This is a genomic window from Xanthomonas sp. JL1 (assembly GCF_038405005.1).
In genome coordinates this window covers 1-57,671 of record NZ_JBBYGR010000044.1, presented here as the reverse complement: position 1 = coordinate 57,671, position 57,671 = coordinate 1, and the positions used below count along the sequence as shown (strand labels likewise).

The window sequence follows — 57,671 nt, the reverse complement described above, 5'->3', positions numbered from 1 at the left end:
GGTTCAACAGGCCGGTCATGAACGGCATGGCCATGAAGAAGATCATGATCACGCCATGCGCGGTAAAGATCTGGTCGTAGTGATGCGGAGGAAACACACCTTCGCCACCGTTGCCGACCAGCGCCTGCTGGGTGCGCATCATCGCCGCATCGGCGAAGCCGCGCAGCAGCATGACCAGCGCCACGATGATGTACATCACGCCGATGCGCTTGTGATCGACCGAGGTGAACCACTCTTTCCACAGATAGCCCCACAGCTTGTACTTGGTGATGGCGGCCGCGATGAGCAGGCCGAGCAGCCCGCCACCACCCAGAGCGACCATGATGATCGGCTCGTGGTATGGAACTGCATCAATGGTAAGTTTGCCTAGCATCACTTGTCTCCAGAAGTGCACATGGCGACCGGCTCCATAGCCGATGCCTGATGGTCGCCGTGGCCTTTACTGTGGCCGGGACCATTCATGTATTTGTCGACCAGCGAGCGGAACATGCCGTCCTGCACCGACGAGTAGTAGGTGACCGGATACTGTTCCTTGTCGTTGCGATTGGCAGCCAGCACCTGGTACTCGGCAGCATTCAACGCGGTCGGCGACGCCTTGACCTTGGCCACCCACGCATCGAAGCCAGCCTGATCGGTGACATGCGCCTTGAAGCTCATCTTCGAAAAGCCGTGGCCGCTGTAGTTGGTCGACAGGCCGAAGTACTCGCCCGGCTCGTTGGCCACCAGATGCAGCTTGGTTTCCATGCCCGCCATCGCGTAGATCATGGTGCCCAGGTGCGGAATGAAGAACGAGTTCATCACCGTGTCGGAGGTGATCTTGAAGTTCAGCGGCGTGTGCACCGGGAACGCAATCTCATTGACGGTGGCGATGTTCTGATCGGGGTAGATGAACATCCACTTCCAGTCCAGCGACACCGCTTCGATCGTGATCGGCTTGACGTCCGAATCCAGCGGCCGGTACGGGTCCAGCGCGTGCGACGAGCGCCAGGTCAGCACCGCCAGCACCAGGATGATCACGCACGGGATCGACCACACCACCACTTCGATGGCGGTGGAGTGCGACCAATCCGGCTCGTAACGCGCCTTTGTGTTGGATGCGCGATATTTCCACGCGAACGCAATCGTCATCACGATCACCGGGATGACCACGATCAGCATCAGCACCACCGAGGTGATCAGCAGTTGCTTTTCGTCGTGGCCGATCTGGCCTTTCGGATTGAGGATGGCCGAGTTGCAACCTGCCAGCAGCAGGAAGGGCAACATCAGGCCTGGACGAAGTAAACGCCCGAGCTGTTTCAGCGGAATCATCGGTCGATCCAAGTGCGAAGGAACGCCAGCCTCGTTCGTCGTATCCGTCCTGGGATGTTCCCGACGCAGCTGCCTTCCTGGAGGAGATGAACTGCGCAGACCGAAGACACGGGTTAGCGCTCTGATTTTAGTCTTTGCTGCACCTGCACGAAACCCATTGGCAATGATCTGACGCAATAAATGCGCGCCAATTTGTGCGACATGTTGTCGCAGCGCAGCACGGTGCAAAAATTGCGCCGCTGTGGTCGCCGAATGTGGCGAGTCCGCACGCATGCAACGGATGCGATGCCTGCGTGAAATGCGGCGTTTCAGCTCCTCAAAACGCAACCGGGCCGGCCAGAGGCCGACCCGGCTTTTCGCGTGGTGCCGGAAATAGGAATCGAACCTACGACCTACGCATTACGAATGCGCCGCTCTACCAACTGAGCTATTCCGGCGAGCCGTGAATTGTAGGAGCGCAGCCGCCCCGGGTCAATCGCGGCAAGCGCCGCGGCCGGACTAGGGGGCGCCGCGTCAGCCGACCAGACGCAACCGCAGTTCCTTGGGCAGCGCGAATACCATCGATTCCGGCTCACCTTCCAGCTCGGAGACGCCGCTGGCGCCCAGCTCGCGCAAACGCGCCAGCACGCCATCGACCAGCACCTGCGGCGCAGAGGCACCTGCAGTCAGGCCGATATGCTGCTTGCCGACGATCCAGGCCGGGTCGATCTCGCTGGCGTTGTCGATCAGGTAGGACTCCACCCCATCGCGCCGGGCCAGCTCGCTCAGCCGGTTGGAATTAGAGCTATTCGGCGAACCGACCACCAGCACCAGATCGCACTGGCGGGCCAGATCGCGTACCGCGTCCTGGCGGTTCTGGGTGGCGTAGCAGATGTCGTCGTGACGCGGCCCCTGCATGGCCGGGTAGCGCGCACGCAGGGCTTCAATGATGCCCATGGTGTCGTCCACCGACAGCGTGGTCTGGGTGGTGTAAGCGAGATTCTCGGGCTGGCGGACATCGAGCGTGGCGACCTGCTCGATGTCTTCGACCAGGTAGATCGTGCCCGGGCCGCGTTCGCGGCTCCACTGCCCCATCGTGCCTTCCACTTCCGGGTGCCCGGCATGGCCGATCAGCACCACGTCGCGGCCGGCCCGGCAATGCCGCGCCACTTCGAAATGCACCTTGGTCACCAACGGGCAGGTGGCGTCGAACACCTTCAGCCCACGCCGCTCGGCTTCCTGGCGCACGGCCTGCGGGACGCCGTGCGCGCTGAAGATCACCGTGGCATCGTCGGGCACTTCGTCGAGTTCTTCGACGAAGATCGCACCACGCTGTTTGAGGTCGTCGACAACGAAGCGGTTGTGCACGACTTCGTGCCGCACATAGATCGGCGCGCCCAGCGTTTCGATCGCACGCTTGACGATCTCGATCGCACGGTCGACACCGGCACAAAAACCACGGGGATTGGCGAGCAGGACGTACATAGCGGGCATTCTACGGGAATGGAGCAGAGGGGGGGGGGGCTGACCGGGCGCACGCACCTGCAGGCAGGCTTCAGCGCAGATTCCCGGTTCACGACGCCTGCTTGCCGGCTTTGTCGAACAACCCAAACACCGCGATGCCGATGGCGCCACCCACGATCGCCGAATCGGCGATGTTGAAGGACGGCCAGGTATGGCTGCCGATGTACCACTGGATGAAATCCACCACGTGGCCGTGCATGAGCCGGTCGATCACGTTGCCGATCGCCCCGCCGATCACCAGCGCATACGGCAGCGCGCTGCGCCAGTGCCCGCGCGCGGTGCGCGAGAGCCAGAACGCCAGCAGGCCGCTGATGCCCATCGCCAACGCAGTGAAGAACCACAGCTGCCAGCCGCCGGCATCGCTCAAAAAGCTGAAGGCCGCGCCGGTGTTGTAAGTGCGGTACCAGTTCCAGAAACCGTCGATCACCGGCACCGACGTGTACTCGGGCAGGCTGGACAGCACCCAAGCCTTGCTCCACTGGTCCAGGCCAATCACTAGCGCGGAGAGCAGCAGCCAGATCAGTGCGGAGGGATTAGGTCGTTGACTCATGTCGAAAGATCGCAGTGGGTGGCCGCTGCTCCGATACCGGAGAAGAAGCCTGGATGGAGGTTGTGACCGGAATGGCGGAACGACGACGAACGCTGTCGCGCAAAGGGGCGAGGATGGCACGGACGGTCCAACGAACAGTCCTACCCTGCCCTACGACGTGCCCAAGCTTCAGAAAAGCCAGGCGCATGCGCAAGAGCTGCGGCGCCCGCTTCGCAGCAGCCCGGACTCCCAGGCAGATAAACGAGGACTGCGCTGCGCGAGACGATGACGGTGCGTGGCGAAATCGCTGCCACGCACTGCCGTGGGAACCAGCCTCAGAACCAGCGACGCTCCTCGCCGGGGCCTTCGATATTGCTGACGCAGCGGCTGCAGAGCTCCGGATGACGCGGGTCGCTGCCCACGCTGGACTGGTGGTGCCAGCAGCGCACGCACTTGGCCTTGGTGGTGGGCTGCGCGCTGACAAAAATGTCGTCGGTGCTGGCCGCGGTCACGGTGACATCGCCACTGATGAACAAGAAGCGCAGCTCCTCGGCCAGCGGCTGCCAGCGCGCGGCAGTCTGCACATCGGCGGCCACGGTGATCTCCGCTTCCAGCGCCGCACCGATCGCACCATTGGCACGCATCGGCTCCAGCACCTTGGACACCTGCTCACGCAAGGCCAGCAACTTGTCGAAATCGGCGCTGGTCAACGCGGCGTCGGCAGGCAACGGCGCAAGGCCGCCGTACCAGGTGGCGAACAGCACGTTGCCGACATGCTTGCCCGGCAGGTAGCCCCATAGTTCATCGGCGGTGAAGCTCATCACCGGCGCGATCCAGCGCACGAATGCCTCGGCAACGTGATACATCGCGCTCTGCGCCGAACGGCGGCCGCGTGCATCTTCGGCCATCGTGTAGAGGCGGTCCTTGGTGACGTCCAGGTACAACGAGCCCAGATCGACGCTGCAGAAGTTCAGCAGTGCCTGCACGATCTCGGCGAAGTCGTAGCGCGCGTAGGCGGCCACGATCTTTTCCTGCAGCTCGTGCGCGCGATGCACGATCCAGCGGTCCAGCAGCACCATGTCCTCCAGCGCCACCAGATGCTGCAGCGGATCGAAGCCATGCAGATTACCGAGCAGGAAGCGCGCGGTATTGCGCAGACGGCGATAGGCATCGGCGTTGCGCTTGAGGATCTCCTGCGACAGCGACATCTCGTTGCTGTAGTCGGCCGAGGCGATCCACAGGCGCAGGATGTCCGCACCCAGCGTCTTCATGATGTCCTGCGGCTCGATGCCGTTGCCCAGCGACTTGGACATCTTGCGGCCGTGCTCGTCCACGGTGAAGCCGTGGGTGAGGCACTGCTTGTATGGCGCCGCCTTGTCCATCGCCACGCCGCTCAGCAGCGAGGACTGGAACCAGCCGCGATGCTGGTCGGAACCTTCCAGATACAGGTCGGCCGGCTTGGGCAGGCCACGGTCCACCAGCACCGCTTCGTGCGTCACGCCCGAGTCGAACCACACATCCAGGATGTCGGTGATCTTGTCGTAATCGGCCGCTTCATCGCCCAGCAGTTCGGCCGCGTCCAGCGTGTACCAGACATCGACGCCGCCCAGCTCCACGCGGTCGGCCACCTGGCGCAACAACTCGGTGCTGCGCGGATGCGGTTCGCCAGTTTCGCGATGCACGAACAACGCGATCGGCACGCCCCAGGTGCGCTGCCGCGAGATGGTCCAGTCTGGGCGTCCGTCGACCATGCCGGCGATCCGCGCCTGGCCCCACGACGGATACCAATGCACGCTTTCGATGGCTTTCAGCGCATCGGCGCGCAGGTTGGCCTGCTCCATCGAGATGAACCACTGCGGCGTGGCGCGAAACGCGATCGGCGTCTTGTGCCGCCAGCAATGCGGATAGCTGTGTTCCATCTTGCTGGCCGCCAACAGTACGCCGGTGCCGTGCAGCGCTTCGATGATGACGTCGTTTGCCTTCCAGATATGCAGGCCGGCCAGCACGGTATCGCCCAACGGCGGCGTCGACGGCAGATACACGCCGCGCCCATCGACCGGATTGATCTGCGCCGCGCCGTAGCGCTCCAGCAACCCGTACTGCTTGGAGACCTGATAGTCCTCCTGGCCGTGACCCGGTGCGGTATGCACCGCGCCGGTACCGTCCTCGGCCGACACGTGATCGCCCAGCAGCAGCGGGATCTCGCGCTCGGCATAGAACGGGTGGTTCAGCAGCATCTGCTCCAGCGCGGTGCCCTTGGCGTGGCCGTGCACGACCACCTCGTCCACGCCGTAACGGGCCAGCGCCTTGGCAGCGAGCGCTTCGGCGATCACCAGCCAACGCGGCTGGCCGCGATCGGCCGGGCCTTCGACCAGCACATAGTCCAGCTCCGCGCCCAGGCTCACCGCCAGCGACGCCGGCAGCGTCCACGGCGTGGTGGTCCAGATCGGCACCGCCACGCCCACGCCACCCGGTAGCGTCGCGCCGAATGCGGCCGCGACTGCGCCCGGGTCGCGCGCCGGGTAAGCGATATCCACCGTCGGCGACACCTTGTCGGCATATTCGATCTCGGCCTCGGCCAATGCCGAACCGCAATCGAAGCACCAATGCACTGGCTTGACGCCACGGGTCAGATGGCCGTTATCGACCACCTTGGCCAGCGCGCGAATTTCGTTCGCTTCGAAGCGAAAATCCAGTGTCTTGTACGGGTTGTCCCAATCGCCGATCACGCCCAGGCGCTTGAAGTCGCGCCGCTGCAGATCGATCTGCTCGGTGGCGTATTCGCGGCATTTCTGCCGGAATTCGGCCGCGTCGAGCTTGACGCCAACCTTGCCGTATTTCTTTTCGATCGCGATTTCGATCGGCAGGCCATGACAATCCCAGCCCGGGATATACGGCGCATCGAAGCCGGCCAGACACTTCGACTTGACGATGATGTCCTTGAGGATCTTGTTGACCGCATGGCCCAGGTGGATCTGGCCATTGGCATACGGCGGGCCGTCGTGCAGCACGAACAGCGGGCGGCCGGCGGCATTGGCACGCAGTTGCGCGTAGAAGCCCTCGCGCTCCCAGCGCTCCAGCATCGCCGGCTCGCGCTTGGGCAGGTCGCCGCGCATCGGGAATTCCGTCGCAGGCAGATGAAGAGTGGCTTTGTAGTCTTGGGTCACAGGAATCTACCGTTGCGCTGGATTGCTTGAGAAGTCCGCACATGGGCGTGCGGGCTCTTGCGATGGACTCGCATTATCTTCGGGTTCTTGCGATGGACTTGCAGCAAGTACGGCACGCGCCTGTTCGGCATCGCGGTGCATCTGCACGGTCAGCGCCTCCAGGCCATCGAACTTTTCTTCGTCGCGTAGCTTGGCGACGAATTCAACGTCGATATGCCGGCCATACAGATCGCCCTGAAAATCGAACAGGTGCGCTTCCAGCAGCGGCTCCACACCGGCCACGGTCGGGCGCGTGCCAAAGCTCGACACCGACGGCCACGGCGTCTCGGCCACGCCATGCACCCAGGTCGCGTAGATCCCCGACAGCGCCGGCGTACGCGGAAAGCGCAGGTTGGCGGTGGGATAACCCAAGGTGCGACCGAGCTGCTTGCCGCGCACTACCCGCCCACCGATGGCGTACGGGCGACCCAGCAAGTCGCCGGCGTGGGCGAACTCGCCCGCAACCAACAGTTCGCGAATGCGCGTTGCCGAAATCCGCTCGCCATGCAGATGCACGGGCGCGATCTCGCCGGCCACAAAGCCATGCTGCTCGCCGAGCGTATGCAGCAAGCCGATATCGCCACCGCGCCGATGGCCGAAACGGAATTCCGGGCCAATCCAGACTTCGCGCGCACATAACCGGCCGACCAGCGCCAAGTGTACGAAATCTTCCGCGCTCATCTTGGACAGGCGACCGTCGAAACGGATCATGCCCACGCTGTCGGCACCGAACCCGTACAAGCCTTCGATCTTGGCGCGCGCCAGGGTAAGACGCGGCGGCGGCGCGGCGGGCGCAAAGAACTCGCGCGGCAGCGGCTCGAAGCTCACCGCCACTGCCGGCACACTGAGCGCACGCGCACGCGCCACGGCGTGTTGCACCAGCGTCCGATGCCCCAGGTGCAGGCCATCAAAGGCGCCGATGCAGACCACGCTTCCGCACGGGAACAGCGTCCCGCCCTCGACGTCTCTAAACAGCCTGCTCATTCCTCGATCCAAACAGATGCCGGCCAGCCGGCCGACCCTCACTGATGCGTAACCTGCAAGTATAGCCGTGCCTGTCAAGCCGCATGGAAGCGCACCTGGGCACTGCTGCGCCCAACTAACCACCCTGCGCTTGGCCAGGCGAAACGCTGCACAGCGCAGGCGGCCTGGCAGCGCGCCCAATCGTGTTCGACAACCGCCCTAGCCCTCGCGCAGATGCCGCGGCCGCAGCCCCAGTGCTAGCTGCGCGACCAGATAGGTCGCCCCGCCGCTGCCCACCAGCACCGCCAGCCAGCCGATGCGGCTCCACTTGTCCATCTGCGTGAACGACGGCAGCCACCACAGCAGGCTCAACAGCACCGCCACCATCGCCGCACATGCCAGCAGCAGACGCAGCGCATAGCCGCCCCAACCCGGCCGGCGCTGATACACGCCGGACTTGCCCAGCCAGTACCACAGCAATCCCAGATTGAGATAACTCGACAGTGCACTGGCGATACCCAGCGCCAGATGCAGGCCCGGCTGCTTGCCCAACGCGTACATCACACCCTGCGCCTTGAGCTCGGGCGGCACCATGATCTGGTAGAGCACCGCCAGCAACGCGAAGTTGAACACCATGTTGGCGACCAACGCCGCCACACCGGCACGCACCGGGGTGCGGGTGTCCTGGCGCGCGTAGAAGGCCGGCAGCAGCACCTTGAGCATGGCATAGGCCGGCAAGCCGAAGCTCAGGCCGTAGACCGACAGCGCCGTCATGCGGGCATCGAAGGCGGTGAACTTGTGATACTGGAACAACGTTGCCACCAGCGGCTCAGCCAGCAACAACAACCCGAGCATCGCCGGCACCGCGATCAACAAGGTCGTCCGGAAACCCCAGTCCAGCGCGCTGGAAAACGCTGCGCGATCGGTCTTGACGTGATGGCGCGCCAGCGTCGGCAGGATCACTGTGCCTAGCGCCACACCAAAAACCCCCAACGGCAATTCCAGGAAGCGGTCGGCCAGCGACAGCCACGACTGCGAGCCGTCGGTCAGCTTGGCGGCGATGACGGTGTCCAGCAGCAGGTTGATCTGCGCGATCGAGGAGCCGAACAAGGTTGGGATCATCAAGGTCAGCACCTTGCGCACGCCTGGATGACGCCAGCCCCAGCGCGGCAGGATCAACAGGTTGATGCCTTTCAGCGAAGGCAGCTGGAACAACAACTGCAGCATGCCCGCCGCCAACACCGCCCAGCCTAGCGCAAGGATCTGCCTTTCCGGCGTCCCGCCCAACCGCGGCGCCAGCCATACGGCGCCGGCGATCATGCACAGATTGAGGATCACCGGGGTCAGCGCCGGCATCGCGAACTTTTGAAAACTGTTCAGCGCTCCGCCCGCCAGCGCAGTCAGCGAAACGAACAACAGGAACGGGAAGGTCAGCCGGAACAGATCCACCAGCAGGCCGTGCTTGGCTGGATCGGTGCCCACGCCACTGGAAAACAGCGTGGCCAGCTGCGGCGCGAAGATCAGTGCCAGCGCAGTGACCAGCAGCAGCACGCCGCCAAGGGTGCCTGCCACACGCCCCATCAACTCGCGCAGCTCGGCGTGCGGGCGGGTTTCCTTGACCTCGGTGAACACCGGCACGAAGGCGGTGGCGAACGAGCCCTCGGCAAACAGCCGGCGCAAGAAATTGGGGACACGGAAGGCCACCCAGAACGCATCGGTCACCACATTGGTGCCGAAGGTAGTAGTGATGACCTGGTCGCGGACCAGTCCTAGCACCCGTGAAAACATGGTCATACTGCTAAATGAGAGCAGGCCTCTCAACATGCCGGGCTTACTCACGCTGCATCCCTCTTGACAACTGACTTGACGTACATATCTGGGCCCATCATACTTTCGCGCTTGCTTTTTCCACCATACCGATTTTTCAGGAACCCACCACCGTGGCCAATATCAAGTCCGCCAAGAAGCGCGCCAAGCAGACCATTGTGCGCAATGAGCGCAACACCGGTCAGCGTTCGATGCTGCGCACCGCCGTCAAGAAGGTGATCAAGGCCCTTGACGCCAACGATGCTGCAGGCGCCGAAGCTGCTTTCGCCGTTGCTCAACCCATCCTTGACCGTTTCAGCGCCCGTGGCCTGATTCACAAGAACAAGGCTGCGCGTCACAAGAGCCGGCTGACCGCTCGCATCAAGGCCATCAAGGCCGCGTAAGCGATCAGTTGGCGCATTGCCGGGAGCCTGGCTGCCGGCAATACAGAAAAACCCGGCCTCGGCCGGGTTTTTTTTGTGCCTGCGCCTGCGCTCAGCCCGCATTGCGCGCTTCAAGCTCGTCTTCGCGCTGGCGGTCGAAGAACGCCATGACGTCTTTCATGATCGGGAACGTACCATCGCGCCCAAGGGCAGATACCAGGTACCACGGCGCAGTCCAACCCAGCTCGGCGACGATGGTTTCGGCAGCGGCACGCGCCTCGTCTTCGAACATCAGGTCGGCCTTGTTGAGCACCAGCCAGCGCGGCTTCTTCAGCAGTTGGGGATCGTGGCGCTCCAGCTCGCGCTCGAGGGTGCGCACCTGGTCGGCCGGCGATACACCGTCCACGCCACCATCCATCGGGGCCATATCCACCAGATGCAGCAGCAAACGGGTGCGCTGCAGATGGCGCAGGAACTGCGTCCCCAGCCCAGCGCCGTCGGCAGCACCTTCGATCAGGCCCGGCACGTCGGCGATGACGAAGCTGCGGTATGCCTCGACACTGACCACGCCCAGATTGGGATACAGCGTGGTGAACGGGTAGTCGGCCACCTTCGGCGTTGCGGAGGACACCGCGCGGATCAGCGTGCTCTTGCCGGCGTTCGGGAAGCCCAGCAGACCCACATCCGCAAGCAGCCTGAGTTCCAGCTTCAGCAGCCGCTCCTCACCCTCTTCGCCGGTGGTGGATTGGCGCGGCGCACGGTTGACTGAGCTCTTGAAATGCATGTTGCCCAGGCCGCCCTTGCCGCCCTTGGCCACCAGCAAGCGGTCGCCGTGCCGGGTCAGGTCGCCGATGACTTCGTCGGTCTGCACATTGATCACCACGGTACCGACCGGCACCACGATGATGCGGTCTTCGCCGCCCTTGCCGTAGGCCTGACGGCCCATGCCGTTCTCGCCACGCTGCGCCTTGAAGGTGCGCTCATGGCGGAAATCGACCAGGGTGTTGACGTTCTCGTCGGCCACGATCCACACGCTGCCGCCACTACCGCCGTCGCCGCCATCGGGCCCGCCCAGCGGGATGAACTTCTCGCGGCGAAAGCCGACACAGCCATTGCCGCCATGACCTGCGGTGACCAGGATTTCTGCTTCGTCGACTAACTTCATGAGATTTGGAATTCGTCATTTAGGATTGGTAACACCACCGCAGGACGCCACTTGGCGGCCGCGGGAAAGCAGGAAGCAACGGCATCGGAACGTACAGGACTCCGCAGTTGCGAATCCCGAGTCCCAAATCCCCACTCCCGGCTCTCAAACAAAAAACCCCGCCGAAGCGGGGCTTTCCGTCTCGTTCGCAAAGCACTGCTGCCCTGCGAACTGGCCTGCATGGAGCGGGCGATTACGCCTCGGCAACCACGCTGACGGTACGACGCTTCTTCACACCCTTGACCGAGAATTCCACCTTGCCGTCCACCAGCGCGAACAGGGTGTGGTCACGGCCGAGGCCGACGCCAGCGCCAGGATGGAACTGGGTGCCGCGCTGACGCACGATGATGTTGCCGGCGTCGATGGCCTGGCCACCGAAGATCTTCACGCCGAGGTACTTCGGGTTCGAATCGCGACCGTTGCGCGAGGAACCTACGCCCTTTTTATGTGCCATGACTGATTCTCCTTACTTCTTGTCGCCACCGGCGATGCCGGTGATCTCGATTTCGGTGTAGTGCTGACGGTGCCCCTGACGCTTCATGTGGTGCTTGCGGCGACGGAACTTGATGATGCGCACCTTGTCGGCGCGGCCGTGGGCCACAACCTTGGCGGTGACCGAAGCGCCCTTCAGCGCATCGCCCAGCTTGATGCCATCGCTATCGCCCAGCATCAGGACGGTGTCGAACTTGATCTCGTTGCCAGCTTCGACTTCGAGCTTTTCCACGCGGAGCGTTTCGCCCTGCGCGACGCGGTATTGCTTACCGCCGGTTACCAGAACTGCGTACATGACCAGGTGTTCCTCTGTAGTTATTATGGTCGCACTGCCATGCCCTAGGGCAGACAGGAGCGGGATTATACTGGCCTAGCCGGTTTCGGGTCAAGTGGCAAGCACTCGTACCGCAATCACCTGACAGCAGGCCGGCAGAACGCATCATCCGCCCGCCACAACGGCCCCGGCAGACTGGCATTTGGGGCAATTGCCCTCACCTGGGTCGGCGGGTAGGCTGATCGACTGCCACTCATTCCTGCTGAGCAGGCTCGCACCACTGCCGGTTCGCCGGCCCGACATCGGATCCCCCATGGCGATGGATTTCATCCGCATCCGCGGCGCGCGGACGCACAACCTCAAAAACATCGACCTCGACCTGCCCCGCGACAAATTGATCGTGATCACCGGGATGTCCGGCTCGGGCAAGTCGTCGTTGGCGTTCGACACCATCTATGCAGAAGGCCAGCGCCGCTACGTCGAGTCGCTGTCGGCGTATGCACGCCAGTTCCTGAGCGTGATGGAAAAGCCGGACCTGGATCATATCGAAGGCCTGTCCCCGGCCATCTCGATCGAACAGAAATCCACCTCGCACAACCCGCGTTCCACCGTGGGCACGATTACCGAAATCTACGACTACCTGCGCCTGCTCTACGCGCGCGTGGGCCAGCCGCGCTGCCCGGACCATGGCTTCCCGCTGGAAGCGCAGACCGTCAGCCAGATGGTTGACCACATGCTCACCCAGGATCAGGAGCAGCGTTACATGCTGCTGGCCCCGGTGATCCGCGACCGCAAGGGCGAGCATGCGCAAGTGTTCGAACAACTGCGCGCGCAGGGCTTCGTGCGCGTGCGCGTGGACGGCGAGCTGTACGAAATCGATGCGGTGCCGCCGTTGGCGCTGCGCCAGAAACACACCATCGAGGCGGTGATCGACCGCTTCCGTCCGCGCGAAGACATCAAGCAGCGCCTGGCGGAAAGTTTCGAAACCGCGCTCAAGCTGGGCGAAGGCATGGTGGCGGTGCAATCGTTGGACGACCCGGCGGCCGCACCGCACCTGTTTTCGTCCAAGTACAGCTGCCCGGTCTGCGATTACTCGCTGCCGGAGTTGGAACCGCGACTGTTTTCGTTCAACGCACCCGTGGGCGCCTGCCCGAGTTGCGATGGCTTGGGCGTGACCGAGTTCTTCGACCCGGATCGTGTGGTGGTGCATCCCGAGCTGTCGCTTTCCGCTGGCGCGGTGCGCGGCTGGGATCGACGCAATGCCTATTATTTCCAGCTGATTGCCTCGCTGGCCAAGCACTACAAGTTCGATGTGGATGCGGTGTGGAACACACTGCCGGCCAAGGTGCGCCAGGCGGTGCTGTTCGGCAGCGGCGATGAGGTGATCAGCTTCACCTACTTCACCGACGCGGGCGGGCGCACCACACGCAAGCACCGCTTCGAAGGCATCCTGCCGAATCTGGAACGTCGCTACCGCGAGACCGAATCGCCGGCGGTGCGCGAAGAGCTGACCAAGTACGTCAGCCAGCAGCCCTGCCCGGACTGCAACGGCACGCGCTTGAATCGCGCTGCGCGCAATGTGTTCGTGGCCGATCGCCCGCTGCCGGAACTGGTGGTACTGCCGGTCAACGAGGCGTTGAGCTTTTTCCGTGGCTTGTCGCTGCCGGGTTGGCGCGGCGAGATTGCGGCCAAGATCGTCAAGGAGATCGGCGAGCGGCTGAGCTTCCTGGTCGATGTGGGCCTGGACTACCTCACCCTGGAGCGCAAGGCCGACACCTTGTCCGGCGGCGAGGCGCAACGCATTCGCTTGGCCAGCCAGATCGGCGCCGGCCTGGTCGGGGTGATGTATGTGCTGGACGAGCCGTCGATCGGCCTGCATCAGCGCGACAACGAACGCCTGCTCGGCACGCTGACGCGGCTGCGCGACCTGGGTAACACCGTGATCGTGGTCGAGCATGACGAAGACGCGATCCGCCTGGCCGACCATGTGCTGGATATCGGTCCCGGTGCCGGCGTGCATGGCGGCGAAATCTGCGCGCAAGGCACGCTGCAGGACATTCTGAAATCGCCGCGCTCACTGACCGGCCAATATCTGTCGGGCAAGCGCCGCATCGAGATTCCCAAGCAGCGCCACAAGCCCAACCCGAAGATGATGCTGCATCTGCGCGGAGCAACCGGCAACAACCTCAAGAACGTCGACCTGGACATTCCGGCCGGGCTGCTGACCTGCATCACCGGCGTGTCCGGTTCGGGCAAATCGACGCTGATCAACGATACCTTGTTCACGCTGGCGGCCAACGAGATCAACGGCGCGTCGCACACCGTGGCACCGCATCGCGAAGTCGAAAATCTGGACCTGTTCGACAAGGTCGTGGATATCGACCAGTCACCAATAGGGCGCACGCCGCGCTCCAACCCGGCGACCTACACCGGCTTGTTCACGCCGTTGCGCGAGCTGTTTGCGCAGGTACCAGAGTCGCGTGCACGCGGTTATTCGCCAGGCCGTTTCAGCTTCAACGTGCGTGGCGGCCGCTGCGAGGCCTGCCAGGGCGACGGCATGATCAAGGTGGAGATGCACTTCCTGCCCGACGTCTACGTGCCTTGCGATGTCTGCCATGGCAAGCGCTATAACCGCGAAACGCTGGAAATCCGCTACAAGGGTTTCAACATCAGCGACGTGCTGCAGATGACCGTGGAAGATGCGCTGCGCCTGTTCGAGCCGGTGCCGTCGATCGCGCGCAAGCTGGAAACGCTGGTCGATGTGGGACTGAGCTACATCAAGCTGGGCCAGAGCGCGACCACGCTGTCCGGCGGTGAAGCGCAGCGCGTCAAGCTGTCCAGGGAACTGTCGCGTCGCGATACCGGGCGCACCTTGTACATCCTGGACGAGCCGACCACCGGCCTGCACTTCCACGATATCGAAGCCTTGCTCGGCGTGTTGCACAAGCTGCGCGACGAAGGCAACACGGTGGTGGTGATCGAACACAATCTGGACGTGATCAAGACCGCCGACTGGATCGTGGATCTGGGCCCGGAGGGCGGCCATCGCGGCGGCACCATCCTGGTCTCCGGTACGCCGGAAGATGTGGCTGCACACAAGGCGTCCTACACCGGGCAGTTCCTGGCCAAGATGTTGCCGTCGGTAAAAGCGCGCCAGACGCGTCCGGCGGCAATGGCCAACAAGCCCGATGCGCGCCCGCCGCGCAGGGTCAAACCGGAGAAGGTGGCCAAGGTCGCCAAATCCGCCACCAAGAAGACTGCAAAGAAGAAGGCAAGCTGATGAGCGAACACAAGGTTCTGGCACGTATCACGATCAGCGTGCGCTGGCGCGATATGGACAGCATGGGCCACGTCAACAACGCCAAGTACATTTCCTATCTGGAAGAAGCACGCGTGCGCTGGATGCTGGGCGTGCAAGGCGTGGCGATGACCGACCGCATCGCGCCGGTGGTGGCCGCCACCAACGTCAACTACAAGCAGCCGTTGATCTGGCCCAACGACATCACCGTCGAGTTGTTCGTCGAACGCCTGGGCACCAGCAGTGTGACCATCGGCCATCGCATCTTCGACCAGAAGGACGACAGCAAGCTGTACTCCGATGGCAACGTGGTGGTGGTGTGGATCGATACGCAGACCGGCAAGACCGCGGCGCTGCCGGACGCGGTACGCGCGGCCAGCAGCTGAATTTCAGCGAGCCGGTCACCGAGGCTCTTCAACCTTGAAAACGGACGGCGGCGCTTTCGGGAGCCGCCGTTTTTGGTTGCGCGCGGGTGTATTGCGCGACAGCCAAACAACCATCAAGACCCAGGTGCGCGCTTGCGTGCTTCCAACATGGCCTTGATTTCGCGACCGTCCTGCAAGCTAAAGCTCACCGGCACCTGTGCGCCCTCCTGCAGCGGCGCAGTCGCATCCATCAACATCAGATGCAGCCCGCCCGGCGCCAGCGGTACCGACTTGCCGGCCGGCAATGCCAGCTCCGGCACCGCACGCATGCGGCTGACGCCATTGGTCTGCGTGGTTTCGTGCAATGAGACATCGGCAAACACGCTGCTCTTGGCAGCAGTGACCTTCAGCGGCTGCGCACAGCCGTTATGAAATTGCCCGAAACCGGCCGCCATGCCCCCGGGCGGCGGGATGCGGATCCAGCCATTTTTGAATTCGGGCAGGCATTGCGCCGACACGCCCGCACTTGCCACCAGCGCCAATGCCGCAAGCAACCTGCCAGCACACCTAACCCGCCTGCTTCGACTGCCGTCTATCATGATCAGACCTCCAGGAGCCCCGAATGAGCATCCAGATCTTAGACCATGGCCGTCTTCGCGAGATCCGTCTGGCGCGTCCGCCGGTCAATGCGCTGGACAGTGCGTTGTGCCAGGCGCTGAGCGTTGCGGTGCAGCAGGCGGGCGAGGAGGTCGATGGCATCGTGCTGTCGGGCAGCGAGCGGATTTTTTCCGGCGGCATGGATGTACCGCATCTGCTCGCGCACGGCACCGACCGCGCCGCGCTACTGGCCAGTTGGACCGCGTTCTTCGAGGCCGCGCAGGCACTGGCCAACAGCCGCGTGCCGGTGGTGGCGGCGATCGGCGGGCATGCGCCGGCCGGCGGCTGCGTGCTGGCGCTGTGCTGCGACTACCGGGTGATGGCGCGCAGCGCTGACACCGCCAAACCCTATGCGATCGGCCTGAACGAAGTGCAGGTGGGCCTGGCCGCGCCGGAAGGCATCCAGCGACTGTTGCGCCGCGTGGTCGGTGCGCACCGCGCCGAGCGCCTGTTGATCGCCGGGCAACTGCTGCCGGCCGAACAGGCAGTCAAGATCGGCCTGGTGGATGAGTTGGTCGACGGCGAGTTGGTCACCGCGCGTGCGCTGGCCTGGCTGCAGGAACTGCAACAGCTGCCGCGCCAGCCGATGCTGACCACGCGTGCGATTGCACGCGCGGACCTGCGCGCGGCGCTGGCACCGGAGTTGATCCAGTTGGAGCGCTTCGTCGATGGCTGGTACGCGCCGGATGCGCAGACCGCGCTGCATGGCCTGGTGGCGCGCCTGCAGAAGGCCTGAGCCCCGCCGTCGCGGCGCCCATTGGGCGGCCCGGTATACTCGCGGTCTGTCGCATTCCCAGGCCAGCCCCTTGTCCGCCACCGCCGAACCCGTCGTCTGCGAACTGATCAGCCTGCTGTCGCTGGAGCGTCTGGAGGACAATCTGTTTCGCGGCCAGAGCCGCGATATCGGCACCAAATACGTGTTCGGTGGGCAGGTGCTGGGCCAGGCGTTATCTGCTGCGCAGGCGACGGTCGAAAACGGCCGTCAGGCGCATTCGCTGCACGCGTATTTCCTGCGTGTCGGCAATATCGATCACCCCATTGTCTACGACGTCGACCGCACCCGCGATGGCGGCAGCTTCTCGGTGCGCCGGGTCACGGCGATCCAGCACGGCAAAGTGATCTTTTTCTGTGCGGCCTCGTTTCAGGAGCACGAAGACGGTGCGGAGCATCAATCGGCGATGCCGGTGGTGCCCCCGCCGGAAGACATCGAACCCGCCGCCCCGCTGACACCGGAAGTGTTGGCCAAGCTGCCGGCCAAGGTGCAGCGCTGGCTGTCGCGCGGCGGCCCGTTCGAGTTTCGCCATGTGTTTCCGCGCGACGAACTCAAGCCCCCCAAGCGCGCGCCGTTTCAGCAGATGTGGCTGCGCTTGAACAATCCCATCGGCGACGATGTGGGCTTGCATCGAGCCCTGCTGGCGTACGCCTCGGATTTCCAGTTGCTGGGCACTTCGACATTTCCGCACGGCATCAGCTATTACACGCCGAACGTGCAGATGGCCTCGCTCGATCACGCACTGTGGTTCCATCGCCCGTTCCGCACCGACGACTGGCTGTTGTATTCGCTCGACAGCCCCACCGCGCAAGGCGCGCGCGGCCTGGCGCGCGGGCAGTTTTTCACCCGCGACGGCGTGCTGGTGGCCAGCACCACGCAGGAAGGTTTGATCCGGGTGGTACCCGACGGCAGCGCGATTGCCGTGCCGGCCAAGGAGTAGGCCTCCAAGCGCGACAGTGCCGCACGCTGTTCGATTGCCCGTTCGCACGCGGGCAGCGCTGAAGATAGCCGAGCATTTGTCGGAGCGCAGTGCAGGCGCGGCAAGCTGGCATCCTTGCCCGCCCCGCGTACGCGGTCACCTGACTGCACCACCCGCATCCTGATGTTTCATCTTGAACCGGCGCCGCAGTGGCGCCATCTGTTCCGGACCCAACGGCGTTTTGCACCATGCGCAAGATCTTCAGCAGTCAACGTATCGAAACCGCCGAAGGCGTGGCCAATCTCTTGCGCGATGCGGGCATCGAGATCCGCCTCAGCAATGGCCGCTCCTACCAGAGCAAGCGCGGTGGCCAGTTCAGCTACCTGGAACAGAGCAACGCCCAGGCGCAGCCCACCGTCTGGATCGTGCATGCCAACGACCAGCCGCGTGCGCGCGATCTGCTGCGTGACGCCCGCCTGCTGGACACCACCCGCCGCGATCTGCCGAATGTGGAATACACCTTCCGCGAAGGCGAGAACGGCTCCAGCTCCAGCGCGCGCAGCTGGGCCTGGCGCATCCGCCTGGTGTTGCTGCTGGTGATCGGCGCCGTTGCCATGGTGGTGGTGATGCGCCATCGCAGCGCGCCAGCACCGGCGGCACAAGCGGCATCGCAGCAAGCGTCGACCCAAGATGCCGCTCAACCGGCAGCAGAAGACGAAGAAATGCGTGTGCGGATCCAGCCGGCGCGCTGAGCACCGCTAGCCGCGCGACCAGCCGGTGGGGCGACGGGCGGCACCCTCATCATCGCGGTCACATCCATTGCCGGCATGCGTCATGCTGGCAACAGGACAGGGAGCGCGCCGATGAATGCCGACACGCTGGATCTGATGTTGCAACGCGACCTGCCCAGCGCCGCAGCTGGCTGCCAGCAGGTTGATGGGCGCAGCGCACTTGCATACCAGAACACGGTGCCCCCGATGTCGCTGGCGATCACCCGCGACATCGCAGCCAGCGAAGACATCGCCCAGGAGGCCTTCCTGCGTGCCTGGCAGCGGCTGGCGCAGCTGCATCAGCCGGCCAGCTGCCTGCCCTGGCTTCGGCAGACCACCCGCAACCTTGCGCGCGACTGGCTGCGCGCCAACCGCCATCGTGCGCGCAGCGGTGAGGCGGCCGAGCTTGCCATCGCGATGGCAGCTGATCCGGCGCCCTCGCGCGCCGACCAATTGCTGCAGGTGGAAGAAGAAATCGCCGCACTCGACATCATGTCTGCATTGCCGGAAGGAGGCAGGCGCGCGGGCATCGGTTCTGCCGCTGTGCGCAGGCATGGCGGTGCTCAACTCTCAATCCCTGCGCATACGGCCACGCATCATGCGCCCCATGCTCGAGCGCGATGCGCGCAGACGCGGCGCCACCCGGGCACCGCTGTTGTACCGCTGCATGTTCAGTCCGGGCGCGATGATGGTGAGCACAGCGGCCGTCATTCTGCCGATCGCGCAGCACGACATGCGGTTGGGGATGCTTTGAGGGCCGGCGGAGGTCACCGCTGTAGCGGCAGTTGCAAACTCTTCCCGGACGATGACATCCGGGTGCAGATCCACCTGCGCTAGGGCAACACCGGCTATGCGTGACGCAGGCTTGGCGACATCGCCGTCGACTACGCGCACTGAAGCACGCTCCGGCACGGCCTGCCAGCATGCAACGGTGAACGCCGCGAGCAACAACGTCGCATGATCGATCCGAAGTGATGCGTTCGTATCCGACGTCAGAAGCCACCGGGTAGCGGCCGCGCTGTTATAGTCGGTGAGAATTCAACAAAACCCGGAGTCATGACGTGAAGGCAAGTCTCTTCACCAGTCTGCTGATGGTGGCCAGCATGAGCGCGCATGCGGACGGACTGACGACATCCCACGATGGCAAGACGCTGTCGGTGAGTTTCGGAACGCCGACCTTCAAGCAGGTGCTCCACTACAACAAGATGTACGAGAAGAAACCGTTCCCCGATGCGGAAATCTATTATTTCAGCAACGGCGTGTACAAGCTCATTTCGCAAGGCGAAAACCATTACGGCGTCTATGTTCTGCAGGGTGCGTTCGACGACCAGAACTACACGATCCGTTTCATCTCCCTGCCCTCGGAAGACTGGGGCAACAAGACCGCCTTCCATCAGCTGACCTTCGTGCGCGGCGAAACGCAGAATGTCTTTATCCAGAACGCGATCGTCGACACCGGCGAAGCGATCGCGCAGCAGAACGGAACCTACACACTGGAGAAAAACACCGTGTCCAATCCGATTCCTACGTCGTGGAAGCACGACTGAGCGTTGCACCTGCGCCCAGCGTCTGGCGCAAACGCAAGCGCCCTCCCGCCAGGCGAGAGGGCGCTGTCGATCCGCTCCTTGTTACGTACTGCAAACAGCTGGGTGAACCACGAGCGCCGCGGTCAGCGAGACCTTAGCGATTGGTCGCAGGTGCGTCCGCTGGCGCCGGCTTGCCATGGTCGCCGCGTCCCTCCATCCCACCCGTTCCGTGCGCGCCACGCCACGTGGACGCAACATCGAACTCGGCCTTGCTCAGCTTGCCGTCCTTGTCGGTATCGGCCTTGGCGAACCATGCATCGCGATGCTGCTGCATGCGCAGCTCACGATCGGCGCGGTCGATGAAGCCGTCCTTGTTCAGATCCATCTGGTCGAAACGCGCGGCGAACTTCGGGTCGGCCTTGGCTTCTGCGCGGCTGATACGGCCGTCCTTGTTGGTATCGAGCTTGGCCATCCATTCGCCACGTCCGCCGCGACGATGGTGCGGGCGCTCGTCGCGCGACAGCTTGCCGTCCTTGTTGGTGTCCAGCGTGTCGAACTGCGCGGCCCGTGCCGGAACGGCAGCAGCTTCGCTGCGGTCGATCACGCCATCGCCGTTCTTGTCGAGTTTGGCAGGACGCGGCGCATCGCCGGAAGCCGGCACGGTGGCGGCGAACGCGGCGCCGGTGGACAGCACGGCCAGCATGGCCAGGGCGAGGAAAGGTTTGCGTGACGTCATGAGACACTCCTGAGAGATAAGAACCACACGCGAGAGATAAGAACCACACGCGGAACCTGCATGGGCCGCATCGCGTGGGTGGTGCGTGCGGATCGTCCGTGCGCTGCCACCAACACCCACATCAACGAGCCACCAAGGCGCGCGTTGACGTCCGGGCCGGGCGTATTCATCCGACGGACAGTCGCCGCTGCTGCGACGCGCAGGCGCTATCCTTCGGCCATGGCCATCCATGCCGACACCCATGACGACCTGCGCCTGTTCCAGACCGGCGAGCATGCCTGCGGCTATTGGTCCGACCGGCGAGCGCGCGACCTGGTGCTGGATCCGCACGATCCGCGCCTGGGTGCGATTTATCCGCAAGCGCTGGCCTGGGGCTTCCGTCGCTCCGGCGATCTGGTCTACCGGCCGCACTGCGAACGGTGCCGCGCCTGTGTACCGGTACGCATCGCGGTGGATGCGTTTCATCCCGATCGCAGCCAACGCCGGTGCCTGACGCGCAACCAGGATCTGGTCGTGCGCGTGGTAGCTGCCGAGCGCACCGACGAACAACTCGCGCTCTATCGCCAATACCTCAAGTACCGGCATCCCGGTGGCGGCATGGACGAGCATGGCGCCACCGAATTCGACCAGTTCCTGATCGGCGGTTGGTCGCACGGGCGCTTTCTGGAGATCCGCGAACCGGCCATCGCGCACCTGCCCGGCCGGCTGCTGGCTGTCGCGGTGACCGATGTCACCGAGCATGCGCTGTCGGCGATCTACACGTTCTACGCGCCCGAAGCGGCTGCACGCAGCCTGGGCACGTTCGCGATCCTTCAGCAAATCCAGTGGGCGCAGCGCGAGCGGCGCGCGCATGTATATCTGGGTTACTGGATCGAAGGCCACGCGAAGATGAACTACAAACGCCGTTTCAGTGCACTGGAAGCCTACGATGGCCGCCACTGGTGCGACTTGCCCGCCCACCCATCGGGCACTTGAAACACCGGAGTGCGACATCGGCGTGTCGCATCCCGCATGCGAGAATTCCGCGATGATCAAACCTCTCCTGCTGCTCGCGCTGACCGCCTTGTGCGCGGCCTGCGCCCACCGCGCACCGTCGCCCATGACCCACTCCGACACCCTTGCCGCCAGGCCCGCAGCGGCAACGCTGCGCATCGCCACCTACAACACCTCGCTGTATTCGGACGAGGCCGGCGGCCTGATCCGCGAGTTGCAGGGCGATAGCGTGCATGCGCGCAAGATCGCTGCGGTACTGCAGCGCGTGCGCCCGGATCTGGTGCTGCTCAACGAGTTCGACTTCGACCCGGAGCACCGCGCTGCCGATCTGTTCCAACAACGTTATCTGCTGGTGGCCCAACCGGGTGGTGGCGAGGCGTTGCGGTATCCATACCGCTATCTGGCACCGGTCAATACCGGCGTGCCGAGCGGTCTGGATCTGGACAACAACGGCAGCATCGGTGGCGAAGGGCGCGCGCGTGGCAACGATGCCTGGGGCTACGGGCTGCATCCTGGCCAGTACGGCATGCTGGTGTTGTCGCGCTACCCGATCGATGTGCAGGCAGTGCGTAGTTTCCAACTGCTGAAGTGGAGCGCGCTACCCGGTGCACTGCGACCGATCGATCCGGCCAGCAAGACGTCGTACTACAGCAATGCCATCTGGGCACAGCTACGCCTGTCGTCCAAATCGCATTGGGATGTGCCGGTGCGCACCCCGCTGGGTGTAGTGCATGCGCTGGTGTCGCACCCCACCCCGCCGGTGTTCGATGGTGCCGAGAAACGCAACGCCGCGCGCAACCATGACGAACTGCAGCTGTGGCGCGCGTATCTGGACAACGCACCCGAAAGCCAACGCTGGCTCTGCGACGACAAAGGCAACTGCGGTGGTCTGGATAGCGATGCACGCTTCGTCATCCTGGGCGATCTGAACAACGACCCAGTCGATGGCGCCGGCCGCCATGCTGCGATCCGCGCCCTGATCAACCACCCGCGCGTCCTTCAATACCCCACCCCGCGCAGCGAGGGCGGCCCGGAAAAAACCGCCGAATACGCCGCACTGGGCATCGCCCACAGCGGCGACCCGCATCAGGTCACCGGCGACTTCGGCCCGCAGGCCGGCACCATGCGCCTGGACTACGTGCTGCCGTCGCACCAGTTCACCCTGATCGGCAGCGGTATTTTCTGGCCAGCCAGCAGCGCGCCGGAAGCGGCGATCGCCGATGGCAGCGACCATCATGCGGTGTGGGTGGATGTGGCTGGCAACTAGGGCCTGTTAACACATCCGAAGCCCATCAACGGTGAGCACAAAGCTGAGGAATCCAGGGAACATGACGTCCAGCTTCTCGAAGCGTGTGAAAATCCGGCGGTAGCCCTTCAGGCGGCGGAACAGTCGCTCCACTTCGTTGCGTCGCTTGTACATTTCCCAGTCGTACTCTCAGGGACCGACCCGATTGGACTTGGGTGGGACCACCGGCACGAAGCCAAGCAGTCGAACGACGCCGACCATGCCGCGCTGGCGCTGAGCAACAACGCGCTACCCACAATGCACTGCGCAACACGCGAACGATAGGTCACTGCAGTGCCTCCTTACGTGCCGACAGTAGCGACAACAGCAGCAAGGTCGCCGCCAGCGCAACATAGGCACCGACGAACTGCCAGCTGATCACGCGCGCCAGACCTTGCAGCGACCACGGCAGATAGATGCCGCCACGCGGGTCCACCGAATGGATCAAACCGAACAAGGTCAGCCCCGCAGCCACCAGCAGGCACACCGCACCGCGCCGCAGCCGGCCATCGATCATCGCTGCCACCGTGGCAATCCACAGCATCGCGGTGATGATGAAGCCGTTGCCCAGCGCGAAGATCACTGCCAGCTCCGGCAGCCCGTGGCCGTCGACCTTGGTGGTCAGCGCCACCAGCTGATCCGGCGCGATCCAGCCCGGTGCCTTGATGGTCAACAGGTACGCCACCGACGGCAGAAAGCCCAGCACCATCGCGCCGGCGTGCTGTTTCGGCGTGGCCTGGAATGCCTGCGTGGTGATGTCGATCGAGACGTACACGATGATGGGCGCCAGCACTGCCAGCGGTAGCCATTGCACCAGCCCGCTGATCACCCCAAGCATGCCGCCGATACCGATAAACACCCCCGTCAGCAGCGTGTAACCGGAGCGCGCGCCCATGTGCTTGTACGCGGGCTGGCCGATGTAGGGCGTGGTCTGCGCCACGCCGCCGCAGACGCCGGCCACCAGCGTGGCCAAGGCTTCCACCAGCAGGATGTCGCGGGTGCGGTAATCGTCGCCGGCCGCGCGCGCGCTTTCGCTGACGTTGATGCCGCCCACCACCATCAATACGCCGAACGGCAGCAGCAACGGCAAGTACGCCACCGTGGCCGGCAGGCCGTCGATGAAGCCGAGGTTCGGCAACGGCAGCACGATCTGCGGCGGGTTCCACGCCGGCACGGCGAAACCGGGCGCGCCCAGTCCCGCCAAGGCGAGCCCGTAGTACAGCGCGGTGCCGATCAAAAACGCCACCAGCACGCCGGGCAATTTCGTCGGCAGGCGGCCCTTGGCCAGCAGCACATACAGCAGCAGACCCAGGGTGACGAAACCGGCGACCGGCGAGCGTAGCGTTTCCAGCAGCGGCAACAAGCCCATCAACACCAGCGCGATGCCGGCGATGGAACCGAGCAAGGCCGCACGCGGTAGTGCACGCGTCACCGCTTCGCCCACGAACGACAGCACCAGCTTGAGCAGGCCAATCACCACCAGTGCGGCCATGCCGAGTTTCCAGGTGGCGATCGCGGCGGCTTGCGGGTCCAGCCCCTGCGCTTTGAAACCGGCAAATGCCGGGCCGAGCACCAGCAGCGCCATGCCGATGCTGGTGGGCGCATCCAGGCCCAGCGGCATGGCGGTGACATCGTCGCGCCCGGTGCGTGCAGCAAGTCGCCGCGCCATCAGGGTGTACAGCAGGTTGCCCACCAGCACGCCGAATGCGGTGCCCGGGAACATGCGCCCGAAGACCACCTCGGCCGGGAACTGGAAGATGCCGACCAAGGCCATCGCGATAAAGCCGAGGATAGACAGATTGTCGACCACCAGGCCAAAGAAGCCATTGAGATCGCCAGCGACGAACCAGCGCGGCGAGGCCGCAGGACGCGAAGAAGGAGCCGACATGAGAACCAGGAAGCGTGAGGGTCGGCCGATGGTAGCTGCTGCACTGCAGTGGCGACAGCGGCGCGACCGGTAACATAGCGAAGCAACTCCTAGACGCCGGAACTGCATTGCCCCAGCAAGGATGGCGGCGTCCACTGTCGACGTACTCTCGGTGCGATGGCAGAGCAAAAGTGACGCACGTTCTTCGGCATACGAAAGCAACGCTCCATCAGCGTAGCAATGCGCCTAAGCGCAGTAAGCGCAATCCCGAAATCTATACTCTGGCGACATTGAGGTGTTCGCCGCTCTTGTCCATCCTGAATCAGGAGTTAACGTGCTAAGTGTACGCCTGCTTGTCGCCTGCGCTGCCATCGCAGCTGCGCTGCCTGCCCATGCCGTGGAGTTCACCCTCATCTCTCCGGAAACGCCAGCTCGCGACTGGAGCATCGAGAGTACACAGCTTAACATGCGCGACGGTCCACCCTTCAAGGTGCGGCTGCGCCGGCTCAGCGGCGGCCGGCAGGAGGGCAGCATGCTCGTCGAAATCGATACCGGCGCCATGCAACTGACCGTCGTGCCAACCCGCGGTATGAACGTGCTGCGCGCCCAGGCAGGCAGCGTCCGGCTGGGTTGGGATTCTCCGGTGAGCGAGGTGGTCAATCCTGCCTTCGTCAACTTGGAAAGCCGCAGCGGACTGGGCTGGCTGGAAGGATTCAACGAGTTCGTGGCGCGCTGCGGGTTCGAGTGGGTCGGCCACCCTGGCAAGGACGGTGGCGAACTACTCACCCTGCATGGGCGAGCGTCCTATCTGCCCGCCCGCACAGTGGTGCTCAGCATTGATGATCGCTCGCCGCACCGGATCACCCTCACAGGCATGCTGAGCGAGGCCGCCTTCAAGAAGGTCGACTTTCGGATCGACACGGCGCTGACCACCGAACCCGGCGCCACCGCATTCACCCTGCACGATCGCCTGACCAATCAGGGGGACCACCCCATGGAATACCAGGCGCTCTACCACAGCAACGTAGGTTCAACGCTGCTCGAACAAGGTGCACGCGTGACGCTACCGGTACGCGAGGTCTCGCCATTCAATTCGCGAGCGCAGCAGGAATTGGAGGATTGGCAGACCTTTCGTGGCCCGACTTCCGGATATGGCGAAACGGTCTACAACATCTACCCCATCGGCGATGGCAAGGGGCAGAGCCTAGCAGTGCTGCATGACGCAGGCGCTCGGCACGGCATAGAGTTGGACTTCAGCCTCACCCAATTGCCAGTGTTCTCGCTCTGGAAGAACACCGATAGCCGCACCACGGGCTACGTCGCGGGCTTGGAGCCAGGCACTAGTTTTTCCTACAACCGCAGCCTGCAGCGCGACCTTGGCCTGGTCCCCACCATCGAAGCGGGCGGCACGCGCGACTTCGTCCTCCAGTATCGTCTGCTTGCCACACCCGCCGCCGTACAGACGGCGCTGAAGAAGGTTCAGACACTGCAAGCTCGCCAGTTGCCCAAGGTCCGGCAGACTCCGCTGGCGGATGAGCCCTGACCCGGCACGTAGCGGGTCGCTCCACGTGTCAATGGATCCGCGTAGTACGCGACAAGCACGGCGCGGTGGTCGCCTGCAACTGTGCCGAGTCGCGCTCAGAACGACACCTCCACCGCCTGCCGCGACCACAGCACCGACTGGTGCCCGGTGGCCTGCTTCCAGGCCAGCCGGATCGCCTCGATGTCGTTGCGCCGTTGCGGGGTGTCTTCGTGCAGGATCACCAGCACCTTGGTGCCCAGGCGGTTCGGTTCCTTGGCGCCGCGGAACAACCATTGGCCGTAGGCGTCGAACACAGTCAGACCATCCGGAAAGCGCGGGGTCACTTCCTTGTCCAGAAACGCGCGCCACTGGGTTTCATCGATGGTGCGGGTCTGCGGGCGGTCGGCCGGGCCGGATTCTTCGCCCACGCCGAAATACAACTCGCTGCGCACCCAACCGCGCGCCGCCGCTGGCCGCGCGGCGTCGCCTTGCAGGCTGGCGGTAGTCGAGCTCGGCACGCCGCCGGGGGTTGTGGCGCAGGCAGACAGGGCCAACGTGGCGGCAAGCAGGCAGGACGGCAACAACTTCATCGACTTCTCCACGACAGGTCTGGGGGCAGGAACGGGACTCGAGGGCAGGCTCATGCAAGGCGAATATCAGCTCATGCGGGAGCACCCGAACTGTGCCATCTCGCGTCGGCCTTAACAACACGATAATCTCTCTGCCATGCGGATGCATGTTGAAAATCCGCCCCCTTGCGCCCAGCCCGGCCGGATGCCGACCGCGTGGCGCGTCTCGTTCGCAGTTGACAGGAGAGAGAACAGCATGACCCGTCCCACCCTTTCGATGATTGGCCTGGCCGTCGCCGCCGCGCTCAGCGCCCAAGCGCAAGCCCAACAGGCCGATACGGCCTCCAACACCCTGGACACCGTAATCGTCACCGGCACCCGGGCCAGCGGCCGCACCGTGCTGGAATCGACCGTGCCGGTGGACGTGCTCACCGCCGAAGACATCCGCAAGGCCGGTGTGGTCAACGGCGAGCTTGGCAGCGCGCTGCAGGCGCTGCTGCCGTCCTTCAACTTCCCGCATCAATCCAACTCTGGCGGCGGCGACCATATCCGCGCCGCGCAGCTGCGCGGGCTCTCGCCCGATCAAGTGCTGGTGCTGGTCAACGGCAAGCGCCGCCACACCTCGTCACTGGTCAATATCGACAGCAAGATCGGCAAGGGCACCACGCCGGTGGATTTCAATTCCATCCCGATCAACGCGATCAAGCGCATCGAAGTGCTGCGCGACGGTGCCGGCGCGCAGTACGGCTCGGATGCGGTTGCCGGCGTCATCAACGTCATCCTGGACGACAACCCCGAGAGCGGCGAACTGGAAGCAAGCTTCGGCGCCTACAACACCGATGTCGCGCCGATCAATCGCCGCATCACCGATGGCCAGACCAGCTACGCCAGCGCCAAGGTCGGCACGCTGCTGGGCGACGACGGCGGCTTCTTCAAGGTGGGCCTGGAACTGAAGAATCGCGAAGCCACCAACCGCGCCGGCTTCGACCAGATTCCGCCGTTCGAAGAGCAGACCCCGGCCAATCTGGCGCTCAAGGGGCAGCGCAATTACGTGCTCGGCGATGGGGCCACCAAGGGCCTGAATGCCTGGCTCAATACCAAAATTCCGTTCAGCGCCAGCGGCGAGTTCTACGCGTTCGGCACCTACGACCAGCGCGATTCCGAAGGTGCCAATTACTTCCGTTACCCAGACAGCAGCGCCAACTGGCGCGAGATCTACCCCAACGGCTACCGCCCGATTTCCGAAGGCGAAAATCGCGACCTGCAGATCGTGGCCGGCGCGCGCGGGCAATGGGGCAACTGGGATTACGATGCCAGCCTCAACTATGGCCGCAACGACTTCACCTACCGGCTGCGCAATTCGCTCAATGCATCGCTCGGCCCAGGCAGCACCACGCGCTTCAAGACCGGCGATTTCGCCTTCGCGCAAACCGTGGGCAATTTCGATCTGACCCGAGTGTTCGACGCCGTTGGTGCCACGCACACCTTCGGCACCGGCGCCGAATTCCGCCGCGAGCAGTACCGCACCCATGCCGGCGACCCGGCCAGCTACGCGGCCGGCCCGTTCACCGACCGCCCCACCGGATCGCAGGCCGGCGGTGGGCTCACCCCGCAGGACGAAGCCGACCTGTCGCGCAATGTGGCCAGCGCCTACGCAAACGTATCAAGCCAGTTCGGCGACAAGTTCTCCACAGATCTGGCCGGCCGCTACGAGCATTACCAGGACTTCGGCAGCCAGTGGACCGGCAAGCTGGCCGCACGTTACGCGTTCGCCCCGGCCTTTGCGCTGCGTGGCGCCATCTCCAACAACGTGCGTGCGCCCTCGCTCAGCCAGATCGGTTACGAAGCAACCTCCACCGGTTACGACGCCGACGGTCGCCTGACCCAGGGCCGCTTGCTGTCGGTCAACAATCCCATCGCGCGTGGACTGGGCGCCACCGATCTGACACCGGAAAAGTCGGTCAATTACAGCCTCGGTTTCACCAGCAAGCTGGGCGATCACTTCGACCTGTCGCTGGACTTTTTCCAAATCGATATCGACGACCGCATCGCGCTGTCCGAAAACATCACCGGCGACGCGCTCACCAACTTCGTCCAGCAGAACTTCGGCGTCACCGGCGTGCAGAGCGCCAGCTATTTCCTCAATGCTGCCAACACCCGCACCCGTGGCGCCGAGCTGGTCGCCAACTGGCGCCAGCACACCTTCGGCGGCGACCTGCTGCTGACCGGCACCTACAGCTACGCCAAGACCGAACTGAAAGACATCATCGCCACCCCGTCGCAGTTGCTCGCGTTGGATCCGGAGTACGTGCTGTTCGGCGTGGAAGAAAGCAACACGCTCACCGGCGCCGCGCCGCGCACGCGTGCAGCGCTCGCCGCCAACTGGAGCAATCAGCACTGGAATCTGCAGACGCGCGTCAACCGCTACGGCAGCGCCACCCGCGTGTTCGATTTCGGCGGCGGCTTCGCACCGCACCAGACCTACGGTGCCGAATGGCAGCTGGATCTGGAAGCCGAATACCACCTGGACACGCAGTGGACGTTGGCCATCGGCGGTCAGAACATCCTGGACAACTACCCGGACCGCTCCATCGACGACATCGCCTACTTCGGCAACCTGCCCTACGACGTGCTCTCGCCGATCGGCAGCAACGGCGCGTACTGGTATGGCCGAGTACGCTACAGCTTCTGATCGCACGCCGAGGCGGCGACACCTGTAGCGCCGAACGCATCAGCAGCGATGCGAGGCGAGGCGACTGGCGAACGAGCGTAGCCAAGGTAAGGCACCGTGATGGCACGGTGCCGGCACAACCGCGCTGTCGAAAGACCAGAGCACTTCCAGCCGATCTCCGTTTTTCGCCTATTGCGCAGCGCGTTCGCAAAGCGAACCCTCCCGCCTCAGGCAACGCGACATCCTTCTCGCCCTGAAGCTCATGGAGCGGTTATGCGCCCTGTCCAGCCCAATCCCGCCTACTCCTCGCGCGCATTGCACGCGGACGAGGCAACGCCCCACGCAGTGTCGCCAGCGTCCGAGGAATACCGCACCGTCTCTGAGCCCGCCCTTGGCCGCGCGCCATCCCGACCTGCCGCGACCAATCTGCCCGGGGGGGTCCGGCGCCACCGCAATACGCAAGGCCCGGGACTCTCGCCGCTGGGGCTTATGAAGCGCTATGGGGATCAGACGCAAGGCCACGATGGCGACAGCAGCGTGTTGCCCAGGCCCACTGCCGCAGAGATGCTTCGCGGGATCCAGCAGATGGATCGGCACAGAAGCAATCTGGACGAACTGTGCCAATTCGTCGAGCACCTTACGCTTGTGCCCTCCCACGACGGAACCACCTTGGATTGCGACCCGACCACGGCACCGCCTTCCAGCACAGCGGAGGCACTGCGCCTGTTCGATTTGAACAGCAGAACCCCGGTCCCCTTGGACACGCTGGGGACACTGGTGGAGGGCTTCGGTTTCGGCAGACCGAACGAAACCTCGCAGGCCGCACCTGCAGCACCGTCGGAGAACTCGGACCCCTCGCGCCTGCTCCGGGCGATCCGCGAGAAAGACCCGCTACTGGGGGAACGCTTGGCATCCCTTGTGGAGAGGAGGGAAGACACACCGCCCCCCCCCCCACGACGGTCGCGTCGGACAATCCGGATATTGCGGCCATGCTCCAGCTTATTCGCGAAACAAATCCGCAATTGGGCGACCAGCTGGCTGCGCTATGCGAGCGAGAGACGGCGAGCGGAATAACAACCGTGCCCACTGGCAGTCGGTCTTCCGGCGGCTGAGCTAACGCGCGCCCCCCGGATGCCCCCTCTTTCGGGCGCACTTGCTCCAAGACGCAGCGATCTGCGAACGCGCCGCCGCGTCATCCCGCACGCGCACTGGCCAGCTCCGGGTGGCTTTCATTGGCGCGCGTAGCGCAGGTGTCGTTGCTTGGCATTGCTTCTACAGCCAAACGCTGCGCTAGCCGCTCTACCTGACGCTAACGACCGCTGCGTCACCATGTGCCCATGGCAGACGCGCCCCCACCCCTACCGTCGCCGCCATTGCTGGACGATGCCTGTGCATTGTTTCTGGACGTGGACGGCACCCTTATCGACTTTGCCCACAGCCCGGAGGCAGTACGCCTACTGCCCAAGGTGCGCGAGGCCATCGGCCTGCTGAACGAGCGCCTCAATGGCGCCGTCGCACTGGTCAGCGGCCGGCCACTCGCCCAGTTGGATGCCCTGTTCGCCCCGTTACTGCTGCCGGCCGCCGGCCTGCACGGGCATGAACTGCGCAGCGTTGTCGCTGCACGTGCAGCCATGCCGCAAGACACCTCCGAGTGGCTGCATGGTCTGCATCAACGTGCTGCGGCACTCACGCATCGACATCCGGGTGTGCTGGTCGAAGACAAGGGCCTCAGCGTGGCACTGCACTGGCGCGCGCAGCCGCAGGCCGGCCCTGAAGTGCTCGCGTTCGCGCAACAGGAAATCGCACAGCTTTCCGGTTATCGGCTGCAGCCTGGCGATCACGTGGTCGAATTCGTTCCCGCAGGCAGCAACAAGGGCCTGGCCGTCGAGCAACTGATGCAGCACGGCGCCTTCATGGGCCGCACGCCGGTGTTCGTCGGCGACGATCTCACCGACGAATTCGGCTTCGACGCAGCCAACCGGCTCGGCGGCTGGAGCGTGCTGGTGGGCGATCGTGTACAGACCAGCGCGCGCTTTCGCGTCGATGGCACCGCCGATGTCCACGCGTGGCTGCAGCGCAACGCACGTCGTCGCTGAGCACAGCGCACCTTCTCTCACTTCAACAGGATCGTTTGCACTCCATGACCAAGCCAAACCTGGATCTGGGCGTCATCGGCAACTGTAGCTTTGGTGCATTGGTCGACCGGCAGGCACGTGTGGTGTGGAGTTGCCTGCCGGCATTCGACGGCGACCCCGCCTTTTGCACGCTGCTCTCGCCCAAGACCGAAGGCGGCGACTTCGCCGTGGAACTGGAAGATTTCGTCAGCAGCGAGCAACACTACCTGCCCAATACCGCCGTGCTGCGCACGGTGTTGCGCGATAGCAAAGGCGGCGAGGTGGAAGTCATCGACTTCGCCCCGCGCTGGCGCAACAACGGGCGTTTCTATCGGCCGGTCAGCATCATTCGCCAGATCCGCCCACTGAGCGGCAACCCACGCATCATCGTGCGTGCGCGCCCGCTGGCCGACTGGGGTGGCCGCACGCCGGACACCACCTGGGGCAGCAACCACATCCGGTGGGTGCTGCCGGAATTCACCCTGCGCCTGACCACCGATGTGCCGGTGCGCTTCGTGCGCGATGGTCTGCCGTTCGTGCTCAGTCATTCGGTCAATCTGGTGCTGGGCGTGGACGAATCGCTGACCCGCTCGCTCACCGGCTACGTGCAGGAAGCACAGGAACGCACCGAAGAATACTGGCGCGAATGGGTGCGCTACCTGTCCATTCCGCTGGACTGGCAGGAGGCGGTGATCCGCAGTGCGATCACCCTGAAGTTGTGCCAGTACGAAGACAGCGGCGCGATCATTGCGGCGATGACCACTTCGATTCCGGAAGCGCCGAATACACCACGCAACTGGGATTACCGGTATTGCTGGTTGCGCGATGCCGCCTTCGTGGTGCGTGCACTCAACCGGCTTGGTGCGACCCGCACCATGGAGCAGTTCATCGGCTACATCTTCAACATCGCCACCGCAGACGGCACCATGCAGCCGCTGTACGGCATCGGTTTTGAGTCGCAACTGGAAGAATACGAAGTCGACACCATGGACGGCTACCGCGGCATGGGCCCGGTGCGGCGCGGCAACCTTGCGTGGATCCAGCAGCAGCACGATGTCTACGGCAGCGTGGTGCTGGCGTCCACACAACTGTTCTTCGACCTGCGTCTGAAGGATCAGGGCGATGCGGATACCTTCCGCCGCCTGGAGCCGTTGGGCGAACGCGCTTATGCATTGCATAACGTGCCCGACGCCGGGCTGTGGGAATTCCGCGGCCGCGCTGAAGTGCATACCTATACCGCCGCGATGTGCTGGGCAGCATGCGATCGCTTGTCCAAGATCGCCGACAGCCTCGCGTTGCCGGAACGCACCATCTACTGGCGCGAGCGTGCCAACAACATCCGCGAGCGCGTGTTGAACGAGGCCTGGAGCGACGAACACGGCCATTTCACCGACACGCTCGGTGGCCATCGGCTGGATGCATCGCTGCTGCTGCTGGCCGATATCGGCATCGTGGCCAATGACGACAGCCGCTTCGTGCGCACGGTCGAAGCGGTCGGTCGCGTGCTCAAGCATGGCGATGCGCTGTACCGCTACATCGCACCGGACGACTTCGGCGAGCCGGAAACCAGCTTTACCATCTGCACCTTCTGGTACATCGATGCGCTGGCGTCGATCGGGCGCAAGGATGAGGCACGTGAATTGTTCGAGTGCATCCTTTCGCGCTGCAATCACCTCGGCTTGCTGTCGGAAGATCTATCGTTCGAAGACGGCGAAGCCTGGGGCAATTTCCCTCAGACCTATTCGCATGTTGGCTTGATCATTGCAGCGATGCGCTTGTCGCGGAGCTGGCAGGAGGCGTCATGAGTCGTTTGGTCGTGGTATCCAACCGCGTTGCGGTGCCTGGCGAAAATCGCGCTGGTGGCTTGGCGGTTGGCTTGTTGGCGGCGCTCAAGGAGCGCGGCGGCATGTGGTTCGGCTGGAGCGGCAAGACTGTGCGCGGCGACAGCGGCGGCATGCACGAGCAGACCGAAGGCGACATCACCTTCGTCACCATGGATCTCAACAAGCGCGACATCGACTCGTACTACAACGGCTTCGCCAACCGCACGCTGTGGCCATTGCTGCACTTCCGATTGGACCTGGTCGATTACGACCGCGCCACCCGCGAAGGCTATATGCGCGTCAATCGGCTGTTCGCCGAAAAACTGGCGCCGTTGTTGAAAGACAGCGACACCTTGTGGATCCACGATTACCACATGATCCCGCTGTGCGCGATGCTGCGCGAGTTGGGTGTGGGCTGCAAGATGGGTTTCTTCCTGCACGTGCCGATGCCGTCGGCCGATCTGGTGCAGGCCATGCCCGATCACGCGCGTTTGTTCAACACGTTCTATGCCTACGACCTGGTCGGCTTCCAGACCCAGCGCGATGCAGAACGTTTCAAGGCGTATGTGCGCCTGTTCGGTGGCGGCCGCATTCTGCAAGGCGATCTGGTGGAAGGCCCGGGTGGGCGCCGCTTCACTGCATCCTCGTTCCCGATCGGCATCAATACGGATCTGATTGCCAACCAAGCCAAAGCGTCGGTGGGCAAGCAGGCGGTGCGCGATCTGCGCGAAAGTCTGCGCGGCCGTCAGTTGGCCATCGGTGTGGACCGCCTGGATTATTCCAAGGGATTGCCGGAGCGCTTTCAGGGCTTCGAGCGCTATCTGGAACGGTATCCCGATCAATCCGGCAGCCTGACTTATTTGCAAATTGCACCCGTTTCGCGCGGCGATGTCACCGAATACCGTCAATTGCGCAGCCAGCTCGAACAGATCGCCGGCCACATCAACGGTGGACATGCGGAACCTGATTGGACCCCGCTGCGTTACGTCAACCAGAACTTCAGCCACGCCACCCTGACCGGTTTCTATCGCGCGGCTTCTGTGTGTTTGGTCACGCCGTTACGCGACGGCATGAACCTGGTTGCCAAGGAATTCGTGGCCGCGCAAGACCCGGAAAACCCGGGTGTGCTGGTGTTGTCGCTGTTTGCAGGCGCAGCCGATGAAATGAAGGAAGCGCTGCTGGTCAACCCGCACGACCTTGACGGTGTGGCCGATGCAATTGCGACGGCAGCAAGCATGCCGCTGGTAAGCCGCATCGAACGCTGGCACGCGATGATGGATCACCTGCGCAAGAACAACATCAACCACTGGCGCCAGCGCTATCTAGAAGCGCTCTCCGAGGTCTAGAAGCTCCCTTCTCCCACAGGGACATTGCCCGCGTCATGGGGAGAAGGTGCCCGAGGGACAGATGTGTGCATGCCCGCAAGTGGCCGATGACGCTGCGCGCTTTCCACAGCAAAACGCGTTTCAACATCAAAGCAGCAAGCGGTTGCCAAGTGCGATCGAAACCGCCGTGCCTGCAAAGGTATGAAGCATCGGACGTCGACCGTGTTCGGTTGCAGTCGACACGGTTACGAGTTGGGCCAGCGATAGCGGTTACGCGCGATGAGGCGATACCCGATATCGCGTAAGCCACGCGGAATCATGCACAACACCGCCGCAAACCGCCGCAAACCGCCACAGGCCGCCCAAGCCCGCCAGCACGCGTACGAGGGCATCGCTATCGCTCCATGCGCCACTGTGGTTCACCAGCAGGAACGACAACGGGTCGTCCGGGTCCAGACCATGCTGCTGCAACAGCGCACGCCCGGCCTGGCCCTGCATGGCCGCAAAGCGATAGCGCGCACGCCGATCGTGCCGCAGCAGAAACTTGACCCAGCCGTTGCACAGCAGGCACACGCCATCGAAGACGATGGTGGCGGGCGCAGCATGCGGCGTATTGAGCGATTGATCAGTTCGGTTCAAGCCAGCCCTCATAGCGAATGAACGGCCCTACCAGCGGCAAGTGCACGTCGACCAGGAATCCGTAACGGTCGCTATCGGCGTGTTCGCGGCAACGCACCTGCCGGAACCAGCGCGCAGGCAATGGAATCCATCCGAACGCCCACACGCGTGTGGCCTGCCAGTACAGCGATTGCGCATCGGCCTGCAACGAAAATTCGAAACGCACTGCGCCCAGGTGTTCGCGCAAGCGATTGCCATCGCGCCATAGCCGCGAATGCATCGGTATGCCGCCAAAGCGCCGATGCCAGCGCTCGCCGTGCGCATCGGCCAGAAATTCCACTTCCACCGCCACCTCGCCGCTATGCGGCAGGCGGCTCAGCAATGCCAGCAACGGCACCAACGCATGTCCACCACGCTGGATCTGTGCGCGCCCGGCAAAGGTCTGCCGCTGCTGCACCGAGTGCAACGCCCGCACCGGCGCGGGCAATTGCACGAACGCCTCAGGCCCCAGCACCTGGGCGAACAGCGGGATGCTCACCGGGCGATCCAGGCCAGCGTGGCCATGCGTCCACTGCGGCGATCGCGACGGTGCGAGAAGAAGCGCTGCGGATCGGAAATGGTGCACAACCCGCCGCCATGCACGGCGTTGGCCGGCACACCCGCCTGCTGCAGCCGCTGGCGTGCCAGCGCATACAGATCCACCCGCCAGTGCCCTGGACGCGTGGCGACAAACGCGTGTTGCGCCTGCGCATCGTGCGCAACGAAGGCATCGAAGACGTCTTGGCCAATTTCATACACCTGCGGCCCCGCCGCCGGACCCAGCCAGGCCATCAGCTGCTGCGGTGGCGTTCGCATCGCGGCGACGCTGCGCTCCAGCACGCCATCGGCCAGCCCGCGCCAACCGGCATGCACGGCGGCCACTTCGCTGCCATCGACGGCAGCGAACACGACCGGCAGACAATCGGCGGTGAGGATCGCCAGCACCACGCCAGGCACCGACGTCACTGCAGCATCGGCCACCGGTTCATCCGCGCCTGGTGGCAGATTGTCTGCACCGTCGGTTGGCCCGGGCACAGCTGGCGGCGCCTCTACCCGTACCACGTCCACGCCGTGCACCTGCCGCAGCCAGTGCGGCGTGCTCGGCAAGACCAACGCCTCGGCCAGTACCGCCCGGTTGCGCTCCACCCGCTCGGGCGCATCGCCCTCGGCGCTGGTGCGGTTGCCCAGGTTGAGCGTGTCGAACGGCGGCAGCGAGCCGCCCAGACCATGCCGCAGCGTGGTCAGCGCGCGGATGCGCGGCGGCGCCGGCCAGTGCGCCGGCAGGATGAAGGACGCGGCCATGGCTACCTCAGTGGCGTGCCAACTCGGCGGCGCGTGCGCTGTCTTCGCGCAGCGCGGTCATCAGGCGCTGCAGATCGGCCGGCACCGGCGCGCTGGCGCGGACCGGCTCGCCGCTGACCGGATGCAGGAATTGCAGCGTTTCGGCATGCAGCGCCTGGCGCTTGAAGGTGCGCAGTTCGTGCACCAGCTCGTCGGTGGCGCCCTTGGGCAGCTTGAGCGCGCCGCCGTACAGCGGGTCGCCGACGATCGGCGATTTCAGGTGCGCCATGTGCACGCGGATCTGATGGGTACGCCCGGTTTCCAGGCGGCACTCCAGCGCGGTGTGGGCGCGGAAGCGCTCGCGCAGGCGGTAATGCGTGACTGCATCGCGACCGTCGTCGCGCACCGCCATCTTCAGGCGGTCGCGCGGGTGACGGTCGATTGGGGCATTGGCAGTGCCGCCGGAGACCAGCGCCCCCACCACCACCGCCAGGTACTGGCGATGCACATCGCGCGCGGACAGCTGCTCCACCAGCGCGGTTTGCGCCTGTACGGTGCGCGCCAACACCATCACGCCACTGGTGTCCTTGTCCAGGCGATGCACCACGCCAGCGCGCGGCACCGATGCCAGCGCAGGGTCGCGAAACAGCAGCGCATTGACCAGGGTGCCGTCCGGATTGCCGGCGCCTGGATGCACCACCAGGCCGGCCGGCTTGTCGATCACCAACACCTGCTCGTCTTCGTACAGCACGCTCAGCGGGATGTCCTGCGGCGCGGCATGGGTCTGGGTCTCCAGCACCACTTGCACCTGCACGCTCTCGCCGCCGCGCAAGGTGTCGCGCGGGCGCGCCATGGCGCCGTCCAGCAGGGCGTCGCCGGACTTGATCCACTCCGACAGTCGCGAGCGCGAGAATTCGGGGAACAACTCGGCCAGCACCGCGTCGAAACGGCGTCCGGCGGCGTTGTCGGGCACGATCGCCTGGCGGATGGACGGGTCGAGGGGGTCGGCAGATGGGTCGGACATGGACACGGGCACTCAGGCAAAAGCGGGAGTTTGTGGGTTCGGGCGGCAAGAGTCAGTCGCCGGACAGGCCACTAGGCTATCATCGCGCTCTCGTTTTCCTGATGCGTCCTGCCCAGACCCATGATCCGACGGTCCACGTTTTCCGCGCCTGCGCGCCTGATTGCCCTCATGCTGGTCATGGCGTTCGTCGTCACCGGCTGCCACCGCGGTGCCAAGGACAAGAATCCCGACGAGGGCATGCCGGTCGAGCAGCTCTACGGCAAGGCCCACAATTTGATGGAAAAAGGTAACTGGGCGGGTGCCGAAGCCAGCTTCAAGCACCTGATCGCCCAGTACCCGTATGGCCCGTACACCGAGCAGGCGATGATCGAAAGCGCCTATGCCCAGTACAAGGCCGGCAAGCACGACGATACCGTGTCCAGCGTCGACCGCTTCATCCGGACCTACCCAACCCACCGCAACATCGCGTATCTGTACTACCTGCGCGGGCTGGCCAACAGCAATCGCGACACGGTGTTCCTGCGCCACGTGTGGTCGTTGGACCCGAGCCGCCGCGACCTGTCGTCGCCGCAGCAGGCCTATAACGACTTCAATACCGTCACCGACCGCTACCCGAACAGCCGCTACGCCGCCGACGCGCGCAAGCGGATGATCGAGCTGCGCGACGTGTTTGCCCAGCACGAGTTGGACAATGCGCTGTACTACCTGCGCCGCGATGCCTGGGTGTCTGCTGCGGGCCGCGCCAACTATCTGCTGGAAACCTATCCGCAGAGCGCCTATCAGTACGACGCCGTTGCGGTGCTGGCCGAGGCCTACACGCACCTGGGCAACAAGACCCTGGCGGCCGACGCGCGCCGCGTGCTGGAACTCAACGACCCGAAGCATCCGTGGCTGACCGGCAACTGGCCGAAGTATCCCTTGGTCATCCGCAAGCTCAACCCGTTTGCCGGCGAAAAATCTGCTGCGACCGGGCAAAACAATTCGCAGATGAATCGCGACTGAGACAATCAGGCGCAGCGCATCACCAAAAGAGGCCGCAAGGCCTCTTTTTTCTTGCGGCGATGGCGAAGACCGCGCGGTGCGTGCAGCGACGCCCAACCACCGGCCACCGCAAGCGGCAACCGGTGCACCAAGCCACTGACCGTATTAGCCATTCGGGCTACTGGCCGCGATACCCGTTGGTGATCGGATAGCGCCGTTCGCGCCCGAATGCACGCCGCGACACCTTGGGTCCGGGCGCGGACTGATGGCGCTTCCATTCGTTGAGCCGCACCAGGCGCAGCACATGCTCCACCGTCTCTGCGGCGTAGCCGGCGGCGACGATGTCGTCGCGCGACTGCTCCTGATCGACGTAGCGGTACAGGATGGCGTCGAGCACATCGTACGGCGGCAGTGAATCCTGGTCGGTCTGGTTGTCGCGCAACTCGGCCGACGGCGGGCGCGAGATCACCGCTGGCGGAATCACCGGCGCGCCGTCCACGGTATTGCGCCACTTGGCCAGGCCGAAGACCTCCGTCTTGTACAGGTCCTTGAGCGGCGCATAGCCACCGCACATGTCGCCATAGATGGTGGCGTAGCCCACTGCGTATTCGCTCTTGTTGCCGGTGGTCAGTACCAGCCCGCCGAACTTGTTCGACAGCGCCATCAGGATCACGCCACGGCTGCGCGACTGCAGGTTTTCCTCGGTGATGTCCGGCTCGGTGCCAGCGAACAGCGGCCCCAGCGCCGCCAGCAAGCCCTCGAAGGCCGGCTCGATGGCAACCGTCTCCAGCTTCACGCCCAGCGCGCGGCATTGCTCGTCGGCCAGATCGTTGGACAGGTTGGCGGTGTAGCGCGACGGCAAGCGCACGGCGGTGACGTTGTCGCCGCCCAGTGCGTCCACTGCCATCGCCAGCACCAGCGCCGAGTCGATGCCGCCGGACAGGCCCAGCCAGACCTTGCTGAAGCCGTTCTTGCTGCAGTAGTCCTGCAACCCGCGCACCACCGCGCGCCAGGCCAGCGCGTCCATGCTCTCGTCGCCGTCGTCCACCCATACCACCGGCGTGAAGCTGCGCTCGCCGGCCGCGTAGTCCACCACCAGCCACTGGTCCACGAAGGCGGCTGCAGCCGGATGCACGGTACCGTCGCCATCGGCCACCACCGAGGCGCCATCGAACACCAGTGCATCCTGCCCGCCCACGACGTTGAGATAGGCAATGGCTGCCCCGCTCTCGCGTGTGCGTTCGGCCAGCAATGCATCGCGTTGCGCATGCTTGCCGCGTTCGTATGGCGAGGCGTTGGGCACCAGCACCAGTTCGGCGCCGGCCTTCACGGTGTTGGCCAGCGGCTCGGCGAACCAGAGGTCTTCGCAGATCACCACGCCCACCTGCACGCCCTTGACCGTGACCACGCAGTTCTCGCCATCCGGGTCCACGTCGAAATAACGACGCTCGTCGAACACCGCATAGTTCGGCAATTCGCGCTTTCGGTAGGTGGCTTCGATGCGCCCATCGCGCAACACGCTGGCGGCGTTATAGACCACGCTGCCGGCGCTCTGTGGCCAGCCGACCACCGCCACGATACCGCGCGTGGCAGCCGCAATCCGTGCCAGCGCCTGTTCGCAGTGCGCAAGAAACCCGGGACGCAGCAGCAGATCTTCCGGCGGATAACCGCTGATCGCCAGCTCGGGAAACAGCACGATGTCGGCCTCGAACTCATCGCGCGCCGCTGCGATGTACTCGATGATGCGGTCGGTATTCTGCGTCACGCCGCCGACCGGGAAGTCGAACTGGGCCATGGCGATGCGGAGGGTGTGTGCTGTCACTGCTGACTCCATCAAAACAGGCTTTCAAGGTAACCCGCTTCGCGCTGCGAACGGATCGCCAGCACATACACGGTGTCGTCCAAACGGGGCGTCGCGATAGAACGGCAGATAGCCCCCGGCATCGCGGCCGATCGCCAGCTCCCGACATCCGCCGTGCACAACAGGCTTTATTCAGTGGCTGGAGGAGCCTCCACCACTGGAAGCCGATGTTGCAGAGTTTCCAGCTGATGTTCGGTGAGGAACAGGTGCCGCTGGCGGCGGCGCTGTGAAAATCGTTTACACAGTTCGTTTACAGACCACGATGGGCGAGCGCTACGGCCTGGCATGAAGCAGCGAAATTACCCGCATCACAATGGCAGGCGTTATCCAACGAATACGAAAACACTGAGAGCATTCAAGCGTCAATCGCGGATACTAGCGCCTGCGATTGACCATCATACGCCTCAAGGCCCTTCTGTCTTCGCCTTGGATGCGGCGCCCTTATCAACCTTCTTGGTACCTTTCTTCGCCGCTTTTTTCGCAACCTTCTTCGCTGCTACCTCTTCGAAAAATGCGAGCAGTTCTGTCCAGTTCACTTGAATGCCATTGCCTGACTTGGTTTTGCCCTTACACCATTCGACCTTGCCCCGGCCCAGACGCAAGTCGCCCAAGAATGTTTCATCGTTGCCGTAGACGTCAAAGATGACCCCATTGTTGCCGAGCTCCATCGTGACGCTCAGATCCTTGATGCGTACCTTCATGCCATTCCCCCTGAGACTGTTGTAGAGGTAACCTAAACCTAACACGTCGCCCCTAAGAAATCCGATTCAAGCCCCGCTAGGCTGGGGTGACCGCGTTGCGGCAACAAGGATGGCCATATCATCGCCTGCATCGGAGTCCGCAAAAACGCGATCCAGCAAAGCAGCCAGCCCAGGTGGTAGTCGGCAGAGCAGCCCAAGACCTGTCGCTCTTTGGTCGTTGTGGTAAAGGGGGCTTTTCAGAGGCGACGACTGCAAGACATGAGCAAAAATGCAGAAAGCCGCCCGAAGGCGGCTTTCTGCGGCACCATACTGGTAAGGCTTACTTCACCAGCGCAGCAATCGCCGCACCCAGATCGCCCGGCGAACGGACGGTCTTGACGCCAGCGGCTTCCATCGCCGCGAACTTGCCTTCGGCCGTGCCCTTGCCGCCCGATGCGATCGCACCGGCGTGGCCCATGCGCTTGCCGGCCGGAGCAGAAGCCCCGGCGATGAAGCCGACCACCGGCTTCTTGACGTGGTTCTTGATGTACTCGGCACCGGCTTCCTCGGCGTCGCCGCCGATTTCGCCGACCATGATGATGCCTTCGGTCTGCGGGTCTTCGTTGAACAGCTTGAGGCAGTCGACGAAGTTCAGGCCGTTGATCGGGTCGCCGCCGATGCCGATGCAGGTGCTCTGGCCCAGGCCTACTTCGGTGGTCTGCTTGACCGCTTCATAGGTCAGCGTGCCCGAACGCGACACGATGCCGATCTTGCCAGGCTTGTGGATGTGGCCCGGCATGATGCCGATCTTGCACTGGCCCGGGGTGATCACGCCGGGGCAGTTCGGCCCGATCAGCACGGTGTCCGCATGCGAACGGGTCAGCACGTTCTTGACGCGCAGCATGTCCAGCACCGGAATGCCTTCGGTGATGCAGACGATGACCTTGATGCCGGCAGCAGCGGCTTCCAGGATCGCATCGGCCGCGAACGGCGGCGGAACGTAGATGACCGAAGCATCGGCACCAGTGGCCTTGACTGCATCGGCGACGGTGTTGAACACCGGCAGGTCGATGTGGGTGGTGCCGCCCTTGCCCGGGGTGACGCCGCCGACGACCTGGGTGCCGTACTCGACCATCTGGGTAGCGTGGAAGGTGCCCTGCTGGCCGGTAAAGCCCTGCACGATCACCTTGGTGTTCTTGTTAATCAAAACGGACATGGATAATTCCTTCGGTGTCGTGGATCAGGCGGCGTTCTTGACAGCTTCAACGACTTTCTTGGCGCCGTCGTTGATGTTGTCGGCCGGGATGATGGCCATGCCGCTATCGCGCAGCAGCTGCTTGCCTTCTTCCACGTTGGTGCCTTCCAGGCGCACCACGACCGGAACCTTGACGCCCACTTCCTTGACCGCGGCGATGATGCCCTCGGCAATCATGTCGCAGCGGACGATGCCGCCGAAGATGTTGACGAAGATGCCTTCGACCTTGTCCGAGGACAGGATCAGCTTGAACGCTTCGATGACGCGCTGCTTGTTCGCACCGCCGCCCACGTCCAGGAAGTTCGCCGGCTCGCCGCCATTGAGCTTGATGACGTCCATGGTCGCCATGGCCAGGCCGGCGCCGTTGACCATGCAACCGATGTTGCCGTCCATGGTGACGTAGTTGATGTCCAGCTCCGAGGCGGTCACTTCGGTCTCGTCTTCCTGCGTCTTGTCGCGCATGGCGACCAGCTGCTTCTGACGGAACGCGGCGTTGTCGTCGCTGTCGAACTTGCCATCCAGCGCGTACAGGTTGCCGTCGTCCAGGATCGCCAGCGGGTTGATTTCAACCAGCGCCAGGTCCTTTTCGTTGAACAGCTTGTACAAGTTCACCATGATGCTAGCGAACTGGCCGGCCTGCTTGGCGTTGAGGCCCAACTTGAAGCCGAAATCGCGACCGTGATAACCCTGCACGCCTTCGACGAAATCGACGTTGAGCGCGTGGATCAGCTCCGGCGTTTCGGCCGCGACCTGCTCGATCTCCACGCCGCCTTCGCTTGAGGCGATGTAGGTGATGGTCTTGGTGCCGCGGTCGACCAGGATCGACAGGTACAGCTCCTTGACGATCTCACCGGCCGTGGTCACCAGCACCAGGTTGATCGGCAGCTCGACGCCGGCGGTCTGGTAGGTGGACATCTTGGTGCCGAGCATCTTGGCTGCTGCGGCCTTCACGTCGTCGGTGGTCTTGCAGAACTTGACGCCGCCAGCCTTGCCGCGGCCACCCGCGTGGATCTGCGCTTTCACCATCCAAGGACCCTTGCCCAGGGAAGTGGCGACGTCAACCGCTTCGTCCGGTGTCGCCGCGACCTTGCCGGACGGGACGGGGATGCCGTACTCGGCAAGCAGCTGTTTTGACTGGTATTCGTGGAAATTCATGCGTCACCGTGGGAAAAGGAAACGACCGCTGCGTGCAACGCAGACCGCCGGAGCGGCACGTCATGGGACGCGAACGGGCCGCCTATTGTGGCCGACCACGCCGCGCGGCGCAAAATTCTCCGGGATTGGCTGCCCCGTCGCCGCGCGTGCGCACCGCCGGACAATATGCGCACGCGCCATGCATCCCACCGCACCTGCCTATACTCGCGGCTCGCTCCAGCGGGGAAATCGGCTTGGAATCCATCACATCGTTCATCGCCCGCATCCAGTCCGCGCCGCAGCGTGAGCTGTATTTTTTCTCGTTGTACCGGGTGCTGGTGGCGGGCCTGATCGCCGCGCTGGTGTTCAGCCCCTTGTCCGATGCCATTCCCGAGCCGCGTTACCCACGCCTGGCCCCGGTCGTGGCAATCGGCTATCTGTGCATGGCGATTCCGCTGCTGTTCTGGGGGCGCAGCGAGCGCCGGCTCACCGCCACCGTGCTGTGCGCCGTGGTCGCCGACATCCTGGCCGCAACCCTGGCCACACACGCCTTGCCTGGCGCCAGCGCCGGCATTGCGATGATGCTGCTGTTCAACGTGGCGGCCGCCGCGATCCTGTTGCGGCTGCGCTACGGCATGAGCATCGCGGTGCTCGCCGGCACGGCCATCGTGCTGGAGTACCTGTGGACCCTGCTGGAAGGCGGCGGCGCCACGCGACCGGTGGCGGAACTGGCGATGTTCGCCACCAGCTACGTCGCGGTGGCCTTCATCTGCGAACAGATCGCCTCGCGCGCCCGCCGCAATCAGGTCTTGGCCGAAGAACGCGGCGCGCAGGTCGCCAATCTGTATGAAATCAACGAGCTGATCATCCGGCGCATGCGCACCGGCGTGCTGGTGGTAGACACCCATAACCGCATTTCGCTGGCCAACGAGGCGGCACTGGCCCTGCTGGGCGATGGCGACCCACGCCATGCACCGGCCGACCTGTCGCTGGTGGCACTCACCCCGGAGTTGGCGCGCCGGCTACAGCGCTGGCGCAGTGGCTGGCGCCAGGAAGAAGCCCCGCTGCAACTCGGCGCCGACCGCCCGGAAGTGCAACCTCGCTTCGTGCGCCTGCTCGCCGACAGCGACCTGGTACTGGTGTTTCTGGACGACGCCACCGTGGTGTCGCGTCGCGCCGAATCGCTGACGTTGTCGGCGATGGGGCGCTTCTCGGCCAGCCTGGCGCACGAGATTCGCAACCCACTGACCGCCATCTGCTACGCCTCGCAGTTGCTGGAGGAGTCGCCGGACATCGGCGATGCCGACCGGCGCCTGCTGCAGATCATCCATCAGCAATGCCAGCGCACCAATGGCATTGTCGAAAGCGTGCTCGCACTGGCGCGGCGGGAACGCGCCACCCCCGACAATCTGGATTTGGCCACATTCGTGCGGCGCTTCGTGGTCGAGTACCGGCAGACCTTGTCGATGGAGACCGACATCCTGGAGGCCAGCATCCAGGGCAGCTCGGTGCATGCCCTGGTCGACCCCAAGCACTTGCATCAAATCCTTACCGCGCTGGTCCACAACGCACTCAAGTACGGCCGGGTCATGGACGAACCGGCACGGGTCAAGCTGCGCGTCGAACGCCTTGAGCGCATGGCCGTGATCGATGTCATGGATCGCGGCCCCGGCATCCCCAAAGCCGTCGCCGCGCAGCTGTTCCGCCCGTTCTACACCACCTCCGAACACGGCACCGGCCTGGGCCTGTACATCGCCCAGGAACTCTGCCGCGCCAACCAGGCGCAACTGGAGTACGTCTCGATCCCTTGCGGCGGCGCGTGTTTCCGGATTTCGTTGCAGGGGCCCAACGGTTTGTTTGGGAAGTGAGTGGTTGGCCGTCGGCTGGGTGGGATGTCTGATGCGGTGATATCGGGCGGATCGCGCAGCTTGTTCGATACCAGAAAGTTGCTGTTGCCGAAGGGGCAAACGCCCTGCAGCAACGCGCTTTCAGGTCCTGCGGGCCTGGGCGGGTGAGGCTCTCGTCGGCAGATCCGTTCGAAAACGCTGCCCCTCGACACGCCCTTTCCGCCGACTGGCAACTGCTCCTTGCAAACACTCACAAAGCCGCAGTGACGCCCCCGCACTGCAGGTGAATCGTTGCGCCGCGCCCCACTCGACAATTGTCGACTATCATCACGCTGGGCTATCGTGCGCAGCATGAGCGAACCCAAAAGTGCCCTGGTTGTCGATGACGAGCGTGATATTCGCGAGTTGCTTGTTCTCACCTTGAGCCGTATGGGGCTGCGCATCAGCACCGCTGCCAATCTGGCCGAAGCGCGCGAATTGCTGGCCAACAATCCCTACGATCTGTGCCTGACCGACATGCGCCTGCCCGACGGCAATGGCATCGAGCTGGTCACCGAAATCGCCAGGCAGTACCCGCAGACGCCGGTGGCGATGATCACCGCGTTCGGCAGCATGGACCTGGCCGTGGAAGCGCTGAAAGCCGGCGCCTTCGATTTCGTCAGCAAACCGGTGGACATCGGCGTGCTGCGCGGCTTGGTCAAGCACGCGCTGGAATTGAACAACCACGACCGCCCTGCTCCGCCGCCGCCACCGGAACAGGCCAGCCGCCTGCTCGGCGACTCCAGCGCGATGGAGAGCCTGCGCGCCACCATCGGCAAGGTGGCGCGCAGTCAGGCGCCGATCTACATCGTCGGCGAATCCGGGGTGGGCAAGGAGCTGGTTGCACGCACCATCCACGAACAAGGCGCACGCGCCGCCGGCCCGTTCGTCCCGGTCAACTGCGGCGCCATTCCCGCCGAGCTGATGGAAAGCGAATTCTTCGGCCACAAGAAAGGCAGCTTCACCGGCGCGCATGCCGACAAGCCCGGGCTATTCCAGGCCGCGCACGGCGGCACCTTGTTCCTGGACGAAGTGGCCGAATTGCCGTTGCAGATGCAGGTCAAGCTGCTGCGCGCCATCCAGGAAAAATCGGTGCGTCCGGTCGGCGCCTCCGGCGAAACCCTGGTGGACGTACGCATCCTGTCGGCCACCCACAAGGACCTGGGCGACCTGGTCTCCGACGGCCGTTTTCGACACGATCTGTACTACCGCATCAACGTGATCGAACTGCGCGTGCCGCCGCTGCGCGAACGCGGCGGCGACTTGCCGCAGCTGGCCGCTGCCATCATCGCGCGCCTGGCGCACAGCCACGGCCGCACCATTCCACTGCTGACCCAATCCGCGCTCGACGCACTGGATCACTACGGCTTCCCCGGCAACGTGCGCGAACTGGAAAACATCCTTGAACGCGCCCTTGCCCTGGCCGAAGACGACCAGATCAGCGCCACCGACCTGCGCCTGCCCGCCCACGGCGGCCACCGCCTCGCCGCCACACCCGGCAGCGCCGCCGTGGAACCACGCGAAGCCGTCGTCGACATCGACCCCGCCTCGGCCGCCCTACCCTCCTACATCGAACAACTGGAACGCGCCGCGATCCAGAAAGCGCTGGAAGAAAACCGCTGGAACAAGACCAAGACCGCCGCGCAGTTGGGTATCACGTTTCGGGCGCTGCGTTACAAGCTCAAGAAGTTGGGGATGGAGTGAGGCTATCAGCAGCACGTCTCGTCACCGCCGATCCGGGTATGATTCAGATAGCCGCATGCCCGAGAAGTCGCTATGAACAAGCCCAGGCTTGAGACCGTCATAGAGCATTATCGCGTCACTCGCAGGGACAACTTTGCCGCCAGCCAACGTCTGGAAGGCATCAAAACCCCTGCAACAGTCGACAACGATCAGAGCCCGCTGCCCAGCAAAGAAGCACTGCGCAAGAAGTATTTGGCCCTATCCGCCCAGGATGAAAGGCAAGTAGGCAGTCGTTGCTGACCCTGCCTGTTATCCTGACACTGCTGTTCTCCGAAACAAACTGAACACAGTTGACCAGGATATGTTGGAGGCGGCTGAAGCCGCTTTTGCAGCAACTGCGGTGCAATCCATGGCGAATTCAACTCCGATTCGCAACGCTTTTGAGGACCTCCTCGATGAAGTCTGCGACTGGGCGGGCATGCTCAGAACCGTGGATATCGCCAAGGGCACCACACGATTTTGAATAAGCAGTCGCATTGAAGCCGAAGCGACCCGTGTTCTGAGCCAACTGGACGCTGCCGATCTGACCACGCTGCCTCGCTCCGCGCAGATGCGGTTGGTCGCAGAGCTCCATGGCGAACTGAACATGGTTCAGCACTTCCGTGAAGGCAACGGACGGACGCAGCGCTTATTCTTCGAGCATTGGCTGTTGCTCAATGGACTGGCGTTCTCGTGGAAGCATGTGAGCGCAGGCGCCTGGATTACAGGCTGCATCGCAGCAGTGTCATGCAATTACGCCCAGCTAGAGGACACCTTTGATAGCTGCATCATGCAGATCAAAGAACCGTCAGCCGATCAGGATTACGACTGACGCTTCACTCAGTCCTTGGTCACCCGATTGATCTCGGCCAGGCTGGTCACGCCTTGCGAGGCCTTCATCAACGCCGACTGCCGCAAGTCCCGGATGCCGATCTTCTGAGCGGCCTCGGCAATCTGCATCGCATTGCCGCCTTCCAGCACGATCGCGCCGATTTCGTCGGTCATCGGCATCACCTGATAGATACCGGTACGGCCCTTGTAGCCCTCGGTGCACTCGTCGCAACCCACGGCTTCATAAAGCTCCATATTCGCGACCTGCTCCGGCGTAAAGCCTTCCGCCAGCAGTGCATGCTCCGGCAACGTCGACTTGCGCTTGCAGTTATTGCACAACCGCCGCGCCAGACGCTGCGCGATCACCAAGGTCACCGACGAGGTGATGTTGTACGGCGCGATCCCCATGTTCATCAGACGCGCGATGGTCTGCGGCGCATCGTTGGTATGCAGCGTGGACAGCACCATGTGACCGGTCTGCGCCGCCTTGATCGCAATCTCGGCCGTTTCCAGGTCGCGGATTTCGCCAACCATGATGATGTCCGGATCCTGTCGCAGGAACGAACGCAGCGCCGCGGCGAAGGTCATGCCGCGCTTGTTGTTCTGCTGCACCTGGTTGACGCCAGGCAGGCGAATTTCGACCGGATCCTCGGCGGTGGAGATGTTGCGCGTCTCATCGTTGAGGATGCCCAGCGCCGTGTACAGCGACACCGTCTTGCCCGAGCCGGTCGGCCCGGTCACCAGCACCATGCCGTACGGCTTGTGGATCGCTTCCAGGAACAGCTTCTGTTGGTCCGGCTCGTAGCCCAGCTTGTCGATGCCCAGCTTGGCCGCGCTGCCGTCCAGGATACGCAGCACCACCTTCTCACCGAACAGGGTCGGCAAGGTGCTGACACGGAAGTCGATCTGCTTGGTCTTGGACAGGTTGAGCTTGATGCGCCCGTCCTGCGGCACCCGCTTCTCGGCGATATCCAGCTGCGACATCACCTTCAAACGCGCCGCGATGCGCTGGCTCAGCTTCACCGGCGCCTTGGCCACGTTCTTCAGCAACCCGTCGATCCGCAACCGCACCCGGTAGTCGTCTTCGTACGGCTCGAAATGGATGTCCGAGGCCCCCCGCCGGATCGCATCCACCAGCACCTTGTTGACGAACTTCACCACCGGCGTGTCGTCGCCCTTGGCATCGACCCCGGAATCCCCGCCGGCGCCCATGTCTTCGTCGCCGGTGGAGACGTCCAGATCCCCCATTTCCTCGTCGTCGTTGCCAAGCGATGATCCAAATGAGGCATTGCTTGCCTGCCACTGCTCCAATGTGCGACGGATTTGGTCCTCATCGACAAGAATCGGCTCGACGACCAGATTCGTATGAAACTTGATGTCATCTAGTGCACGGGTCTGAGTCGGGTTGCTCACTCCCACAAACAACCGATTGCCGCGCTTGAACAGCGGCAGCACATGGTACTTCTGGAGCAACTCCTCGCTGACTAGCTTGACTGCGTTCTGGTTAGCGTCGAACACAGACACATCCATCAGTGGCATGCCAAATTCCACTGCATTGGCCGCCGCAAGCTGCGACGCCGACACCAGCCTGTTCTCGGCAAACCACTGCGGCAGCGGCACCTTGGCAGCGGCCGCCTGTTCCATCGCTGTCCGCGCAGCGGTTTCCTCCAGGGCGCCATCCTGCACAAGGCGACGAGCGATGCCGGTGATGCCAACGAGGTTGGTTGTAGATACTGAATTCATCGTTTGATTCCCGCTGATGTCCCCATCTTCCCGATCATCGGGACGATGCCCCATATTTATACTCGGTCAACATCCTCAGGTCAGTATTGACCTCGACTGGTCGCCCGGCCCGCTCTTCCACCACATCAACACCTACGAGATCGGCCGCGGTGACCTTCCGCACAGCGGCCGCATCAGACGCATTGGCCGGATCAAAGACCGGCCGCCCATGCATTCGGGTCGCGTAAATGGCTTCGCCACCAGCGCGAAGCGTATCGCGGAAGTCGCGTCGTGACATGATGACACTGTTGCCAAACAGATAGGCCTGCGGAAACTCCGAAGCTGCCGTCTTGAGGACCTCTGGAGACCCGGTGGCATTCACCAACGCGACGCCTGAATCGGACAGATGCGCGCCAACCAGGCGAAAGAACTCCTGCGAGAGCAGCGTCGTTGCACCAGAACGCCAGTGGAACGTACTGTTTACCACGATCGCATCGTAGCGCGCCCCCCCTTGTGCCCTCAACCAGCGACGACCGTCGTCGATATGGATGTGGACACGCGGATCCTGCAGGATCGGTGCGACCTGTGGGTGACCGGCGATCAACTCGAGATAGCCCGGATTGATCTCGACAACGTCCACGCGGTCCACAGTCGGGAATGATGCAATCACACGCGTCCAGCTGCCTCCGCCAAGACCGATCACGAGCACACGCTTGGGATTCGGCACAGCCGCCATGGCGGCATAGACACGATCGATCTTGTTGCTGTTCGATCGCAGATCGACGTTGATGCGCCCGTCGTACACATTGCCGCCAAATACGATGTTTCCCTGTGGGTCGGCGATCGTATGGATGATTCCTTCCTTGCGCTCCAGCAGCCAGTCGGCCTGAGCCCCCCCCGTCGCCATCACGATGCGGCTGGCAAGCGCTGGCAATGCAGGCTGGAGTACAAGTGCCGCAATCGCGACCACCACTGCAGGCACCGCCACTAGGCGAAGGCCGGGCAGCCACATCCCTGCCACCGCGGTGACAGTGGCGACACCGACGAAAAGCTGCTCCATCACCATCACGTCCATCAGCCAGAGCGTGACGATCAGTGGACCGAGGGTGCATCCCGCCACATTGGCGAAGTAGACCTTGGAGAACGACCCGCCTTTCCATGCCACTGCATCATTGCTGCCCAGATGGTGCACCACCGGGAACAATGCGCTCTTCAGCGCAGCGGTTGCGATCACCAGAGGCAGCATTGCGACAGTCACGGGAAGAAAACCGATCCCCCAAGAAAACAGGAAAGGGGCGGCGATATCAACCAGCGCGGACAGCAACAGCACGAGCGACGCGCGACGCCTGATGTCCAGGACCCGGCCAACGCACAGACGACGCCCCAGCTGCGCTCCTACCGCGATACCCAGAAGATACAACGCAAGGATCGTCGCGAATGTCTCTGGCAGACCACCGGTCGCGAATCCCGCAAGCCGCACCCACAGCACCTCCTGCACCAGACTCGCCGCGCCCACAAGGAAAGCAACACCCCGCGGCATCCATTTCAAGCTCATGCCGCCGCCCTCCGTACCAGACACCATCCGCCGAGTGCGACCATTGCATTGATGGCTGCCGCCAGCCAGGTGACCTGCCGCAAGTCCATGATATGAAAAAGATAAAGACCGGTCCCGATGGCCCCCGATGCCGCGCCCATCGTATTGGCGAGATAAAGCGAACCTGTCGCCTCACCTATGTTGAGGACGACACGATCCAGCAGGATCACCAGGATCGGCAAGGTCATCCCCATCAAGGTGGTCGGCACGATCAGCGCAAACAGTGCACCAAGCATGACGACCCCATGCCCAAGCCCACCAGCATGCATCATGACCAGATCGATAACAGCGACACTGCAGATGCCATAACAGGCAATACCAAGCTCTACTGCGAGGAACCATCGCAGTGGACTTGTGGCACGGTCCGCGGCCCAGCCCCCGATCAGCGCCCCGAGCCCAAGCCCTAGCATGAATACCGAGACGATGACCGCGACAGACAGCGTGTCCGCTCCCAAACCCGAAAAAAGGAGACGCTGCCAGCTCACCTGGTAGATCAATGCCGCAGCACCAGAGAGGAAAAACAACACGCCCAAGGATGAAATCCACCCCGCTTTTCCTGACGCATTCGTTGATGAACCGTTCAACACGGACTCCTGTTCAGTGACAGCGGGGAACATCGAGCGGCAGCGACGCAATATCGAGAGGAATACCAGGCTCTGCCGAGGAAAAATCGTACGATTGGCGGTAGCCGGGCACGTCGATACCCGCCAATCGGGTTGTGGTGTCGAAGACCATGGAGGTAGATAACATCGCGTCGGCGTTCGCGCGGAGATTCCGAACGGCCTCCGGCGCGTGCTTGATGTACGCCTCAGATCCCCACCATACCGCCGCGACGTGATGGGTCGCTGGTGATGATTGGCCGTGCCCGCTTTCGGCGCGACAGTCATCGAACAGCGCCTCGCCGTGATCGGCGACATAGAACATCCACGATGCAGCATCAAGTTTCCCGAGCTGAGCGATCAGGCCATCAAGGAAGCGATCGGTAGCGCGGATCGAGTTGTCGTATCCATTGACCAGGTACTCTTTGTGATTTGGGTCATACAACCTGGCATCGCCATGTTCCGGCTTGTCCGGCAGGAAGACCGCATCCTCGGGGCGGTACCGGTCCCGATAGCGGAAGTGACTGCCCATCGTATGGATCACTAGGAACAGATCGCGCTGGTCGGCGGCAAGGAGACGCCTGACGTGCGGCAGCAGATCCTCGTCGCGGACGCCTGCGTGGCGATAGTCGACCGGGCTGACAAAGCGCACGTCATCGGCATCCTTGGCCAGAACCGTAATAGGCGAATCATGGAACCCCATCGGCGCCTGATTGGAGAGCCACACCGTGTGATAGCCGGCTTCGCGGGCAGCCTGCAACAACGAGCGCTCACCGAAGGTAGCTTCGACCGAACCCGGCGGCTTGCGGCTCAGAATCACGGGCACCGACAGCCGGGTGAAGGTGGCTCGCGAGTAGAACTTCGTAAAGCTGATCAGGTCATTGCGACTCGAAAGCCGAGGCGTACTGTCACGGCTGTAGCCGTTCAGCGCCCAATGATCGGCTCGACCTGTCTCGCCGATCACCAGCACATGCACACGCCGTGGCCAGCCCCCCACCACCAAGCGGCTGGCTCCGAATCGAAAGCTTTCAAGGCCGGCATCAGCAGCGACCAGTTCTCGACGCTGCCGGAAATATTCCCAGATGACCAACGGCATTCCCGTCGGGTACCCCCGCCGCAGGGCCTCCATGCGTTCCAAGGATGGCTGATCGAAAGCAGCACCCACCGGCGTCTCGTGCAAGCCTTCGAACGCAACGACGATTGCCAGCAGCGCCGCACATACGCCACCGCCGAATAATGCAAGCCGCCTGCCCGGCCATCGCAAAAGTCGCGGCGGCCATAGCATCAGCCCTCCCCAGATCACAACAATCAGTCCCCAGCCAAACAGAAGGCGTACAGGCACTGAGTGCAGCAACGGCAAAGCTTCGCCACTGGTGGTCTCGGAGACCAGCGCGAGCGCGTTGACGTCCACCATTCCCCCGAAGCGCAGCAGCATCTCCACCTGCACAATCGCGCCGGCACTGATGAGCGCCAACCAAGTGCAGGTCAGGCGCGGCAGCCTCCGCAGGGGCGAGACCGAAACAACCAGGCCCGCCAACGCATACAGCGCAGATATCCCGACGTCATCGCCCCCGTTCACGATCAACATGACAACGGGGGTCAAACTGACCGACACGAAAAAAGCCGCCCCTACTAGTGCCCGTTTGCCCCGCAACACGATATGCCTCCAGAAAAAAAAAGCCCCGCGTCGCGGGGCCTCTACAAGCTACTCGTCGGAATTTATCAGGTGCCCGAGCTACGGCACTCCGCCGGCAGGTACTTGGTGAGGATGGCGGAAGAGCAGGTCCACTTCAGCTGGCCGCCACCGACATCCTTCGGGGTCAGCAGGATGGTACCGGCTGCGTTCGGCACGGTAGAAGTTACAGTGACTAGGCCCGTACCATCGGCGATGGTGACGTTGCTGACATACTTCGTGGCACCCGGGAATGAGTAGCCCGAATTCGCGAGAGTAACATTAGCAACACCGCCGAGCGACGATGCAGTCTCCGTTACCGCAAGTTTGGCAGGCGCCGACATCGTCAGCGCTTCACTGAGCTTGGCACGAGTGGTGTAGTCCTGATAAGCCGGCAGCGCGATGGCAGCCAGGATGGCGATGATCGCGACCACGATCATCAGTTCGATAAGTGTAAAGCCTTGCTGCTTCTTCATGGATGCATTCCCCAGAGGTTGTGAGTTTATCGAAATCTCCGGCCCGGGCACTTGGTGCACCCGAGCAGGGCGTGTGTGCAAATCGGTATATGCAGATTACGTGCCAATCAGTAGTCCCCGTTCGCTTCTTCTCCCCGGGGGGCAATGATGCCAGGCATTTCGGCAAATGGAAGCTCTGTTGCCTTCAAGTGCGACCGGGATGACCATGTGACGCGCAAGGTCAGATTCCGACTACGAGGGAGCACTTCTCAGGACTCCGCAGGTCCATCGATCAATATGATGCCCTTGCCTAGCAAACACGCTACCATCACTGCGTACTCCGGCCTGGGGATGGCTGGATTTGGGGAGCCCAACATGTCAGTCGCGCGTAGCGCCATCAAGAAGCAACCGGTCGACCGGAACACCAGCATGCTGCAGACCTTCATTTGGGAAGGGGCTGACAAGCGTGGCGTGAAGATGAAGGGAGAGCAGACAGCCCGCAACGCCAATATGTTGCGAGCAGAGCTGCGCCGTCAGGGCATCGTGCCCAGCATGGTGAAGCAAAAGCCGAAGCCTCTGTTCGGAGGGGCGGGGAAGAAAATTACCCCTAAAGAAATTGCGTTCTTTAGCCGCCAGATGGCGACGATGATGAAGTCGGGCGTGCCCATCGTCAGTTCGTTGGAGATCATTGGCGAGGGACACAAGAACCCACGCATGAAAAAAATGGTCGGCCAGATCAGGACAGATATCGAGGGTGGATCCTCGCTCTACGAGTCCATCAGCAAACATCCCGTTCAGTTTGACGAGCTCTACCGCAACCTCGTCCGCGCGGGCGAAGGCGCTGGCGTACTGGAGACAGTCCTCGAAACGGTCGCTACCTACAAAGAAAACATTGAAGCTCTGAAGGGCAAGATCAAAAAGGCACTGTTCTACCCTGCCATGGTGGTTGCAGTGGCAATCATCGTGAGTGCGATTTTGCTCATCTTCGTGGTGCCTCAGTTCGAGGAAGTATTCAAGAGCTTCGGTGCCGAACTACCGGCATTCACTCAGCTCCTCGTCAACGCATCGCGCTTCATGGTCAGCTATTGGTGGTTGATGCTGATAGTGACAGTTGGATCTGTCGTTGGCTTCATCTTTGCCTACAAACGTTCTCCACGGATGCAGCATGGACTTGATCGATTGATCCTCAAGGTGCCCGTAATCGGGCAGATCATGCACAACAGTGCGATTGCACGCTTTGCACGGACCACTGCAGTGACATTCAAGGCAGGCGTTCCTCTAGTTGAGGCACTTGGGATCGTAGCTGGCGCTACTGGCAATAAGCTTTATGAAGAGGCTGTTTTCAGGATGCGGGACGATGTGTCTGTGGGTTACCCGGTCAACATGGCGATGAAACAGGTGAACCTATTTCCACACATGGTTATTCAAATGACTGCGATTGGCGAAGAAGCCGGCGCACTTGATGCAATGCTCTTCAAAGTGGCTGAATACTTTGAGGAGGAGGTCAATAATGCCGTGGATGCACTCAGCAGCCTGCTCGAGCCACTGATCATGGTCTTCATCGGCACGATCGTCGGCGGCATGGTCATCGGCATGTATCTTCCGATCTTCAAACTCGGCGCAGTGGTGGGTTAAGACGTAATGGCATTTCTCGACCAGCATCCCGGTCTCGGCTTTCCCGCCGCGGCCGGACTGGGACTGCTGATCGGCAGCTTCCTGAACGTGGTGATCCTGCGCTTGCCCAGGCGTATGGAGTGGCAATGGCGACGCGATGCACGCGAGATCCTGGAGCTGCCGGACATCTATGAGCCGCCGCCGCCGGGGATCGTGGTAGAGCCTTCGCATGACCCGGTCACTGGCGACAAGCTCAAATGGTGGGAGAACATCCCGCTCTTCAGTTGGCTGATGTTGCGCGGCAAGTCGCGCTACAGCGGCAAGCCGATCTCCATCCAATATCCATTAGTCGAGTTGCTGACGTCGATCCTGTGCGTGGCAAGCGTCTGGCGCTTCGGCTTTGGCTGGCAGGGCTTCGGCGCGATCGTGCTGAGCTGTTTCCTGGTGGCGATGTCGGGCATCGACCTGCGTCACAAGCTGCTGCCCGACCAATTGACTCTGCCGCTGATGTGGTTGGGCCTGGTCGGCTCGATGGACAACCTCTACATGCCAGCCAAGCCCGCCCTATTGGGCGCGACGGTTGGCTATGTGTCGCTATGGACGGTGTGGTGGCTGTTCAAGCAGCTCACCGGCAAGGAAGGTATGGGCCATGGCGATTTCAAACTATTGGCCGCGCTTGGCGCGTGGTGTGGGTTGAAAGGCATCCTGCCCATCATCCTGATCTCCTCGCTGGTTGGTGCCATCCTCGGCTCGATCTGGCTAGTCGCCAAGGGCCGCGACCGCGCCACCCCCATCCCGTTCGGCCCCTACCTGGCCATCGCCGGCTGGGTGGTGTTCTTCTGGGGCAACGACCTGGTGGACGGCTACCTGCACTTCGCAGGTCTGCGTTGATCCTGGCACGACGATGAGCGATTTCATCGTCGGCCTCACGGGTGGCATCGCCTCCGGCAAGAGTGCCCTCGCCGCCGAGTTCGAGAAGCTGGGGGTGCCCGTAGTCGATGCGGATCTCGTCGCCCGGCAAGTGGTGGCGCCGGGGCCAGTTCTCGACGCCATCGTCGCGCAGTTCGGGGCCGAGGTTTTGCTCACCGACGGAACGCTGGACCGCCAGACCCTGCGCCAGCGCGTCTTTGCAGATACCGCACAACGACGAGTGCTCGAAGCCATCACCCACCCAGCCATCCGCAGCGAACTGCAGCGCGCAGCGCTGGCGGCACTGGCTCCGTACGCCATTGTCGCCATCCCCTTACTCACCGAGGCCGGCGGGCGGGCGGGCTATCCCTGGCTTGATCGCATCCTCGTCGTCGACGTGCCGGTCGCCTTGCAACACCAACGCCTGATGCAGCGCGACGCAGCGACGGCCGAGCTGGCCGACCGCATGATTGCTGCGCAAGCGACGCGCGAGCAGCGGCTGGCCATTGCCGATGATGTCGTCTGCAATGACGGCGTGTTGGAACAGTTGACGCAGGCGACGCATAGATTGGACGCCGACTATCGGGCACGGTCCGACCGTTAGTTCCACTGTGTTACAAATAATCGTACCTTTGTGCCACTATTGGAAGACCTTCAGGCCGCGCGGGAGAGCTGTGTTGAATAGGACACTGGAAGTGCGTTTTGAACAGTACGGGGAAGTAGTTGCTGCCGCCCTGTCCCATGCGGATCGCAAACAGCCCGCACACTGGTACCCGAAGGGGTTGCTACTGCCTGGAGGGCGCAAGAGCGTGGAGCCCATGGCCGCGCGGGTGCACCCGCAGAACGTGCGCTCAGCCCATCAATCGATGCACCATCTGGTGGCCGATGCCGACTGGAGCGATCAAGCGCTGCTG

At 63.4% G+C, this 57,671-nt stretch carries 50 protein-coding genes, 1 tRNA gene and 5 pseudogenes (1 of these 56 running past the window's edge); 26 read left to right on the top strand and 30 right to left on the bottom strand.

What is annotated here, in order from left to right; genetic code table 11:
- The 8 genes from cyoB to murJ all read right to left on the bottom strand — a co-directional run.
- On the bottom strand, positions 1-373 hold the 5' portion of the coding sequence (gene cyoB / locus WJW29_RS09965) for a cytochrome o ubiquinol oxidase subunit I (RefSeq protein WP_011408097.1). It extends 1,628 nt beyond the left edge of the window; 373 of the gene's 2,001 nt are visible here — the first part of the coding sequence; its start codon is at positions 371-373; its stop codon lies off the left edge, out of view.
- Positions 373-1,308, bottom strand: a complete 936-nt coding sequence (gene cyoA / locus WJW29_RS09960; RefSeq protein WP_011258402.1) for a ubiquinol oxidase subunit II — start codon at positions 1,306-1,308, stop codon at positions 373-375. The genes cyoB and cyoA overlap by 1 nt, the downstream gene beginning before the upstream one ends.
- A gap of 361 nt (positions 1,309-1,669) precedes the next feature.
- Positions 1,670-1,745, bottom strand: a tRNA-Thr gene (locus WJW29_RS09955).
- Positions 1,746-1,821: 76 nt separating this feature from the next.
- Entirely contained in the window at positions 1,822-2,772 is a 951-nt protein-coding gene (gene ispH / locus WJW29_RS09950) for a 4-hydroxy-3-methylbut-2-enyl diphosphate reductase (protein ID WP_011258401.1), read from the bottom strand.
- Positions 2,773-2,860: 88 nt separating this feature from the next.
- Positions 2,861-3,361 (bottom strand): signal peptidase II, encoded by a 501-nt coding sequence (lspA, locus tag WJW29_RS09945; protein WP_011408096.1) that lies wholly within the window; start codon positions 3,359-3,361, stop codon positions 2,861-2,863.
- Between the two features lie 314 nt (positions 3,362-3,675).
- On the bottom strand, positions 3,676-6,507 hold the full coding sequence (gene ileS / locus WJW29_RS09940) for an isoleucine--tRNA ligase (RefSeq protein WP_011258399.1): 2,832 nt from the start codon (positions 6,505-6,507) through the stop codon (positions 3,676-3,678).
- Between the two features lie 6 nt (positions 6,508-6,513).
- The gene (locus WJW29_RS09935) at positions 6,514-7,530 is read right to left on the bottom strand and encodes a bifunctional riboflavin kinase/FAD synthetase (protein ID WP_011408095.1); all 1,017 of its coding nucleotides are present in this window, start codon (positions 7,528-7,530) and stop codon (positions 6,514-6,516) included.
- Between the two features lie 198 nt (positions 7,531-7,728).
- Entirely contained in the window at positions 7,729-9,333 is a 1,605-nt protein-coding gene (murJ, locus tag WJW29_RS09930; protein ID WP_011408094.1) for a murein biosynthesis integral membrane protein MurJ, read from the bottom strand.
- A gap of 116 nt (positions 9,334-9,449) precedes the next feature.
- Between murJ and rpsT the strand changes: the two genes are divergently transcribed.
- On the top strand, positions 9,450-9,719 hold the full coding sequence (gene rpsT, locus WJW29_RS09925; protein ID WP_003484323.1) for a 30S ribosomal protein S20: 270 nt from the start codon (positions 9,450-9,452) through the stop codon (positions 9,717-9,719).
- Between the two features lie 91 nt (positions 9,720-9,810).
- Here rpsT and obgE read toward each other — a convergent pair whose 3' ends face one another.
- The 3 genes from obgE to rplU form a co-directional block, all read right to left on the bottom strand.
- Positions 9,811-10,863, bottom strand: a complete 1,053-nt coding sequence (obgE, locus tag WJW29_RS09920) for a GTPase ObgE (RefSeq protein WP_011258396.1) — start codon at positions 10,861-10,863, stop codon at positions 9,811-9,813.
- Between the two features lie 232 nt (positions 10,864-11,095).
- Entirely contained in the window at positions 11,096-11,356 is a 261-nt protein-coding gene (gene rpmA, locus WJW29_RS09915; RefSeq protein ID WP_011258395.1) for a 50S ribosomal protein L27, read from the bottom strand.
- Between the two features lie 12 nt (positions 11,357-11,368).
- Positions 11,369-11,689 carry a 50S ribosomal protein L21 gene (gene rplU, locus WJW29_RS09910; RefSeq protein WP_011258394.1) on the bottom strand — a complete coding sequence of 107 codons (321 nt, stop codon included), beginning with the start codon at positions 11,687-11,689 and terminating at the stop codon, positions 11,369-11,371.
- Between the two features lie 292 nt (positions 11,690-11,981).
- Here rplU and uvrA point away from each other — a divergent pair, with 292 nt between their 5' ends.
- Both uvrA and WJW29_RS09900 read left to right on the top strand, forming a co-directional pair.
- A complete protein-coding gene (gene uvrA, locus WJW29_RS09905) occupies positions 11,982-14,948 on the top strand; it encodes an excinuclease ABC subunit UvrA (protein WP_012444462.1) in 2,967 nt (988 codons plus the stop codon).
- Positions 14,948-15,352 carry a thioesterase family protein gene (locus WJW29_RS09900; RefSeq protein ID WP_011258393.1) on the top strand — a complete coding sequence of 135 codons (405 nt, stop codon included), beginning with the start codon at positions 14,948-14,950 and terminating at the stop codon, positions 15,350-15,352. The genes uvrA and WJW29_RS09900 overlap by 1 nt, the downstream gene beginning before the upstream one ends.
- Positions 15,353-15,465: 113 nt before the next feature.
- Here the strand turns inward: WJW29_RS09900 and WJW29_RS09895 are convergent, their stop codons facing one another.
- The gene (locus tag WJW29_RS09895; protein ID WP_011258392.1) at positions 15,466-15,930 is read right to left on the bottom strand and encodes a copper chaperone PCu(A)C; all 465 of its coding nucleotides are present in this window, start codon (positions 15,928-15,930) and stop codon (positions 15,466-15,468) included.
- Positions 15,931-15,953: 23 nt separating this feature from the next.
- Here WJW29_RS09895 and WJW29_RS09890 point away from each other — a divergent pair, with 23 nt between their 5' ends.
- The 5 genes and pseudogenes from WJW29_RS09890 (at position 15,954) to WJW29_RS09870 (ending at position 19,996) form a co-directional block, all read left to right on the top strand.
- The gene (locus tag WJW29_RS09890) at positions 15,954-16,724 is read left to right on the top strand and encodes an enoyl-CoA hydratase/isomerase family protein (RefSeq protein ID WP_011258391.1); all 771 of its coding nucleotides are present in this window, start codon (positions 15,954-15,956) and stop codon (positions 16,722-16,724) included.
- A gap of 70 nt (positions 16,725-16,794) precedes the next feature.
- Positions 16,795-17,700, top strand: a complete 906-nt coding sequence (gene tesB / locus WJW29_RS09885; protein ID WP_041182047.1) for an acyl-CoA thioesterase II — start codon at positions 16,795-16,797, stop codon at positions 17,698-17,700.
- A 227-nt stretch (positions 17,701-17,927) separates the two neighbouring features.
- Positions 17,928-18,431 carry a hypothetical protein gene (locus WJW29_RS09880; protein WP_011408089.1) on the top strand — a complete coding sequence of 168 codons (504 nt, stop codon included), beginning with the start codon at positions 17,928-17,930 and terminating at the stop codon, positions 18,429-18,431.
- Positions 18,432-18,542: 111 nt separating this feature from the next.
- A pseudogene (locus tag WJW29_RS09875) lies at positions 18,543-19,203 on the top strand (sigma-70 family RNA polymerase sigma factor).
- Between the two features lie 307 nt (positions 19,204-19,510).
- The gene (locus WJW29_RS09870) at positions 19,511-19,996 is read left to right on the top strand and encodes a hypothetical protein (protein ID WP_011258387.1); all 486 of its coding nucleotides are present in this window, start codon (positions 19,511-19,513) and stop codon (positions 19,994-19,996) included.
- A 133-nt stretch (positions 19,997-20,129) separates the two neighbouring features.
- On the opposite strand, the gene WJW29_RS09865 is transcribed toward WJW29_RS09870, so the two are convergent.
- Positions 20,130-20,711: an EF-hand domain-containing protein gene (locus tag WJW29_RS09865; RefSeq protein ID WP_011258386.1), complete on the bottom strand. Its 582-nt coding sequence runs from the start codon at positions 20,709-20,711 to the stop codon at positions 20,130-20,132.
- Positions 20,712-20,771: 60 nt separating this feature from the next.
- Here WJW29_RS09865 and WJW29_RS09860 point away from each other — a divergent pair, with 60 nt between their 5' ends.
- Positions 20,772-21,686, top strand: coding sequence for an arginyltransferase (locus tag WJW29_RS09860; RefSeq protein ID WP_041182045.1), 915 nt, complete (start codon positions 20,772-20,774; stop codon positions 21,684-21,686).
- Positions 21,640-22,971: an endonuclease/exonuclease/phosphatase family protein gene (locus tag WJW29_RS09855; RefSeq protein ID WP_041182044.1), complete on the top strand. Its 1,332-nt coding sequence runs from the start codon at positions 21,640-21,642 to the stop codon at positions 22,969-22,971. The genes WJW29_RS09860 and WJW29_RS09855 overlap by 47 nt, the downstream gene beginning before the upstream one ends.
- A 6-nt stretch (positions 22,972-22,977) precedes the next feature.
- On the opposite strand, the pseudogene WJW29_RS09850 reads toward WJW29_RS09855, so the two are convergent.
- A pseudogene (locus tag WJW29_RS09850) lies at positions 22,978-23,190 on the bottom strand (transposase); the annotation flags it as partial.
- Positions 23,191-23,275: 85 nt separating this feature from the next.
- Complete coding sequence (locus tag WJW29_RS09845; RefSeq protein ID WP_011258382.1) at positions 23,276-24,877, bottom strand: membrane protein; 1,602 nt, start codon at positions 24,875-24,877, stop codon at positions 23,276-23,278.
- A 445-nt stretch (positions 24,878-25,322) separates the two neighbouring features.
- Between WJW29_RS09845 and WJW29_RS09840 the strand changes: the two genes are divergently transcribed.
- Complete coding sequence (locus WJW29_RS09840) at positions 25,323-26,399, top strand: aldose 1-epimerase family protein (RefSeq protein ID WP_027703287.1); 1,077 nt, start codon at positions 25,323-25,325, stop codon at positions 26,397-26,399.
- A gap of 95 nt (positions 26,400-26,494) precedes the next feature.
- On the opposite strand, the gene WJW29_RS09835 is transcribed toward WJW29_RS09840, so the two are convergent.
- On the bottom strand, positions 26,495-26,968 hold the full coding sequence (locus WJW29_RS09835; RefSeq protein ID WP_011408082.1) for a DUF3574 domain-containing protein: 474 nt from the start codon (positions 26,966-26,968) through the stop codon (positions 26,495-26,497).
- Between the two features lie 235 nt (positions 26,969-27,203).
- On the opposite strand from WJW29_RS09835, the gene WJW29_RS09830 reads away from it, so the two are divergent.
- The 5 genes and pseudogenes from WJW29_RS09830 (at position 27,204) to otsA (ending at position 34,901) form a co-directional block, all read left to right on the top strand.
- Positions 27,204-29,639 (top strand): TonB-dependent receptor, encoded by a 2,436-nt coding sequence (locus WJW29_RS09830; protein ID WP_011408081.1) that lies wholly within the window; start codon positions 27,204-27,206, stop codon positions 29,637-29,639.
- A 468-nt stretch (positions 29,640-30,107) separates the two neighbouring features.
- Positions 30,108-30,730: pseudogene (gene xopY, locus WJW29_RS09825) on the top strand (type III secretion system effector XopY).
- A gap of 225 nt (positions 30,731-30,955) precedes the next feature.
- Positions 30,956-31,714, top strand: a complete 759-nt coding sequence (gene otsB / locus WJW29_RS09820) for a trehalose-phosphatase (protein WP_041182043.1) — start codon at positions 30,956-30,958, stop codon at positions 31,712-31,714.
- 44 nt (positions 31,715-31,758) lie between these two features.
- Positions 31,759-33,537 (top strand): glycoside hydrolase family 15 protein, encoded by a 1,779-nt coding sequence (locus WJW29_RS09815; protein WP_011408078.1) that lies wholly within the window; start codon positions 31,759-31,761, stop codon positions 33,535-33,537.
- On the top strand, positions 33,534-34,901 hold the full coding sequence (otsA, locus tag WJW29_RS09810) for an alpha,alpha-trehalose-phosphate synthase (UDP-forming) (protein WP_011258376.1): 1,368 nt from the start codon (positions 33,534-33,536) through the stop codon (positions 34,899-34,901). The genes WJW29_RS09815 and otsA overlap by 4 nt, the downstream gene beginning before the upstream one ends.
- Positions 34,902-35,125: 224 nt before the next feature.
- Here otsA and WJW29_RS09805 read toward each other — a convergent pair.
- From WJW29_RS09805 to rluD, 4 genes and pseudogenes are all read right to left on the bottom strand, one after another.
- A pseudogene (locus tag WJW29_RS09805) lies at positions 35,126-35,519 on the bottom strand (thiol-disulfide oxidoreductase DCC family protein).
- On the bottom strand, positions 35,506-36,030 hold the full coding sequence (locus WJW29_RS09800) for a DUF4166 domain-containing protein (protein ID WP_027703285.1): 525 nt from the start codon (positions 36,028-36,030) through the stop codon (positions 35,506-35,508). Before WJW29_RS09800 ends, WJW29_RS09805 begins: the two are co-directional and overlap by 14 nt.
- A gap of 2 nt (positions 36,031-36,032) precedes the next feature.
- Positions 36,033-36,839: a peptidoglycan editing factor PgeF gene (gene pgeF / locus WJW29_RS09795; RefSeq protein WP_011258372.1), complete on the bottom strand. Its 807-nt coding sequence runs from the start codon at positions 36,837-36,839 to the stop codon at positions 36,033-36,035.
- A gap of 7 nt (positions 36,840-36,846) precedes the next feature.
- Positions 36,847-37,842 (bottom strand): 23S rRNA pseudouridine(1911/1915/1917) synthase RluD, encoded by a 996-nt coding sequence (gene rluD, locus WJW29_RS09790; RefSeq protein WP_011408077.1) that lies wholly within the window; start codon positions 37,840-37,842, stop codon positions 36,847-36,849.
- A 120-nt stretch (positions 37,843-37,962) separates the two neighbouring features.
- Between rluD and WJW29_RS09785 the strand changes: the two genes are divergently transcribed.
- Positions 37,963-38,844, top strand: coding sequence for an outer membrane protein assembly factor BamD (locus WJW29_RS09785; RefSeq protein WP_011258370.1), 882 nt, complete (start codon positions 37,963-37,965; stop codon positions 38,842-38,844).
- A 157-nt stretch (positions 38,845-39,001) separates the two neighbouring features.
- On the opposite strand, the gene WJW29_RS09780 is transcribed toward WJW29_RS09785, so the two are convergent.
- The 5 genes and pseudogenes from WJW29_RS09780 to sucC form a co-directional block, all read right to left on the bottom strand.
- Complete coding sequence (locus tag WJW29_RS09780; RefSeq protein WP_011408076.1) at positions 39,002-40,657, bottom strand: NAD+ synthase; 1,656 nt, start codon at positions 40,655-40,657, stop codon at positions 39,002-39,004.
- A pseudogene (locus tag WJW29_RS09775) lies at positions 40,657-40,804 on the bottom strand (type II toxin-antitoxin system RelE/ParE family toxin); the annotation flags it as partial. The gene WJW29_RS09780 and the pseudogene WJW29_RS09775, both read right to left, overlap by 1 nt.
- A gap of 284 nt (positions 40,805-41,088) precedes the next feature.
- Positions 41,089-41,385: a hypothetical protein gene (locus WJW29_RS09770; RefSeq protein ID WP_011408075.1), complete on the bottom strand. Its 297-nt coding sequence runs from the start codon at positions 41,383-41,385 to the stop codon at positions 41,089-41,091.
- A 319-nt stretch (positions 41,386-41,704) separates the two neighbouring features.
- The gene (gene sucD / locus WJW29_RS09765; RefSeq protein ID WP_011258368.1) at positions 41,705-42,580 is read right to left on the bottom strand and encodes a succinate--CoA ligase subunit alpha; all 876 of its coding nucleotides are present in this window, start codon (positions 42,578-42,580) and stop codon (positions 41,705-41,707) included.
- 24 nt (positions 42,581-42,604) lie between these two features.
- Positions 42,605-43,774, bottom strand: coding sequence for an ADP-forming succinate--CoA ligase subunit beta (gene sucC / locus WJW29_RS09760; protein ID WP_011258367.1), 1,170 nt, complete (start codon positions 43,772-43,774; stop codon positions 42,605-42,607).
- A gap of 233 nt (positions 43,775-44,007) precedes the next feature.
- Here sucC and WJW29_RS09755 point away from each other — a divergent pair, with 233 nt between their 5' ends.
- The 5 genes from WJW29_RS09755 (at position 44,008) to WJW29_RS09735 (ending at position 48,193) form a co-directional block, all read left to right on the top strand.
- On the top strand, positions 44,008-45,621 hold the full coding sequence (locus tag WJW29_RS09755; RefSeq protein WP_011258366.1) for a HAMP domain-containing sensor histidine kinase: 1,614 nt from the start codon (positions 44,008-44,010) through the stop codon (positions 45,619-45,621).
- Positions 45,622-45,891: 270 nt separating this feature from the next.
- Complete coding sequence (locus tag WJW29_RS09750; RefSeq protein ID WP_011258365.1) at positions 45,892-47,343, top strand: sigma-54 dependent transcriptional regulator; 1,452 nt, start codon at positions 45,892-45,894, stop codon at positions 47,341-47,343.
- Between the two features lie 72 nt (positions 47,344-47,415).
- A complete protein-coding gene (locus WJW29_RS09745; RefSeq protein WP_027703281.1) occupies positions 47,416-47,622 on the top strand; it encodes a YhfG family protein in 207 nt (68 codons plus the stop codon).
- Between the two features lie 61 nt (positions 47,623-47,683).
- Positions 47,684-47,845, top strand: a complete 162-nt coding sequence (locus WJW29_RS09740; protein WP_153296778.1) for a hypothetical protein — start codon at positions 47,684-47,686, stop codon at positions 47,843-47,845.
- Entirely contained in the window at positions 47,846-48,193 is a 348-nt protein-coding gene (locus WJW29_RS09735) for a Fic family protein (RefSeq protein WP_305954854.1), read from the top strand.
- An 8-nt stretch (positions 48,194-48,201) separates the two neighbouring features.
- Here WJW29_RS09735 and pilB read toward each other — a convergent pair whose 3' ends face one another.
- The 5 genes from pilB to WJW29_RS09710 form a co-directional block, all read right to left on the bottom strand.
- Positions 48,202-49,935 carry a type IV-A pilus assembly ATPase PilB gene (gene pilB / locus WJW29_RS09730; RefSeq protein ID WP_011408072.1) on the bottom strand — a complete coding sequence of 578 codons (1,734 nt, stop codon included), beginning with the start codon at positions 49,933-49,935 and terminating at the stop codon, positions 48,202-48,204.
- 34 nt (positions 49,936-49,969) lie between these two features.
- Positions 49,970-51,496, bottom strand: coding sequence for a membrane protein (locus WJW29_RS09725; RefSeq protein ID WP_011258362.1), 1,527 nt, complete (start codon positions 51,494-51,496; stop codon positions 49,970-49,972).
- Positions 51,466-52,035: a hypothetical protein gene (locus WJW29_RS09720; RefSeq protein ID WP_229001934.1), complete on the bottom strand. Its 570-nt coding sequence runs from the start codon at positions 52,033-52,035 to the stop codon at positions 51,466-51,468. Before WJW29_RS09720 ends, WJW29_RS09725 begins: the two co-directional genes overlap by 31 nt.
- A 70-nt stretch (positions 52,036-52,105) precedes the next feature.
- Positions 52,106-53,695, bottom strand: coding sequence for a phosphoethanolamine transferase (locus WJW29_RS09715; protein ID WP_011408069.1), 1,590 nt, complete (start codon positions 53,693-53,695; stop codon positions 52,106-52,108).
- A 134-nt stretch (positions 53,696-53,829) separates the two neighbouring features.
- Positions 53,830-54,255, bottom strand: a complete 426-nt coding sequence (locus WJW29_RS09710; RefSeq protein WP_011408068.1) for a pilin — start codon at positions 54,253-54,255, stop codon at positions 53,830-53,832.
- Between the two features lie 354 nt (positions 54,256-54,609).
- Here WJW29_RS09710 and WJW29_RS09705 point away from each other — a divergent pair, with 354 nt between their 5' ends.
- The 4 genes from WJW29_RS09705 to WJW29_RS09690 all read left to right on the top strand — a co-directional run.
- Positions 54,610-55,869, top strand: coding sequence for a type II secretion system F family protein (locus WJW29_RS09705; protein WP_011408067.1), 1,260 nt, complete (start codon positions 54,610-54,612; stop codon positions 55,867-55,869).
- 6 nt (positions 55,870-55,875) lie between these two features.
- A complete protein-coding gene (locus tag WJW29_RS09700) occupies positions 55,876-56,739 on the top strand; it encodes an A24 family peptidase (RefSeq protein ID WP_011258358.1) in 864 nt (287 codons plus the stop codon).
- A gap of 13 nt (positions 56,740-56,752) precedes the next feature.
- Positions 56,753-57,361: a dephospho-CoA kinase gene (coaE, locus tag WJW29_RS09695; RefSeq protein WP_011258357.1), complete on the top strand. Its 609-nt coding sequence runs from the start codon at positions 56,753-56,755 to the stop codon at positions 57,359-57,361.
- A gap of 70 nt (positions 57,362-57,431) precedes the next feature.
- Positions 57,432-57,671 (top strand): transposase (locus WJW29_RS09690; protein WP_146760451.1); only part of this gene is annotated, 240 nt, incomplete at its 3' end.

Coding starts and splice junctions, on each gene's coding strand:
- sucC (WP_011258367.1), bottom strand. CDS start 43,774: ATGAATTTCCACGAATACCAGTCAAAACAGCTGCTTGCCGAGTACGGC.
- WJW29_RS09860 (WP_041182045.1), top strand. CDS start 20,772: ATGGGCCGCATCGCGTGGGTGGTGCGTGCGGATCGTCCGTGCGCTGCC.
- lspA (WP_011408096.1), bottom strand. CDS start 3,361: ATGAGTCAACGACCTAATCCCTCCGCACTGATCTGGCTGCTGCTCTCC.
- pilB (WP_011408072.1), bottom strand. CDS start 49,935: ATGAATTCAGTATCTACAACCAACCTCGTTGGCATCACCGGCATCGCT.
- WJW29_RS09935 (WP_011408095.1), bottom strand. CDS start 7,530: ATGAGCAGGCTGTTTAGAGACGTCGAGGGCGGGACGCTGTTCCCGTGC.
- WJW29_RS09890 (WP_011258391.1), top strand. CDS start 15,954: ATGAGCATCCAGATCTTAGACCATGGCCGTCTTCGCGAGATCCGTCTG.
- WJW29_RS09715 (WP_011408069.1), bottom strand. CDS start 53,695: ATGTTGATCGTGAACGGGGGCGATGACGTCGGGATATCTGCGCTGTAT.
- WJW29_RS09710 (WP_011408068.1), bottom strand. CDS start 54,255: ATGAAGAAGCAGCAAGGCTTTACACTTATCGAACTGATGATCGTGGTC.
- WJW29_RS09780 (WP_011408076.1), bottom strand. CDS start 40,657: ATGGAGTCAGCAGTGACAGCACACACCCTCCGCATCGCCATGGCCCAG.
- WJW29_RS09725 (WP_011258362.1), bottom strand. CDS start 51,496: ATGGTGTCTGGTACGGAGGGCGGCGGCATGAGCTTGAAATGGATGCCG.
- otsB (WP_041182043.1), top strand. CDS start 30,956: ATGGCAGACGCGCCCCCACCCCTACCGTCGCCGCCATTGCTGGACGAT.
- otsA (WP_011258376.1), top strand. CDS start 33,534: ATGAGTCGTTTGGTCGTGGTATCCAACCGCGTTGCGGTGCCTGGCGAA.
- WJW29_RS09880 (WP_011408089.1), top strand. CDS start 17,928: ATGCGCAAGATCTTCAGCAGTCAACGTATCGAAACCGCCGAAGGCGTG.
- WJW29_RS09855 (WP_041182044.1), top strand. CDS start 21,640: ATGGCCGCCACTGGTGCGACTTGCCCGCCCACCCATCGGGCACTTGAA.
- WJW29_RS09865 (WP_011258386.1), bottom strand. CDS start 20,711: ATGACGTCACGCAAACCTTTCCTCGCCCTGGCCATGCTGGCCGTGCTG.
- WJW29_RS09845 (WP_011258382.1), bottom strand. CDS start 24,877: ATGTCGGCTCCTTCTTCGCGTCCTGCGGCCTCGCCGCGCTGGTTCGTC.
- WJW29_RS09745 (WP_027703281.1), top strand. CDS start 47,416: ATGAACAAGCCCAGGCTTGAGACCGTCATAGAGCATTATCGCGTCACT.
- WJW29_RS09705 (WP_011408067.1), top strand. CDS start 54,610: ATGTCAGTCGCGCGTAGCGCCATCAAGAAGCAACCGGTCGACCGGAAC.
- WJW29_RS09835 (WP_011408082.1), bottom strand. CDS start 26,968: ATGAAGTTGTTGCCGTCCTGCCTGCTTGCCGCCACGTTGGCCCTGTCT.
- WJW29_RS09700 (WP_011258358.1), top strand. CDS start 55,876: ATGGCATTTCTCGACCAGCATCCCGGTCTCGGCTTTCCCGCCGCGGCC.
- WJW29_RS09840 (WP_027703287.1), top strand. CDS start 25,323: ATGCGCGACGGTCCACCCTTCAAGGTGCGGCTGCGCCGGCTCAGCGGC.
- WJW29_RS09895 (WP_011258392.1), bottom strand. CDS start 15,930: ATGATAGACGGCAGTCGAAGCAGGCGGGTTAGGTGTGCTGGCAGGTTG.
- rpmA (WP_011258395.1), bottom strand. CDS start 11,356: ATGGCACATAAAAAGGGCGTAGGTTCCTCGCGCAACGGTCGCGATTCG.
- uvrA (WP_012444462.1), top strand. CDS start 11,982: ATGGCGATGGATTTCATCCGCATCCGCGGCGCGCGGACGCACAACCTC.
- sucD (WP_011258368.1), bottom strand. CDS start 42,580: ATGTCCGTTTTGATTAACAAGAACACCAAGGTGATCGTGCAGGGCTTT.
- WJW29_RS09830 (WP_011408081.1), top strand. CDS start 27,204: ATGACCCGTCCCACCCTTTCGATGATTGGCCTGGCCGTCGCCGCCGCG.
- cyoA (WP_011258402.1), bottom strand. CDS start 1,308: ATGATTCCGCTGAAACAGCTCGGGCGTTTACTTCGTCCAGGCCTGATG.
- ispH (WP_011258401.1), bottom strand. CDS start 2,772: ATGTACGTCCTGCTCGCCAATCCCCGTGGTTTTTGTGCCGGTGTCGAC.
- rplU (WP_011258394.1), bottom strand. CDS start 11,689: ATGTACGCAGTTCTGGTAACCGGCGGTAAGCAATACCGCGTCGCGCAG.
- murJ (WP_011408094.1), bottom strand. CDS start 9,333: ATGTTGAGAGGCCTGCTCTCATTTAGCAGTATGACCATGTTTTCACGG.
- obgE (WP_011258396.1), bottom strand. CDS start 10,863: ATGAAGTTAGTCGACGAAGCAGAAATCCTGGTCACCGCAGGTCATGGC.
- pgeF (WP_011258372.1), bottom strand. CDS start 36,839: ATGGCCGCGTCCTTCATCCTGCCGGCGCACTGGCCGGCGCCGCCGCGC.
- WJW29_RS09770 (WP_011408075.1), bottom strand. CDS start 41,385: ATGAAGGTACGCATCAAGGATCTGAGCGTCACGATGGAGCTCGGCAAC.
- rluD (WP_011408077.1), bottom strand. CDS start 37,842: ATGTCCGACCCATCTGCCGACCCCCTCGACCCGTCCATCCGCCAGGCG.
- WJW29_RS09785 (WP_011258370.1), top strand. CDS start 37,963: ATGATCCGACGGTCCACGTTTTCCGCGCCTGCGCGCCTGATTGCCCTC.
- WJW29_RS09740 (WP_153296778.1), top strand. CDS start 47,684: ATGTTGGAGGCGGCTGAAGCCGCTTTTGCAGCAACTGCGGTGCAATCC.
- WJW29_RS09900 (WP_011258393.1), top strand. CDS start 14,948: ATGAGCGAACACAAGGTTCTGGCACGTATCACGATCAGCGTGCGCTGG.
- coaE (WP_011258357.1), top strand. CDS start 56,753: ATGAGCGATTTCATCGTCGGCCTCACGGGTGGCATCGCCTCCGGCAAG.
- WJW29_RS09815 (WP_011408078.1), top strand. CDS start 31,759: ATGACCAAGCCAAACCTGGATCTGGGCGTCATCGGCAACTGTAGCTTT.